Origin of the sequence: Streptomyces sp. NPDC025273 (genome assembly GCF_040638585.1) — a bacterium.
Taxonomy (GTDB): domain Bacteria; phylum Actinomycetota; class Actinomycetes; order Streptomycetales; family Streptomycetaceae; genus Streptomyces; species Streptomyces cinereorectus.
Genome location: NZ_JBEZYP010000012.1, coordinates 1 through 55,602 on the forward strand (window position 1 = coordinate 1; position 55,602 = coordinate 55,602).

General features: G+C 71.4%; 53 protein-coding genes, 4 pseudogenes and 1 riboswitch (1 of these 58 only partly in view). Of the genes and pseudogenes, 22 read left to right on the plus strand and 35 right to left on the minus strand.

The genetic code is table 11. The annotated features are described in order from the left end of the window. Positions 1 to 124: 124 nt before the first annotated feature. Entirely contained in the window at positions 125 to 748 is a 624-nt protein-coding gene (locus AB0F38_RS20200; RefSeq protein WP_361894914.1) for a DUF305 domain-containing protein, read from the minus strand. Between the two features lie 120 nt (positions 749 to 868). Continuing rightward, positions 869 to 1,273 (minus strand): DUF6153 family protein, encoded by a 405-nt coding sequence (locus AB0F38_RS20205; protein ID WP_361894917.1) that lies wholly within the window; start codon positions 1,271 to 1,273, stop codon positions 869 to 871. A gap of 148 nt (positions 1,274 to 1,421) precedes the next feature. Between AB0F38_RS20205 and AB0F38_RS20210 the strand changes: the two are divergent. Further along, a pseudogene (locus tag AB0F38_RS20210) lies at positions 1,422 to 1,678 on the plus strand (sulfite exporter TauE/SafE family protein); the annotation flags it as partial. Between the two features lie 81 nt (positions 1,679 to 1,759). Here AB0F38_RS20210 and AB0F38_RS20215 read toward each other — a convergent pair. Beyond that, a complete protein-coding gene (locus tag AB0F38_RS20215) occupies positions 1,760 to 2,347 on the minus strand; it encodes a TetR family transcriptional regulator (protein ID WP_361894919.1) in 588 nt (195 codons plus the stop codon). Positions 2,348 to 2,461: 114 nt separating this feature from the next. On the opposite strand from AB0F38_RS20215, the gene AB0F38_RS20220 reads away from it, so the two are divergent. Continuing rightward, on the plus strand, positions 2,462 to 3,316 hold the full coding sequence (locus AB0F38_RS20220) for a class I SAM-dependent methyltransferase (protein WP_361894922.1): 855 nt from the start codon (positions 2,462 to 2,464) through the stop codon (positions 3,314 to 3,316). 30 nt (positions 3,317 to 3,346) lie between these two features. Here AB0F38_RS20220 and AB0F38_RS20225 read toward each other — a convergent pair. The 3 genes and pseudogenes from AB0F38_RS20225 to AB0F38_RS20235 form a co-directional block, all read right to left on the minus strand. Then, a pseudogene (locus tag AB0F38_RS20225) lies at positions 3,347 to 3,493 on the minus strand (transcriptional regulator); the annotation flags it as partial. 15 nt (positions 3,494 to 3,508) lie between these two features. After that, positions 3,509 to 4,702, minus strand: coding sequence for an MBL fold metallo-hydrolase (locus AB0F38_RS20230; RefSeq protein WP_361894925.1), 1,194 nt, complete (start codon positions 4,700 to 4,702; stop codon positions 3,509 to 3,511). Between the two features lie 113 nt (positions 4,703 to 4,815). After that, positions 4,816 to 5,256 (minus strand): PPOX class F420-dependent oxidoreductase, encoded by a 441-nt coding sequence (locus tag AB0F38_RS20235; RefSeq protein WP_361894928.1) that lies wholly within the window; start codon positions 5,254 to 5,256, stop codon positions 4,816 to 4,818. A 255-nt stretch (positions 5,257 to 5,511) separates the two neighbouring features. Between AB0F38_RS20235 and AB0F38_RS20240 the strand changes: the two genes are divergently transcribed. Together AB0F38_RS20240 and AB0F38_RS20245 are read left to right on the plus strand one after the other, a co-directional pair. Next, complete coding sequence (locus AB0F38_RS20240) at positions 5,512 to 6,711, plus strand: Glu/Leu/Phe/Val dehydrogenase dimerization domain-containing protein (protein WP_361894931.1); 1,200 nt, start codon at positions 5,512 to 5,514, stop codon at positions 6,709 to 6,711. A 54-nt stretch (positions 6,712 to 6,765) separates the two neighbouring features. Beyond that, complete coding sequence (locus tag AB0F38_RS20245; protein WP_361894934.1) at positions 6,766 to 7,377, plus strand: TetR/AcrR family transcriptional regulator; 612 nt, start codon at positions 6,766 to 6,768, stop codon at positions 7,375 to 7,377. A gap of 57 nt (positions 7,378 to 7,434) precedes the next feature. Here the strand turns inward: AB0F38_RS20245 and AB0F38_RS20250 are convergent, their stop codons facing one another. After that, positions 7,435 to 8,436: a DUF6745 domain-containing protein gene (locus AB0F38_RS20250; protein ID WP_361894937.1), complete on the minus strand. Its 1,002-nt coding sequence runs from the start codon at positions 8,434 to 8,436 to the stop codon at positions 7,435 to 7,437. 111 nt (positions 8,437 to 8,547) lie between these two features. Further along, on the minus strand, positions 8,548 to 8,874 hold the full coding sequence (locus AB0F38_RS20255; protein WP_361894940.1) for a hypothetical protein: 327 nt from the start codon (positions 8,872 to 8,874) through the stop codon (positions 8,548 to 8,550). 164 nt (positions 8,875 to 9,038) lie between these two features. Here AB0F38_RS20255 and AB0F38_RS20260 point away from each other — a divergent pair, with 164 nt between their 5' ends. From AB0F38_RS20260 to AB0F38_RS20285, 6 genes are read left to right on the plus strand one after another with little or no spacing between them, the layout of a single operon-like run. Next, complete coding sequence (locus tag AB0F38_RS20260) at positions 9,039 to 9,998, plus strand: STM4015 family protein (RefSeq protein WP_361894943.1); 960 nt, start codon at positions 9,039 to 9,041, stop codon at positions 9,996 to 9,998. Between the two features lie 7 nt (positions 9,999 to 10,005). Next, positions 10,006 to 10,971, plus strand: a complete 966-nt coding sequence (locus AB0F38_RS20265) for an STM4015 family protein (RefSeq protein WP_361894946.1) — start codon at positions 10,006 to 10,008, stop codon at positions 10,969 to 10,971. Further along, positions 10,952 to 12,124 carry an STM4014 family protein gene (locus AB0F38_RS20270; RefSeq protein ID WP_361894949.1) on the plus strand — a complete coding sequence of 391 codons (1,173 nt, stop codon included), beginning with the start codon at positions 10,952 to 10,954 and terminating at the stop codon, positions 12,122 to 12,124. Before AB0F38_RS20265 ends, AB0F38_RS20270 begins: the two co-directional genes overlap by 20 nt. A 37-nt stretch (positions 12,125 to 12,161) precedes the next feature. Then, on the plus strand, positions 12,162 to 12,974 hold the full coding sequence (locus AB0F38_RS20275) for an STM4013/SEN3800 family hydrolase (RefSeq protein WP_361895463.1): 813 nt from the start codon (positions 12,162 to 12,164) through the stop codon (positions 12,972 to 12,974). Beyond that, complete coding sequence (locus tag AB0F38_RS20280; protein ID WP_361894952.1) at positions 12,971 to 14,329, plus strand: STM4012 family radical SAM protein; 1,359 nt, start codon at positions 12,971 to 12,973, stop codon at positions 14,327 to 14,329. Before AB0F38_RS20275 ends, AB0F38_RS20280 begins: the two co-directional genes overlap by 4 nt. A 58-nt stretch (positions 14,330 to 14,387) precedes the next feature. After that, positions 14,388 to 15,296: an STM4011 family radical SAM protein gene (locus tag AB0F38_RS20285; protein WP_361894955.1), complete on the plus strand. Its 909-nt coding sequence runs from the start codon at positions 14,388 to 14,390 to the stop codon at positions 15,294 to 15,296. On the opposite strand, the gene AB0F38_RS20290 is transcribed toward AB0F38_RS20285, so the two are convergent. The 3 genes from AB0F38_RS20290 to AB0F38_RS20300 form a co-directional block, all read right to left on the minus strand. Then, a complete protein-coding gene (locus tag AB0F38_RS20290; RefSeq protein ID WP_361895466.1) occupies positions 15,253 to 15,702 on the minus strand; it encodes a GNAT family N-acetyltransferase in 450 nt (149 codons plus the stop codon). The genes AB0F38_RS20285 and AB0F38_RS20290 overlap by 44 nt on opposite strands. 74 nt (positions 15,703 to 15,776) lie before the next feature. Next, the gene (locus AB0F38_RS20295; RefSeq protein WP_361894958.1) at positions 15,777 to 16,592 is read right to left on the minus strand and encodes an SGNH/GDSL hydrolase family protein; all 816 of its coding nucleotides are present in this window, start codon (positions 16,590 to 16,592) and stop codon (positions 15,777 to 15,779) included. Positions 16,593 to 16,780: 188 nt separating this feature from the next. Further along, positions 16,781 to 17,719, minus strand: a complete 939-nt coding sequence (locus tag AB0F38_RS20300; RefSeq protein WP_361894961.1) for a LysM peptidoglycan-binding domain-containing M23 family metallopeptidase — start codon at positions 17,717 to 17,719, stop codon at positions 16,781 to 16,783. Positions 17,720 to 17,723: 4 nt separating this feature from the next. Next, a riboswitch (cyclic di-AMP (ydaO/yuaA leader) is annotated at positions 17,724 to 17,895 on the minus strand. 407 nt (positions 17,896 to 18,302) lie between these two features. On the opposite strand from AB0F38_RS20300, the gene AB0F38_RS20305 reads away from it, so the two are divergent. Further along, the gene (locus AB0F38_RS20305; RefSeq protein WP_361894964.1) at positions 18,303 to 19,112 is read left to right on the plus strand and encodes a tyrosine-protein phosphatase; all 810 of its coding nucleotides are present in this window, start codon (positions 18,303 to 18,305) and stop codon (positions 19,110 to 19,112) included. 62 nt (positions 19,113 to 19,174) lie between these two features. Here the strand turns inward: AB0F38_RS20305 and AB0F38_RS20310 are convergent, their stop codons facing one another. The 18 genes and pseudogenes from AB0F38_RS20310 to AB0F38_RS20395 form a co-directional block, all read right to left on the minus strand. Then, positions 19,175 to 19,348, minus strand: coding sequence for a DUF6126 family protein (locus AB0F38_RS20310; protein WP_361894967.1), 174 nt, complete (start codon positions 19,346 to 19,348; stop codon positions 19,175 to 19,177). A gap of 71 nt (positions 19,349 to 19,419) precedes the next feature. Next, a complete protein-coding gene (locus tag AB0F38_RS20315) occupies positions 19,420 to 20,112 on the minus strand; it encodes an XRE family transcriptional regulator (protein ID WP_361894969.1) in 693 nt (230 codons plus the stop codon). Between the two features lie 67 nt (positions 20,113 to 20,179). Next, positions 20,180 to 21,577: an aspartate aminotransferase family protein gene (locus tag AB0F38_RS20320; protein ID WP_361894972.1), complete on the minus strand. Its 1,398-nt coding sequence runs from the start codon at positions 21,575 to 21,577 to the stop codon at positions 20,180 to 20,182. Next, positions 21,574 to 21,831, minus strand: a pseudogene (locus AB0F38_RS20325) (1-deoxy-D-xylulose-5-phosphate synthase); the annotation flags it as partial. The gene AB0F38_RS20320 and the pseudogene AB0F38_RS20325, both read right to left, overlap by 4 nt. A 78-nt stretch (positions 21,832 to 21,909) precedes the next feature. Continuing rightward, on the minus strand, positions 21,910 to 22,929 hold the full coding sequence (gene hpnH / locus AB0F38_RS20330; protein ID WP_361894975.1) for an adenosyl-hopene transferase HpnH: 1,020 nt from the start codon (positions 22,927 to 22,929) through the stop codon (positions 21,910 to 21,912). Between the two features lie 6 nt (positions 22,930 to 22,935). Further along, positions 22,936 to 23,589, minus strand: coding sequence for a 1-hydroxy-2-methyl-2-butenyl 4-diphosphate reductase (locus tag AB0F38_RS20335; RefSeq protein ID WP_361894978.1), 654 nt, complete (start codon positions 23,587 to 23,589; stop codon positions 22,936 to 22,938). A 4-nt stretch (positions 23,590 to 23,593) separates the two neighbouring features. After that, a complete protein-coding gene (shc, locus tag AB0F38_RS20340) occupies positions 23,594 to 25,588 on the minus strand; it encodes a squalene--hopene cyclase (RefSeq protein WP_361894981.1) in 1,995 nt (664 codons plus the stop codon). A gap of 104 nt (positions 25,589 to 25,692) precedes the next feature. Next, positions 25,693 to 26,796, minus strand: a complete 1,104-nt coding sequence (locus AB0F38_RS20345; protein ID WP_361894984.1) for a polyprenyl synthetase family protein — start codon at positions 26,794 to 26,796, stop codon at positions 25,693 to 25,695. Then, the gene (gene hpnE, locus AB0F38_RS20350) at positions 26,793 to 28,181 is read right to left on the minus strand and encodes a hydroxysqualene dehydroxylase HpnE (protein ID WP_361894987.1); all 1,389 of its coding nucleotides are present in this window, start codon (positions 28,179 to 28,181) and stop codon (positions 26,793 to 26,795) included. The genes AB0F38_RS20345 and hpnE overlap by 4 nt, the downstream gene beginning before the upstream one ends. A gap of 85 nt (positions 28,182 to 28,266) precedes the next feature. Further along, on the minus strand, positions 28,267 to 29,187 hold the full coding sequence (gene hpnD, locus AB0F38_RS20355; RefSeq protein ID WP_361894990.1) for a presqualene diphosphate synthase HpnD: 921 nt from the start codon (positions 29,185 to 29,187) through the stop codon (positions 28,267 to 28,269). 29 nt (positions 29,188 to 29,216) lie between these two features. Continuing rightward, positions 29,217 to 30,131 (minus strand): squalene synthase HpnC, encoded by a 915-nt coding sequence (gene hpnC / locus AB0F38_RS20360; protein ID WP_361894993.1) that lies wholly within the window; start codon positions 30,129 to 30,131, stop codon positions 29,217 to 29,219. A 394-nt stretch (positions 30,132 to 30,525) separates the two neighbouring features. Beyond that, positions 30,526 to 31,311, minus strand: coding sequence for an ABC transporter ATP-binding protein (locus AB0F38_RS20365; RefSeq protein WP_361894996.1), 786 nt, complete (start codon positions 31,309 to 31,311; stop codon positions 30,526 to 30,528). Beyond that, positions 31,304 to 32,233, minus strand: coding sequence for an ABC transporter permease (locus AB0F38_RS20370; RefSeq protein ID WP_361894999.1), 930 nt, complete (start codon positions 32,231 to 32,233; stop codon positions 31,304 to 31,306). The genes AB0F38_RS20365 and AB0F38_RS20370 overlap by 8 nt, the downstream gene beginning before the upstream one ends. Positions 32,234 to 32,340: 107 nt before the next feature. Next, positions 32,341 to 33,213 carry a glycosyltransferase gene (locus AB0F38_RS20375; protein ID WP_361895002.1) on the minus strand — a complete coding sequence of 291 codons (873 nt, stop codon included), beginning with the start codon at positions 33,211 to 33,213 and terminating at the stop codon, positions 32,341 to 32,343. 8 nt (positions 33,214 to 33,221) lie between these two features. Next, positions 33,222 to 34,001, minus strand: a complete 780-nt coding sequence (locus AB0F38_RS20380; RefSeq protein ID WP_361895005.1) for a CDP-alcohol phosphatidyltransferase family protein — start codon at positions 33,999 to 34,001, stop codon at positions 33,222 to 33,224. Then, positions 33,979 to 35,040: an iron-containing alcohol dehydrogenase family protein gene (locus AB0F38_RS20385; protein WP_361895008.1), complete on the minus strand. Its 1,062-nt coding sequence runs from the start codon at positions 35,038 to 35,040 to the stop codon at positions 33,979 to 33,981. Before AB0F38_RS20385 ends, AB0F38_RS20380 begins: the two co-directional genes overlap by 23 nt. After that, on the minus strand, positions 35,028 to 35,765 hold the full coding sequence (locus tag AB0F38_RS20390) for a phosphocholine cytidylyltransferase family protein (RefSeq protein WP_361895011.1): 738 nt from the start codon (positions 35,763 to 35,765) through the stop codon (positions 35,028 to 35,030). Before AB0F38_RS20390 ends, AB0F38_RS20385 begins: the two co-directional genes overlap by 13 nt. Continuing rightward, positions 35,762 to 37,537, minus strand: coding sequence for a DUF5941 domain-containing protein (locus AB0F38_RS20395; RefSeq protein WP_361895469.1), 1,776 nt, complete (start codon positions 37,535 to 37,537; stop codon positions 35,762 to 35,764). The genes AB0F38_RS20390 and AB0F38_RS20395 overlap by 4 nt, the downstream gene beginning before the upstream one ends. A 335-nt stretch (positions 37,538 to 37,872) precedes the next feature. Between AB0F38_RS20395 and galE the strand changes: the two genes are divergently transcribed. The 4 genes from galE to idi all read left to right on the plus strand — a co-directional run bounded on the left by galE (position 37,873) and on the right by idi (position 42,199). Further along, the gene (galE, locus tag AB0F38_RS20400) at positions 37,873 to 38,856 is read left to right on the plus strand and encodes a UDP-glucose 4-epimerase GalE (protein ID WP_361895014.1); all 984 of its coding nucleotides are present in this window, start codon (positions 37,873 to 37,875) and stop codon (positions 38,854 to 38,856) included. 163 nt (positions 38,857 to 39,019) lie between these two features. Further along, entirely contained in the window at positions 39,020 to 39,961 is a 942-nt protein-coding gene (locus AB0F38_RS20405; protein ID WP_361895017.1) for a cation diffusion facilitator family transporter, read from the plus strand. Between the two features lie 238 nt (positions 39,962 to 40,199). Continuing rightward, positions 40,200 to 41,456 (plus strand): bifunctional class I SAM-dependent methyltransferase/N-acetyltransferase, encoded by a 1,257-nt coding sequence (locus AB0F38_RS20410; RefSeq protein ID WP_361895020.1) that lies wholly within the window; start codon positions 40,200 to 40,202, stop codon positions 41,454 to 41,456. A gap of 149 nt (positions 41,457 to 41,605) precedes the next feature. Continuing rightward, positions 41,606 to 42,199, plus strand: a complete 594-nt coding sequence (gene idi / locus AB0F38_RS20415; RefSeq protein WP_361895023.1) for an isopentenyl-diphosphate Delta-isomerase — start codon at positions 41,606 to 41,608, stop codon at positions 42,197 to 42,199. A gap of 25 nt (positions 42,200 to 42,224) precedes the next feature. Here the strand turns inward: idi and AB0F38_RS20420 are convergent, their stop codons facing one another. Continuing rightward, complete coding sequence (locus AB0F38_RS20420; RefSeq protein ID WP_361895026.1) at positions 42,225 to 42,680, minus strand: ATP-binding protein; 456 nt, start codon at positions 42,678 to 42,680, stop codon at positions 42,225 to 42,227. A 148-nt stretch (positions 42,681 to 42,828) separates the two neighbouring features. After that, positions 42,829 to 43,416: a DUF308 domain-containing protein gene (locus AB0F38_RS20425; protein WP_361895029.1), complete on the minus strand. Its 588-nt coding sequence runs from the start codon at positions 43,414 to 43,416 to the stop codon at positions 42,829 to 42,831. An 80-nt stretch (positions 43,417 to 43,496) separates the two neighbouring features. Between AB0F38_RS20425 and AB0F38_RS20430 the strand changes: the two genes are divergently transcribed. The 5 genes from AB0F38_RS20430 to AB0F38_RS20450 all read left to right on the plus strand — a co-directional run bounded on the left by AB0F38_RS20430 (position 43,497) and on the right by AB0F38_RS20450 (position 49,807). Next, positions 43,497 to 44,282: an enoyl-CoA hydratase/isomerase family protein gene (locus AB0F38_RS20430; RefSeq protein WP_361895032.1), complete on the plus strand. Its 786-nt coding sequence runs from the start codon at positions 43,497 to 43,499 to the stop codon at positions 44,280 to 44,282. A gap of 58 nt (positions 44,283 to 44,340) precedes the next feature. Further along, positions 44,341 to 45,204, plus strand: coding sequence for a hypothetical protein (locus tag AB0F38_RS20435; protein ID WP_361895035.1), 864 nt, complete (start codon positions 44,341 to 44,343; stop codon positions 45,202 to 45,204). 72 nt (positions 45,205 to 45,276) lie between these two features. Then, a complete protein-coding gene (locus AB0F38_RS20440) occupies positions 45,277 to 45,405 on the plus strand; it encodes an LPFR motif small protein (protein WP_361895038.1) in 129 nt (42 codons plus the stop codon). A gap of 152 nt (positions 45,406 to 45,557) precedes the next feature. Beyond that, positions 45,558 to 48,005 carry a Tex family protein gene (locus AB0F38_RS20445; protein WP_361895041.1) on the plus strand — a complete coding sequence of 816 codons (2,448 nt, stop codon included), beginning with the start codon at positions 45,558 to 45,560 and terminating at the stop codon, positions 48,003 to 48,005. A gap of 509 nt (positions 48,006 to 48,514) precedes the next feature. Continuing rightward, entirely contained in the window at positions 48,515 to 49,807 is a 1,293-nt protein-coding gene (locus AB0F38_RS20450) for a pectate lyase (RefSeq protein WP_361895045.1), read from the plus strand. 57 nt (positions 49,808 to 49,864) lie between these two features. On the opposite strand, the gene AB0F38_RS20455 is transcribed toward AB0F38_RS20450, so the two are convergent. From AB0F38_RS20455 to AB0F38_RS20470, 4 genes and pseudogenes are all read right to left on the minus strand, one after another. Then, entirely contained in the window at positions 49,865 to 51,505 is a 1,641-nt protein-coding gene (locus tag AB0F38_RS20455) for an ABC-F family ATP-binding cassette domain-containing protein (protein WP_361895048.1), read from the minus strand. 112 nt (positions 51,506 to 51,617) lie between these two features. Further along, positions 51,618 to 53,357: a BCCT family transporter gene (locus AB0F38_RS20460; protein WP_361895051.1), complete on the minus strand. Its 1,740-nt coding sequence runs from the start codon at positions 53,355 to 53,357 to the stop codon at positions 51,618 to 51,620. Positions 53,358 to 53,431: 74 nt separating this feature from the next. Beyond that, a pseudogene (locus tag AB0F38_RS20465) lies at positions 53,432 to 53,602 on the minus strand (carboxypeptidase); the annotation flags it as partial. Then, positions 53,583 to 54,485 (minus strand): oxygenase MpaB family protein, encoded by a 903-nt coding sequence (locus tag AB0F38_RS20470; protein WP_361895054.1) that lies wholly within the window; start codon positions 54,483 to 54,485, stop codon positions 53,583 to 53,585. The pseudogene AB0F38_RS20465 and the gene AB0F38_RS20470, both read right to left, overlap by 20 nt. A 406-nt stretch (positions 54,486 to 54,891) precedes the next feature. On the opposite strand from AB0F38_RS20470, the gene AB0F38_RS20475 reads away from it, so the two are divergent. Further along, positions 54,892 to 55,143, plus strand: a complete 252-nt coding sequence (locus AB0F38_RS20475; RefSeq protein WP_361895057.1) for a hypothetical protein — start codon at positions 54,892 to 54,894, stop codon at positions 55,141 to 55,143. A gap of 31 nt (positions 55,144 to 55,174) precedes the next feature. Then, positions 55,175 to 55,602, plus strand: the beginning of a protein-coding gene (locus AB0F38_RS20480; protein WP_361895060.1) for an oxygenase MpaB family protein. 451 nt of this gene lie beyond the right edge of the window; only the first 428 of its 879 coding nucleotides appear in the window; it begins with the start codon at positions 55,175 to 55,177; the stop codon falls past the right edge of the window.

The following is a 55,602-nucleotide window of genomic DNA, read 5'->3' on the forward strand; positions in this document are numbered from 1 at the left end:
CGGCCGCGCGGGGGGCCGGCGGGCGGCCCGGCCCCGCTAACCCACGGGGGGGGGGGGGGGGGGCCCGGGGGGGGGGGGGGGGGGGGGCGGCCCCCCCCCCCCCCCCACCCCTGCGCCGGGTGGGTCAGCTCTTGCCGAGCAGGCTGTTCATCCTGGCGATCTCGGCGGTCTGCGAGGTGATGATGGCGTCCGCCATCTTCTGGGTATCCGGGAAGGCGCCGTCGGCCTTCTCCGTCTGGGCCATCGCCACGGCCCCTTCATGGTGCTGGATCATCATTTCCATGAAGGCGGTGTCGAACGCCTTGCCGGACGCCTGCTTCAGGCTGTCCATCTCTTCGGGGGTCATCATGCCGCCTGTGCCGTGCATGGAGTGGTCCATGGCGCCCTCGGCGGGAACCTGCTCGCCCCAGGAGGTCAGCCAGCCCGACAGGGTCTTGATCTCCGGGTCCTGGGCCATCTTGATCTGGTCGGCGAGCTTCTTGACCTCGGTGGCCTCGGCCCTGCCAGGCGCGAGGTCGGCCATCTCCACTGCCTGGCGGTGATGGGGGATCATCCCCTTGGCGAACGCGACGTCGGCGGCGTTGTGCCGGCCCTGGGAGGCCGGAGCGGACGAGGAGGCCGAGGACGACGAGCCGTGACCGTCGTGCCCGCCGGAGGTGTCACCGCTCGACCCGCACGCGGCGAGCACGAGGGACGCGGCGCCTGCGGTGACGACGAGGGCGGTACGGCGGATGAGGTTCTTCTTCATGATGGTGCGACTCCTTGGTGCGCCGCCCTGGCGGGCGGGCGCCGATGCGGAACGAGGATGTGCCGAAGCGCGGCATCACTCGCCGGTCGAGCCATGCGAGGAGGTGCCGTGCGGGTGGTCCTAGATCCGCAGGAGTTGCAGCTCAGAGAGGTCGGGTGGCGCTCGGCCGCCCTCAGGGGTCCCCGCCGCGCTGCCGGGCAGCGCCGCCGGTACGGGCGCGGCATCGAGAGTCGCGGCGAGCACGGGCGGCGCGTAGGGAACGCCGACACCGGTCGCCGCACACGTTGCGTCGGCGTGATGATTCGCTCCGCCATCGCCGTGCGAGCAGTCTCCGGCCATCTGATGGACGGCCGATTCATGCGCGGGCGCCATGGCGTGACCACTGGCAACCGTCGGCTGCTTCGCAGGAGCGGATCCCGGGCCGAGGCCGTGCATCGCGAGCACACCGGCCAGCACCGCCAGCACCAGCAGCAGAAAGCCGCGCCCCGCGGGGCGACGGCTCGAGGGCTGCATCGGGCTGGCCATGCGGTCATCCTACGGTCCGCCCCGGCGCCTCCGCCTCGCCCGATCCACCGACCGCGTGACGACTGCCAGTGCTTTTCGAGACGGCTCTCATGAGTCGATCCAGCTCCGCCCGACGGGCCCGCGCCCATCCGCCCACCCGTGAACCGCCGTGGCCACGGTCGCGACTGCCGCCCTGGCCTCCACCTTCGTGAGGTCCGTCGTCGGCGCGTCGCCTGCGCGCCGCACTCCCTGGCCGCCACGGGCGACGTAGCTCCCGACCGGCTGCTCGGATTGTCCTGTGGGGTGGGAGGCCTGGCCGGCGGCCGTCTTGGCGCACATCTCCAGCCACGCCTTCCCGAGACGGCACTTCGGCTTCTGCTGGCTGTCCCCGCTACCGACATCGGTGCGCCCTACGCGGTCCAGATCCGCGCTGACGTCTCACAGCCGAGCGCCCCACAGCTCTGGGCCGCTGTCGCAAGGCGCCCTGAGGTTCATGGCGCCTCGGAGTCAGCTGCGAAGCAGTACGGCCAACAGCCGCTCCACAGTCACCTTCGCGGCCTCTGCTCGTCCGGGAGCGCGGGTCATCAGCAAGTGGTGGATCGTGCCGACAAGCGCGAGCGCGATGGTGGCCGAGTCGGCGGCATCGGGCAACCGACCGCCTCGCTGCTCCGCCTGCAGGTAGACGGTGAAGGCCTGCTGGATCGCGTCGAACGCGGGCGCGCCGGACCGGAGACCCTCGCGGGCGTGGAGCACGGCTGCTGGGCATGTCATCGCCAGGCCCACCACTGCGGGAGGCAGAGCGTCCATCAGGGCGAGGGCGACTTCCCGCAGGTTGTGCGCGACCGTGGCCTGCCCGACCTTCGCCTCCAGCGCCTGGGCCTGGTGGGCACTGCGCGCGAACCGGTCCAGGACCAGTTCAGCGACGAATTCGTCCAGGCCGGCGAAGTGCGTGTGCAGGACACCCTTGCCGCAGTCCGCTTCCGCAGTGACGGCTCGGCTGGTCAGGGCCGCCGCGCCGTCACGGGCCACCACCCGTTCCGCAGCCTCGAACAGCCGCTCACGCACGTCAGGAATCGCCACACCACGAGGTGACACAACCGCCCCTTCCCTTTGACCCGTTGCAAGTATGGGCGCTCGCCCATACTGTTTGGGCACTTGCCCATACTAGAGCCGGGGCTCCTCACCGCGCCCGGCCGGAGGGAGTCACCCATGGGTCGATTCGCCAACACCGCACAGGCCGAGGCATGGAACGGCTACGAAGGCGAGCAATGGGCACGCAGCCAGGAACGCTGGGACGCCGTCAACGACGGCTTCAACCAGCCCCTCCTGGAGGCCGCGGCCGTCTCGGAGACCGATTCCGTCCTCGACATCGGCTGCGGAGCGGGCCGCACCACCCGCCTCGCGGCACAGCGCGCCCACCGCGGCCAGGCGCTCGGGCTGGATCTGTCGGGCCCGATGCTGGAGAAGGCCCGCGACAGCGCCCGACGGGAAGGCGTGGACAACGTCTCCTTCGTTCAAGGCGACGCCCAAGTCCACCGCTTCGAGGCCGCGAGGTTCGACAAGGTCATCAGCCGCTACGGCATGACCTTCTTCAGCGACCCCGTCGCCGCGTTCACCAACCTCCACCGCGCACTGCGGCCCGGCGGCCGGCTGGCCTTCATCTGCGCGGCCGAAGCCGAGACCAACGAGTGGCTTGAGGCACTGGCCTCGCTGAAGGGCATTCTGCCGCTCGGCGGCTTCGGAAGAGCGGGTGGGCCCGGCATGTTCTCGCTCACCGATCCCGACCGTATCCGCGCCCTGCTCGCGGCGGGCGGGTTCACCGGAGTCGACGCGCAGCGGGTGGAGGTACCGGGGAACTGGGGTGCCGACGCGGCGGATGCCGCGGCGTTCCTGCTCGACTCCGGCCCTGGACGCCACCTGCTCAACCAGGTCGGCCGGCCGGAGCAGACCGAGGCCCGCCAGGCACTGACAGCCGCCCTGCACCGCCACGAAGCGGACGGCGCGGTGTGGCTGCGCAGCGGTTCCTGGCTGGTCACCGCCGCCCGCGGGGCGGCACCGCACTGACAGACGCTTGAATCGGCCGGCTGCTGCCGCTCAGGAGCTGACCATGCGAGCGCCCGTCCGGGAGGTTTCCGCAATCTCGCCCTGGACCTGGTCGCCACCTTGCGCGACGGCATCGGCGACGCAGGACTGAAGGTGGTCGTCCATCATCGTCAGAGCGAAGGAGTGCAACGCCTTGGTGGCGGCGCCGACCCTTCACCACTCGCGCGCAAGATCGACTTCTTCGCGGGGTACCGGTGCATCCGTCACCTTCGGACGCCGCCACGGGTGTGCAATCGGCGCCGACACCGCCCTCCACCAAGCGTCGGAGGGAAGCTCCCCAGACGGTTCGAACGGCTCACCCGGCTGAGGAAACGCGGCTGCCTGCCCGGCCTCGTCCGCCGCGTCCTTCATCCACTCCCCCGGCTCGGCCCAGGCGTGCGGGGCCAGGTTGAAGGTGCCCCAGTGGATCGGCAGCACTACGCCGTGCGGCCGGTCCGCCTGCAGGTCGAGGTGCGCCCGGAGGCCCTCGGCTGGGGTCATGTGGATGTCCGGCCAGTACTCCGAGTAGGCGCCGACCTGGATCATGGTCGCGTCGAAGGGGCCGTGCTCGGCTCCGATGTCCTGGAAGCCGGAGAAATAGCCGGTGTCGCCGCTGTGGTAGATCCGGTGCTCGGGACCCGCGACGACCCACGACGCCCAGAGCGTGTGCTGCTGATTGCGCAGGCCGCGCCCGCAGAAGTGACGCGCCGGGGTGGCGGTGAGGCTGATCCCGGCGATCCGTACGGTCTCGTTCCAGTCGAGCTCATGGATCCGGTCGAGGGGCACGCCCCACCGCTCCAGATGGGCTCCGACCCCGAGAGGCACGGCGAAGACCGTTTCCGTCCCTGCCAGGGCCTTGATGGTGGGCAGGTCGAGGTGGTCGTAATGGTCGTGCGAGATCACCACCACGTCGACGGCGCCGAGCGCGGCCAGCGGCAGCGGCACGGGGTGCAGCCGCCTGGGCCCGGCAAAGGCGAAGGGCGAACAGCGCTCGCCCCAGACCGGGTCGAAGAGCACCCGCCTGCCGTCGATCTCGGCGAGCACGCTGGAGTGGCCCATCCAGGTCAGCCGCAGGCCCGTCGCGGGCGGGCGGGCGAGGTCGGCCAGGGTGCCGGCGTGGACGGGCACCGTACCGTCAGGCGACCTGCGGGCCCGTTGCTCCCGGTGGAAGTACACCTTGGCGAATTCGAGCATGGAACCGGACGGCCTGGTCCGTGCCCCCACCGGGTTCTGGAACACCCCGTCGGCGAAATTCGGCGATCGGCGTATGCGCTCCATGCGCGCTCCGGCCGGATCCGCTCCGAAGCCGCCGGGGCGCAGCGAGCGGAGTCTCGTACGGAGCGAAGGCTGGTTGTCTGCGCCGGTCACAACATCTCCTGATGGAGTCGGTGTCGTCTCATTACGGGCGGGAGGTGCGGCGGGGCGAGGGTTCGACGGTGGACGGAGGGGCACCGACCGCTCCCCGCACGGACGGCGCCGTGTCAGCCACGGGGCTGCCCGTACACGTGCTCGATCCGCAGTGTCAGGACGACCCTGCGGTCCTCGACCATCACCCGCCGGTAGTCGTCCCAGTCGGGGTGCTCGCCCTTGACATCGCGGTAGAGCGTGACCAACTGCTCCACGGCCGCGTCGTCACGCCGGGCGGCGGGCGGGGTCAGCTCGGCCGTGGCGTCGACGACGGTCCAGGCCCACCGGTCGTCACTGGTCACGTGGTAGCTCGCACGCGGGTCGCGACGGAGATTACGCGTCTTGGCCCGGCCCTCGGTGACGGAGATCCGGATCACCCCTTCCTCCGGGTAGTACGCGTGGTTCACGTTGGACAGCTGGGGTCTGCCGTCCCGCTTGAGGGTGACGAGCACCCCGCCGTCGTGCTCGCCGATGAGTCGGAGCAGTGCTGCGCGCCGGTGTTCGATGTCCGCCATGCCGACTCCAACGTCCGTGCACGCCGCAGGATTCCGCATCCGCCGCCCGTTGGTGTCACATCTTGCGGGGTCCCGCCCGTCGCCGCGGTGAGGGCCGCCCGCCGCGGCGGCACCCGGGAGCACGTCATGGCCTTCGGTAACCCAACGGTTGCGCCGTGCTCCGGTCCCCCACCTGATGGAAAGCTCTTTGACAGGTGTACGGCCCTGTCCTGATACTGACCGACGGTTCAGTAACGCCGATCAAGGAGCCGCTTGATGACGCCCCCGTCCGCCGCCCCGCATATCTCCCTGACCTGGACGGATCACGTCACCGGCACCCGGGGGTACCTCGTCGTGGACCGGCTCGTGCGCGGTGTCGCCAGCGGCGGGTTGCGGATGCGGCAGGGGTGCACGCTCGACGAGGTGGCAGGCCTGGCCCGTGGCATGACCATGAAAGAGGCGCTCCACTTCGACGCGGAGGACACCGGGGCGCGCTACATCCCGCTGGGCGGCGCCAAGGGCGGCATCGACTTCGATCCGCGCGCCCCCGGGGCCTACGGGGTGCTGCTCCGCTATCTGCGGGCCATGCGCCCGTACGTCGAGAGCGTCTGGACGACCGGCGAGGATCTCGGGCTGACCCAGGACCTCGTCGACCGGGCCGCGGCCGAGGCGGGGCTGGTCTCCACGGTCCAGGCGGTCTATCCGCTCCTGGACGACGAGGCGGCGGCCCGGCGGCGGCTCGCGGACGCGTTCGGCGTCACGGTGGACGGGATCGGGCTGGACGAGCTGGTCGGGGGGTGCGGGGTCGCCGAATCCGCGCTCGCCGCGCTGGACCGTGCGGGAGTCGCGTACGGCGATGCCCGGGTGTCCGTGCAGGGGCTGGGCACCATGGGAGGCGCGACGGCTCGCTTCCTCTCCCGGGCCGGCCTCACGGTCGTGGCGGTCGCCGATGTCAGGGGGACGATCGCCAACCCGGCGGGGCTGGACGTCGAGGCGCTGCTGGCCGCGCGGGACGCGTTCGGGACGGTGGACCGCGGCGCCCTGCGGGACGGGGACCGTGAGCTGCCTGCCGGCGCCTGGCTGGCGGCGGACGCGGAGGTGCTGGTCCCGGCTGCCGTCCCGTACGCCGTCGATGCCTCGAACCATGCCTCGGTGAGGGTACGTTGGGTGATCGAGGCGGCGAACATGCCGGTGCTGCCGGAGGCGGAGGCGCTGCTCCGGGAGCGCGGAATCATGGTGCTGCCGGACGTGGTCGTCAACTCCGGTACCAACGCCTGGTGGTGGTGGACCCTGTTCGGGGACGTCGGGGCGGACGCGGAGGAGGCGTTCGCGCACACCCGCCGCGCGATACGCGCCCTGACCGACCGGATGCTGGACCGGGCGGAGGCCGACGGCTGCACGCCGCGGGCGGCCGCGCACGCGATCGTCGCGGAGCGGCTGCCGGTGATGGCTGAACGGTTCGGCTGGTACCGGTAGGGCCACGGTCGCGGGCGACCGCTGCCGTTCGGGCACATTGGTTAGGGTGAGCGCGTGGCGAGGGTACGGCTGAGCGTGGCGGAGCGGCGTGAGGAGCTCCTGCGCGCTGCGGTCGAACAGATCGAGGTGCGGGGTGTGTCCGCGGTGCGGATCGCCGATGTCGCCTCAGTCCTGGGCGTGAGCAACGCACTGGTGCTCTACCACTTCTCCACCAAGGAGAAGCTGGTGGCGGCCGCGTTCGCGTACGCGGCGGAGGCGGATCTTGCCCATCTGCGCAGGCTGTTGACCCGTCGCACCAGTGCGGTACGCCGTCTCCGGGCGGCCGTCCGCTGGTACGCGCCGACGGGCCGGGCCAAGGGCTGGCGGCTGTGGATCGAGGGCTGGGCGGCCTCGCTGCGCGACCCCACGCTGCGCGAGGTGGCCGGCGACCTCGACCAGCGGTGGAAGGCGGAGCTGGCCGAGGTGATCGAGGAGGGCGCCGCCGCCGGTGAATTCCACTGCGCCGACCCGGTGTCCGTGGCCTGGCGGCTGACCGCTCTTCTGGACGGCCTGGCCGTCCAGATGACGTCGTACGCGGGTCCGCTCTCCCGGGCGACGATGCTGCGGTGGTCCGAGGAGGCACTCGCCCGCGAACTCGGCATCGAGCACACGGTACTGACGGCCTGACCGGTCTCGCGCGGTCAGCGGCAGGCCGCGGTAACCGGCCGCGGGCAGCAGCCCTGGTCAGGTCTGGCGCACCGGGGCGTAGGCCGCCCCTTCGAGCCCGAAGGTCCAGGCGACCCCCTCCTTCGCCGTCCTGGTCCGGGGCGGTACGCGCAGCCAGTACGTGCGGCTGGTCCCGTCCGGCTCCGGGGTCGAGTTGACGACTTCGACCATCACGACGTCCTCGTCGCCGTCCAGCGCGATCCGCCAGAGGATGCCGGTCTCGTCGCGGTGGACCGGCTCGGCGCCCGACTCGGTGAGATAGCGGTCGTATCCGTAGTACTCCAGCATCACGCGGCGCAGCTCCGCGTTCTCCTCGGCCCGTATCCGGTCGGGGGTCAGGGATGCCAGCCCGTCGAGGAATTCGGCCGGTACGGGCATGCCGCGCCAGGCGTGGAGCGCGAAGCCGTCACGGTAGGCGAGCGCCGGGCCGTCTCCCCGGTCGAGCCGTCCCGCCTCGTCGCGGTGGAGCGCCACGGGCCGTTCGCTGATCACGACGGCACGCTCGTAGGGCCACCACCAGCCGGCGTTCCTGGCGACCTCGGCCAGTCCCGTCAGCCGGTCGCCCCGGCCGTCGAAGGCGGCGAGCCACGCCGCGTCGTGCTGGCCGAGGACCGCGTCGAGCAGGAGCAGACGCACGGCGGACTCGTCCTCGGGCCGCGGGGCGAGCTCCGCGACGACCCCCGCACGTATGCGCTCGGCCAGCGCGGCCGTGGTCTCCCACAGCTGGGCCCCGGTTGCGGACCACAGGGCGGACCAGCCCGCCGGGCCCAGCTCGTCGTACATCCGACGGCGCTCCTCCGCCCAGGGGCGGGTGCGGACGTCCTCGCGCACCGAGCGCCCCGCGTCGGCGAGCTTCTCCACCGCCTCGACGGCCGCCCTGGGCGAGTCGGCCCAGATGATGCGCTCCGGCTCGGCGAGCCCGGCGCCGCGGTAGGCGAGCCGCACCCCGTCCTCGGCCGCGCCCCGGTCCGCCTCGCCCGTCGCCGCTGCCACGGCCCGCCATGCGTTCACGTACTGCATCGGTGTTCCCGTCCCCTGTCTGTTCCGGTCTGCTGGCCGCACATCACCGCGTCCATCACGTAGATCTCGTTCACCGCGTCCGCCCTGCCGTCGCACGCACCGCCGCGACGGTCAGTCGGCGACCATACGGACGGCGCCCGGGGCGTACTCCCGCTGACGCACCACGCGGAACCAGCCCTTCGGCAGCGCTATCGCCGCGTGCTCCTCGTGCACCACCCGTCCGCCGTCGGGGAGATGGAGCATCATCGGGCCGACCGGTCCGGCCTCCCGCATCAGCCGCCCCGGTCCCTGCACCGCGTGGGCGTGCCCGGTGACCTCTCCCAGCGCGAGCACCAGCCGTCCCCGCCCGTCGCGCGGTTCGCCCGGTGCGTCGAGGAAGTGCGCGGGCACCTCCGACTCGTCCAGCGCCACGATCAGTACATCGCCCTGCCGGTACACAGACGTCTCCCCTCAGTGACGGCACCCGCTGTGCCGGCCACGGATGGAACGCTACGGCGGGGGTCTGACAATCGGCCGCGGAACAGGCCCGGTCCGACCGTTGTCAGTGGGACTTGATACACCTTGCGGACAACAACCGCCCTCGCTATCAGGAGCTCAGTGCCATGTCCGGTGTGGATCACCTGCACGAGTTGCTCGGCCTTCCGGCCGTCGACTTCCAGCACGAGACCGGTGGGACCGCCCGGCCGGCGGCCGATGCCGTCGCCTGGCGCATCAGCGTCGATCCGTTCGACCCGGACACGGAGGACCGGACGTGGGAGCAGGAGTTCACGTCGTTCCTCGAAGCCGTCGACCCGGCCGGGGTCGAGGCTCTGATCATCGGGCAGTGGGGTGAGACGTACGAGGAGACGTCGTCGTACCCCATCGGTCTCGTCGTCGCCGCGGCCGACCGGCTGACGTCGCTGCGCGCGGTCTTCGTCGGGGACCTGGTGATGGAGGAGGCCGAGATCTCCTGGATCCAGCAGTCCGACGTCACGCCGCTCCTCACCGCGTTCCCCGGCCTGGAGGCGCTCGGCGTGCGCGGCGGCAGCGACCTGGTGTTCCCCCCGGTCAAGCACGAGTCCCTGCGGGCACTCGTCATGGAGTCGGGCGGCCTGCCCGTGGAGGTGGTGCGCGGCGTGCTGGACAGCGAGCTGCCCGCGCTGGAGGTCCTCGATCTCTGGCTGGGAGTCTCGGCCTACGGCGGCGACACGGACCTCCCGGCCCTGGCGCCGCTGCTCTCCGGCAACCGTTTCCCGCAGCTGCACCATCTGGGCCTGCGCAACAGCGAGATCGAGAACGAGATCGCGGCCGCGATAGCCTCGGCCCCCGTCGTCGCCCGGCTCCGCACGCTGGACCTGTCCTGCGGCACGCTCGGGGACGAGGGAGCGGCCGCCCTGCTCGAGGGCCAGCCGCTCACCCATCTCACCACGCTCGACCTGCATCATCACTTCCTGACCGAGCCGTTGGAACGCAGGATCACCGAGGCCCTGGAGCCGCACGGTGTGCGGGTCGACCTGTCCGAGCGTTGCGAGCCGTGGGACAACCGTGGCGCGGCAGGGCGCTACACCACGGTTGCGGAGTGAGGGCACGGTGACGATCGAACACCCCGACGCCTTTCACGGTCTGAAGGTCCTCACACTGCCCGTCCCCGACGATCTTGTACCGGGGACCCTGCCCGAGGCGGACTCCGTGGCCTGGCGGCTGGAGTGCGCCTGGAAGGGGCTGACGTTCCCGGAGCTCTGGCAGCACTTCCTCGGCACGGTCGACCCGACGCGGGTCCGGGCGCTGCTGATCGGCCCGTGGTGGCAGGACGACTACACCTCGTTCGCCCCCGTGGTGGAGCGGATCGCCGCAGACGCCCATCGGTTCACGGCCCTTCGCGCCCTGTTCCTCGCCGATGTGGTGGGCGAGGAGTGCGAGGTGTCCTGGCTGGAGATGTGCGACATCACCCCGCTGATCGACGCCTTCCCACTCCTGGAGGAGCTGACGGTGCGCGGCGGTGGGGACTCCGTCCCGGAGGAGGAGAAGCTGCGACTGCGGCCGGTGCGGCATCAGAAGCTGAGATCGCTGCGGTTCGAGTCCGGCGGCCTGCCCGGCCACGTCGTGCGCGCGGTCGGCGCGTCCGAGCTGCCCGCCCTGGAGCGGCTGGAGTTCTGGTTCGGTGCCGACTGGTACGGCGGTGACGCCACGGTCGAGGACATGCGTCCGGTGCTGTCGGGCGCCACGTTTCCCCGGCTGCGCCACCTGGGCCTGCAGAACAGCGAGATCCAGGACGAGATCGCGAGGGTGGTCGCCTCCGCCCCGGTCGTCGCCCAGCTGGATTCGCTCTCCCTCGCGATGGGCACCCTCGGCGACGACGGGGCGCAGGCGCTCCTCGACGGTCAGCCGCTCACCCATCTGACCTCGTTGGATCTGCACCACCACTACCTCACCGATCCGCTGGTCTCGCGTATCAGGGATCTGTGCGCCCGCGCCGGCGTCCAGGTCGACCTGGAGGAGGCGGACGACTGGGATCCGGCGGACGACGAGCCCCGCTATGTCGCGGTCAGCGAATAGCGTGCCGCCGCGCTTCGCGGTCGTCGGCAATCCCGGCAACCGCAGGGTGGCCCTCTTCCAGGACGCCGTGCGCGCCGCCGGGCTGCCGGACGCGCGCACCGTGTCCTGGCTGGAGGTGCTGAGGGGCGAGGCGTCCTTCCTGCCGGGTGAGCGCGTGCGCATCGACTCGCCGGGCGAGGACGCCGAGGTCGAGCGGCTGCTGCGCGGGGTCGACGACCCGACCAGAGTGGAGGGTTCGGCTCGCTGGTACGCCCGCTTCACCTCGGCGGTACGGGACGTGGCGCGGGCGGCGACGACGGCCGGAGCCGTTCTGCTGAACGATCCGGACGACATCACCGTCCTGTTCGACAAGAGGCTCTGCCACGGTGTGCTGGAAGCTGCCGGGGTGCCCGTGCCGGCCTCGCCCACATCGGGGCCCTCGGCGGCCCCGGTGCGGGGGTGGGCGGACGTGCGTGAGCTGATGGCCGCCCACCGCATGCCACGGGTGTTCGTGAAACCCGCGCACGGTTCGTCCGCCTCCGGAGTGCTGGCCGTGGAGACGGCCGGCGCCCACCGGGTGCGGGCGACCACGTCCGTCGAGCGGGACGACGAGGGAAGGCTCTTCAACTCCCTGCGGGTGCGCCGCTGCACGACCGAGCACGAGGTGTCGGCGGTCGTCGACGCGCTCGCCCCGGACGGTCTGCACATCGAGCGCTGGCTGCCCAAGGCGTCGCAGCGGGGGCGGGTGGCCGACCTCCGGGTCGTCGTGGTCGCGGGCCGGGCGACGCACGCCGTCGTGCGGACCAGCCGGTCCCCCATGACCAATCTGCATCTGGGCGGGGTCCGCGGCGATCTCGACGAGGTGCGGGCCGCCGTCGAGGCGGCGGGCGGCAGCTGGCGTGCGGCCCTGGCCGTGTGCGAGCAGGCCGCGGCCTGCTTCCCGGACACGCTGTGCGTGGGCGTCGATCTGCTGCCCGCCACCGGCTGGCGGCGCTTCGCCGTCGGGGAGGTCAATGCCTTCGGGGACCTCCTGCCACGGCTGACCGGCCTGCCGGGGAGCGGTGCGGAAGGCCTGGACACGTACGCGGCCCAGGTGGCCGCCGTGCTGAGGAACAACGAGGAACGGCCGAGGAACGAATGTGCGAGGAATGACCGTGCCATCACTGCCCCCTGACGCGCCGTCCGTCGTGGCGGACACCCGGAATCCCGATATGAACACGGTCGTGGGCAGTGACGATCTGCTGCTCGTCACCCTGGACACGCTGCGCCACGACGTCGCCGCGGAGCTGGCCGCCGCCGGCCGTCTGCCCAACCTGGCCCGGCATCTGCCGGGCGGTGTCTGGGAGAAGAGGCATGCGCCGGGCAGCTTCACCTACGCCTCCCACCAGGCGATCTTCGCCGGCTTCCTGCCGACGCCCGCATCGCCCGGCCGGCACCCGCGGCTGTTCGCGGCACGCTTCGCGGGCAGTGAGACCACCGCGGACGGCACCTTCGTCCATGACACCCCTGATCTGCTCTCCGGCCTGGTCGGAGCCGGATACCGCACGGTGTGCGTCGGCGGTGTCGGCTTCTTCGACCGTCGCCCGCCGCTCGGCTCGGTGCTGCCCGGAATGTTCCAGGAGAGCCACTGGGAGCCGGAGTTCGGGGTCGCCTCGCCGACGTCCTTCGAGGAACAGGTGGCCCGTGCCGAGCAGGTCGTCGCGGAACTGCCGCAGGAGCAGAAGCTGTTCCTCTTCGTCAACGTCTCGGCCCTGCACCAGCCCAACTGGTTCCACCTGCCCGGAGCCACCGCCGACGCGGGTGACTCCCGGGAGACCCACGCCGCCGCCCTGGAGTACGTGGACAAGCACATCGGGCGTCTCTTCGCCGCGGCGAGCAGCCGGCGCAGGTGTTTCGCCATCGTCTGCTCCGACCACGGCACGGCCTACGGCGACGACGGGTACACGGGCCACCGGCTCGGTCACGAAGCGGTCTGGACCGTGCCGTACGCCCACTTCTTCCTCGCCCCGGGGGCATCTCGATGACCGGCATCACCAGGCCCTACCAGAGCTATGTCTACGCCTACCCGCACAAGACGGCGTACCGGCCGCTCAACGGACAGGCCGCCGGCCGGCCCCTGCTGAGCGACCTGTGGGCGGCGGAGCGCAAGGACGCGCTCTCCCTCTATCTCCACATACCGTTCTGCGAGGTGCGCTGCGGCTTCTGCAACCTGTTCACCCGGATCGGCGCGCCCGGCGAGCTGACCGCGCGCTATCTCGACGCGCTGGACCGCCAGGCCTGCGCCGTGCGGGACGCGCTGGGCGAGGACGAGCCGGTCCGTTTCGCGGCTGCCGCGTTCGGCGGCGGCACCCCCACCTTCCTGACCGCCGGTGAGCTGGAGCGGCTCTGCGACATCGCGGAGAAGCGGATGGGCGCCGATCTGCGGTCCGTGCCCCTGTCGGTGGAGACCTCGCCTTCGACCGCGACGGCGGACCGGCTGGCCGTGCTCGCCGACCGCGGTACCACCCGGATCAGCATCGGTGTGCAGAGCTTCGTCGACGCCGAGGCCCGCGCGGCGGTCCGTCCGCAGCGCCGGTCCGAGGTGGAGGCGGCACTCGGCCGGATCCGTGACGCCCGTATCCCGGTCCTCAACATCGACCTGATCTACGGCATCGACGGTCAGACGGAGGAGACCTGGCGCACCTCGCTGGACGCCGCCCTGTCCTGGCGTCCGGAGGAGCTGTACCTCTACCCGCTGTACGTGCGCCCGCTGACCGGTCTCGGCCGCCAGGGCACCGCGGCCGGTCCACCGGACGGGTCGGACGCCGCCTGGGACGAGCAGCGGCTGCGCCTCTACCGTGCGGGCCGGGACCATCTGCTGGCCCAGGGGTACGAGCAGGTGTCGATGCGGATGTTCCGCCGCGCCGACGCCCCGCGCTCGGGTCCCGACGACTACGCCTGCCAGACCGACGGCATGATCGGGCTCGGCTGCGGTGCCCGCTCGTACACCTCCTCGCTGCACTACTCCTTCGACTACGCGGTGGAGATGCGGGAGATCAGGGGCATCATCGACGGGTTCACGGCGACCGGGGACTTCTCGCGCGCCGAGGTCGGCCGGTACGTCGACGGCGACGAGGCGCGCAGGCGCCATCTGCTGCAGTCGCTGCTCCAGGCACGGGGCCTGCGGTCCGAGGAGTACCGCGAGCGGTTCGGGTCGGATCCCCGGGCCGACTTCGCCGCGGAGCTGGACCTCATCGCCGGGCGCGGCTGGCTGGCCCCGTCCGCGGCCCCCGGTCTGCTGCGGCTCTCGCCCGAGGGCCTGGCCCACTCCGACGCGCTGGGCCCGGAGCTCTTCTCCCCCGCCGTACGGGCCGCGATGGCCGCGTACGAGCTGAAGTGAGCCGCCCGATGCGCTCGGCCGTCCGGACCGCGCACGCGACGAACAGGGGCCGATGAGCATGGACCTGACGATCCTGTACCGGGGCCCGCTGTCCTCGTGCGACTACGACTGCCCCTACTGCCCCTTCGCCAAGCGGCGGGACAGCGGCGAGCAGCTGCGCGAGGACCGGGCCGCCCTGGAGCGGTTCACGGCCTGGGCCGGCGCGCAGAGCGGCGACCGGCTGTCGGTGCTGTTCACCCCGTGGGGCGAGGGGCTGGTCCGCTCCTGGTACCGGCGGGCGGTCGTGGAGCTGTCGCGGCTGCCGCACGTCGGCCGGGTCGCCGTCCAGACCAACCTCAGCGCCCGTACCGGCTGGCTGACCGGCGCCGAGCGCGACAAGGTCGCCCTGTGGTGCACGTACCACCCGGGGCAGACACCGTACGAGCGGTTCCTCGGCAGGTGCCGGGAGCTGACGGACCTCGGGGTGCGGTTCAGCGTCGGGGTGGTGGGGCTGGACGAACACCTGCCGGAGGCCCGGCAGTTGCGTGCCGCGCTGCCCGACGAGGTGTACCTCTGGGTCAACGCCGCCGAGGGGCACGCCTATACGGACGAGGAGGCGGACCGGTGGACGGAGCTGGACCCGCTGTTCCCGTACAGCAGGCACCCCCACAGTTCGGCGGGGCTGCCCTGCCGGACGGGCGAGTCGGTCATCTCGGTGGACGGTGAGGGGACGGTGCGGCGCTGCCACTTCGTCCGGGCCGAGCTGGGCAACCTCTATGACGGCAGCTACCGGCGCTCCCTCGGCCCCCGCGGCTGCCCGGTCGAGGTGTGCGACTGTCACATCGGTTACGTGCACCTGGAGACGCTGCCGCTGTACGACGTGTTCGCGGGCGGTGTGCTGGAGCGGATACCCGCCCGTCGGCAGACCGTCGCGCTGTCGCCGGTCAGGCTCGCGGAGCGGCGCCCGGGCCCGGCGGACGCACCATGAAGACGTCGACCGGGTCCTGGGCCTCCTGGACGAATCCGTGTCGCTCGTAGAGCCTGCGGGCGGCGCTGCCGCGCAGGACGTTCAGCCGTACGGCCACACCCTCCCGGTCGGCGTCCTCCAGCACCGCGCGCAGCACGGCGGATCCGAGACCCCGGCCCTGGTGGTGCGGTGTCAGGTAGAAGTGCTCCAGCAGCTTCCCGTCGGCGGCGGGCCGGACCGTGACACATCCCGCGAACTCACCGCCGGCCATGACGAGGGAGGTGTAGCGCGTGGTGAACGCATCCCGCAGCCGCTGCCGCACCCGGTGCTCGTCGTAGCGCCCGAGCCGCTCCAGGTCCGCGCGCATGACGAGGGCCCGCAGCTCCGCGACCGCCTCGACGTCCTCGGCCCGCGCGGCGCGCAGCACCCACTGCGCGCCGGGCGCCGGACCGGACGGCGCGCAGGCCACCGGGTCCGGTACCGCACTGTCCGTCAGGGGACTCACAGCGGCAGCAGGTCGGGGCGCTTGGCCTCGACATGGTCGCCGGAGGACTCGCCGCGCAGCCGCCGTCCGATCCACGGCACGAGGTACTCACGCGCCCAGTGGATGTCGTCGCGCCGCACCTCGAACGTCCCTCGCTGCGCCTGCGGCGGCCACACCTGGTCGGGGTCGGCCGGTACGTCGAGTCCCAGGACCTGGGCGGCGCGCAGCGCGACCCGGGTGTGCCCCTCGGGCGAGAGATGCAGCCGGTCGTCGTCCCAGGCGCGCCTGTCCTGCACGGACCGCAGCGACCACAGGTCCAGGACCGGGCAGTCGTAGCGGTCGGCGATGGACCGGACATGGGCGGTGTACGTGGCGATCTTGCCGCGCAGGTGCCGGAGCACCGGAACGTGACGGGTGTCGAAGCCGGTGGTGACCATGACGGTGCCGACCACCCGCGTCAGTTCGGCGACCGCGCGCTCGAAGCGCTCCGCGACGTCGTCCGGGTCGGAGCCGGGCCGGATGATGTCGTTGCCGCCCGCGCAGAAGCTCACCAGATCCGGTGCCAGCTCCTTGGCGCGGGGGACCTGTTCCTCGACTATCTGGTCGAGGAGGCGTCCGCGTACGGCGAGATTGGCGTACCGGAAGTTCCCGTGCGGGCCGGCCGCCGCCGCGGGGACCGTGAGCTGGTCCGCGAGGATGACCGCGAACCGGTCGGCCCAGCCGAGGGGTCTCCCGTCGGGGCCGGGGTCCCCGACACCTTCGGTGAAGCTGTCGCCAATCGCTGCGTACGACCCGATGATGCCTCGTCGTGTGTTTCTCGAATCGTCTGCCACAAGCGCATATCCTGCACCTTCGAATGTGACCTACGCGACCGTAATACAGGGTTGACGGGTGGTGAGAAAGACCACCCGGTCAGGTTTTGGTAAAGCCGGAACAGAAGAGGGGCGGCGCGCCGCCGCGCACCGCCCCTTTTCTCCGCGTCACATGAGGACACTCATGCCGGACGCCTGCCCGGAGACGCTCAGATGGAGACCCCGTGCGAGCGCAGGTAGGCGATCGGGTCGACGTCGGAGCCGTAGCTCGGGCCGGTGCGGACCTCGAAGTGGAGGTGCGGGCCGGTGGAGTTGCCGGTGGAGCCGGAGAGGCCGATCTGCTGGCCGCCGGTGACGGTCTGGCCGGCGGAGACGCCGAGCGACGACAGGTGGGCGTACTGGGAGTACATGCCGTCGCTGTGCTGGATGACGACCTCGTTTCCGTACGAACCGCTCCAGCCGGCCGAGACCACGGTGCCCGGGCCGATGGACCGGATGCTGGTGCCGGAGGCGGCCTGGAAGTCGGATCCCGTGTGGTAGCCGCTGGACCAGCTGGCACCGGAGGCGCGGTACGGGGTGGTGACGTTGGCACCGGCGACCGGGGAGGCCCAGCCGGAGCTGTTGCCCTCGGAAGCAGCGGTGGAGTCGGCGGCGTTGGCGACCGTCGTCGTCTTCCTCTCGGCCGGGGCGGTCGGCTCGGGAGCCGGCTCGGCCTTCGAGGGCGCGGCCTTGGAGGGGGCGGCCTTCGGCGCGGACTGCGTGGCCGGACCGGACGCCTTGGCGCCGAGGGTCAGCTTCATGCCCGGGAAGATCAGGCTCGGGTTGTCGCCGACGACCTCGCGGTTGTCCTTGTACAGCTTCTCCCAGCCGCCCTTGAGCTTCTGGTCTGCCGCGATCTTCGACAGGTAGTCGCCCGGGACCACGGAGTACGTCTTCGGGGCGCTCTGCTTCTTCGCCACCGAGGCGGCGGGCGTGCTGTGCGCCGCAGCGGCGGCGGACTTGGCGGCAGGCGCGGCCTGGTCCGCCGCGTGCGCGCCGGTGGCGCCGATCAGCGGAAGAGCGAGAACGGCGCCGCCGGTCCCGACGGCGAGGACACCGCGGGAGATCGGGCCGGTCCTGGTACGACGGTGCTTACCCTTTGCGGGCATGGGGAATTCCTCTCCGGCGCCTACGAGGTGAGCTGTCGGATTCGGGCTGGAGATGCCCGGTCGCGCTGGACGCGACTTGACCCCGAGCCGTTCCGGATCACTCCGGTCGGCGGCTTACCTGGTTCCCCCGCTCCTGCCACACGTTGGTCGGTGCGGATTCCGGGCGGCGGCAGGATTAGGCGTTCCGTCCGGATTGACCGTGACCGTAAGCGAGCCAGGACGCCGGGAACAAGCCGTCGGTTGCGAACCGGAATCCGCTCCGCATTTCCCGACCGGAATTCCGGTCACACTCCGTGGATTACGGATCTTGGCTTTCCGCGCAGAGTCCGGAATACCCGCATCCGATTCCGCCACACACCGTCACGGATATGATCCCGCTCACCTGCCGCCCACCATCTCCCGCACAAGCAGGGCATGTTCCGCTAAATACGCCAATCCGGACATCACGCCGCTTCCCTCCCTTTTGAGCCGAGCCGAAAACGGGACGAAGGCCGAGACGGTTGCCCGATGAATGCATGTCGTATCGTCGCGAGCGTGCCCTCGTCGGCGAGCGGCGCCGACGCCAGACACTCCAGGAGTCCTTGTGACGCAACTGCCAGAGGTTCCGTCGACCGACACCGAGCTGACCGGTGTCCGCAATTTCCGCGATGTGGGCGGGCTCCCGACCGTGGACGGCCGGAAGGTGCGGCACGGGCGCCTCTACCGCAGTGGACACCTGGCGCACGCCACCGAGGCCGACGCCGCCTTCCTCGCCGGCCTCGGCCTGCACACGGTCTTCGACTTCCGCAACGCGGCGGACCACAAGCTCGACGGCCACGACGTGGAACTGCCCGGCGTCCGGAATGTGAGCATTCCGCTCTCCGACCCGGCCGACGGCGCCGAGTTCTGGCGGCTCGTGCGCGACGGGAACATCCAGCAGTTGCGTTCGATCCTCGCCGACGGCAAGGGGACGGACCGCATGATCGCCTCGTACCGGTCGATCATCAGGGACCGTACGGCCGAGCACAGCCGGGTGCTGCACGCGCTGGCCGAGGACAGCGTGCCCGCGCTGATGCACTGCGCCGCGGGCAAGGACAGGGCCGGCCTCTCGATCGCGGTCTCACTGCTGGCCGTCGGCGTCGAGAGGGAAGCCATCGAGGCCGACTACCTGAAGTCCGACCACGCGCACCGCCGCTACAGGGTGCGGCGCAGCGACACCTCGTCGGCGGGGATGTCGGACGAGGTGATGGAGCTGCTCAATCCGCTGTTCGCCGCGCACTCCGACTACCTCGACGCCGCTTTCACGACGATCGAGGAGACCTGGGGCAGCACGGACCGCTACCTCTCCGAGGGTCTGAGGCTCACCCCCGTGACCCGCGAGAGGCTGCGCGAGCGTCTCGTCGAGGACGCCTAGGACCGGCGCGGCGGGTCAGCCCTTCGCCGTGCGCGGCCGGCCGTCGCCGGGGGCCGAGCGGGTCAGCCCTTGCCCGCCACGGTGAACAGGATGAAGAGGAAGGCCGCGATGACGTGCCCCGCCACCAGGTACGCGAAGAGCCGGATGACCACACCGCGGGGCATCTTCCGCTCCTGCGAGTCCGCGCCCTTCTCCCTGCGCGGGGTGAGCGGGTCGTAGTCTGTTGAATCGGACATGACAGTCCTCTCTTTCGACCGCTCGGGCCGAGGTGGACGAAGGGGGTGCGGGACGATGGGGCGGGCGGGGTTCACACGCGGTGGACCTCGTCGCCCAGACAGAGTTCGGCGGCGGGACTCTGCAACAGCGTGTGGACGAACAGCAGCCGCACGCCTCCGCGGTCGAGCGCGGCGATCCGGTGCGGAGTGAGTGAGTCGTAGTGCGCGCTGTCACCGGCCTCGAGGTCGTGCACGGTCTCCCCCAGGACCACCCGCAACCGCCCGTCGAGGACGTACAGCCATTCCTCTCCGGGATGAACACGCACGAGATCGCTCTGGGCTCCGTACGGGACGCTCACCCGCAGCGCCTGCATGGCGCGGCCCGGTGCGCCGGCCTGGTGGTACAGCCAGCCGTCGGCCTCCGTGCCCGTGGAGGCGGCAGTGCCGGTGGAGGCGGCAGTGCCGGAACCCCCTGGGGAGGGGGGCCTCCCGAACGTCCTCCCCGAGGAGCCACCCACGGCACCGCCGCGGACGATCGCGTCACGTTCGGGCGGCATCTCGCCGAGGAGCTCGGAGACCGTCGTACCGTAGATGCGGGCGAGTCCGAGCAGCATGGGCAGCGAGGGCTGCCTGCGGCCCGTCTCGAGCCGGGAGAGGTGCGCCGGGGAGAGCCCGGCCCGCCCGGCGGCGGTCTCCAGGGTGAGACCTCGGTCGCGACGCAGGTCGCGCAGGCGTGGCGCGACCCCCGGCAGCTCGTCGGCCACCCCTCCTTCGGGAGGATTCATACCTCCATTGAGCCAGGATCTTTCCTCTCAGGCAAATTTCTTACCCCAGAGGCAAAACATCCGGTGCTCAGCGGTGGGCGACCGCCTGCTTCACCAACGTCCTGCCGAAGTCCCACATCAGCCCGCCCCCGCTGTGCGCGTCGTCCATGACGGCCGTGAAGGCGGTCACGAAGCGGTCCACCTCCCGCTCGCCGATGACCAGCGGCGGGATCAGCTTGATCACCTCCAGATGATCGCCGGAGACCTGCGTGAGGATCCGGTGCTTCTGCAGCAGCGGAACCACCACCATCTGCGCGAAGAGCCCTTTCCGGGCCGCCTGCAGCATCGTCCAACGGCTACGGAGTTTCAGCGAGGAGGGCCGGCCGAACTCGATGCCGATCATCAGCCCCCGCCCGCGGACCTCGTGGAGCAGCTCGTAGTGGCCGACGAGTGCCGCGAGCCGTTCCCGCAGGAGGTCTCCGGTGCGGCGGGCGTTCGCGACGGTCTCCTCGTCCTCCATCACGGCGAGCACCGCGAGTCCGGCCGCCATGGCCTGGGCGTTCGACCCGAAGCTCGCGGAGTGGACGAGGACGCGGTCCATGGAGGAGTAGACCCGCTTGAAGATCCAGTCCTTTCCGAGCGTCGCCCCGACCGGCACGTAGCCGCCGGAGAGCGCCTTGGCCACACAGACCAGATCGGGCTCGACGCCCTCCTCGTGCTGGTAGGCGTAGAAGTCCCCGGTCCTGCCGAGCCCGGTCTGCACCTCGTCGGCGATGAGCACCGCCTTGTGCCGGTGCAGCAGCTCCTGCGCGGCCCGCAGGAAGCCGGGAGGCGAGGCCTGGACCCCCTTGCCCTGGATCGGCTCGACGACCAGAGCGGCCACGTCGCCGCGCTTCAGCTCGCGTCGCAGGGCGTCGAGGTCGCCGAGCGGGATCTCCGTATCGGGGAGCAGGGGCGCGAAGCCGTCCCGGAAGCCGGACTCGCCGTTGACCGAGAGCGAGCCGGTGGTCAGCCCGTGGAAGGCGTGCGCGCAGTACAGGACGCGCGGCTTCCCGGTGGCGTACCGGGCGAATTTGAGCGCGGTCTCGACCGCCTCGGTCCCGCTGTTCCCGAAGAACACCCGGTCCAGATGCGGGCTGTGCGCCAGCAGCCGCTCGGCCAGCAGTCCGGGCAGCGGCTGGCAGTCGAAGCGGGTGAGGTCGGCGAGCGAGGCGTCGAGTACGTCGTGCAGCGCCTTGCGCACGACGGGGTGGTGCCTGCCGAGCCCCATCACCCCGAAGCCGGCGAGCATGTCGAGGTAGTCGTTGCCGTCCGCGTCCCAGAAGTACGCGCCCTCGGCCCGCTCGTAGACCTTGTCGAAGCCGAGGGTGCGGAGCATGCGCGGCAGCTGGTGGTTGAGGTGCCGGGTGTGCAGCTCGTAGCGCTCGGCGCCGCGTTCCGAGAGGAGCCGCGCCAGATCGAATCCCTCGGTCCCGTCGTCCTTCATTCCCCACTCTCCTTCGCCGCGATCCGGTCCTCAGCCGCCCTGATGCGGGCCGGCGCCGCGCCGATCCCTCCGGCGATCTCCCGGGAAGTGAGCCCGATGTCCGCCGGCACCTCGCCGCGCCCGAGGAACCGCTCGGGGAGGCCGTACGTCCGCAGCGGTACGTCGACGCCGGCGTCCCGCAGTGCCTGTCCGGCGGCCGGACCGACTCCGCCCGCCCGGCTGTTGTCCTCGACGACCGCCACCATCCCGTGCTGTCCGGGGCGGCGCACCGCGATCGGCCGGGCCGGCAGCCCGGGGTACCCGGTGCGACGGGATCTCCGGTGGTCATGACCTCACCGGGTCCCGCCGACGGTCTCCCGTGCCGCGCGCAGGGATTCCTTCAGCGATCCCATGGTGGCGAGTACGGCGGTCGGCTCGTAGCCGCAGTGGGCCATGCAGTTGGCGCACCGCGGGTCCTTGCCGCGGCCGTACTTCTCCCAGTCGGTGTCCTCGATGAGCTCCCGGTACGTGGGGACGTATCCGTCGCTCATCAGGTAGCAGGGTCGCTGCCAGCCGAAGAGTGAGTAGTTGGGGATCGCCCAGGCCGTGCACGGGAAGTCCGCCTTGCCCTCCAGGAAGTCCAGGAAGAGTGGCGAGTGGTTCAGCCGCCAGCGGGCCCGGTTGCCGCCGGCGAAGGACTTCTTGAAGAGCTCACGGGTCTGCTCCACGCCCAGGAAGTGCTCCTGGTCGGGTGCCTTCTCGTAGGCGTAGGCGGGCGAGATCATCATCTCGTCGACCTTCAGCTCGTCGTTGAGGTAGTTGAGGACCTCGATGACCGTCTGCGGGGTGTCGGTGTTGAAGAAGGTGGAGTTGGTGGTGACCCGGAAGCCGCGCCGCTTGGCCTCCTTCATCGCCTCCACCGCCTCGTCGAAGACGCCTTCCTTGGCGACGGACTCGTCGTGCCGCTCACGCAGCCCGTCGATGTGCACGGCGAAGGCGAAGTACGGCGACGGCGTGAACTTCTCCAGCTTCTTGCGCATCAGCAGGGCGTTGGTGCAGAGGAAGACGTATTTCCTCTTCGCCACCAACTGACGCACGATCTCGTCGATCTGCGGGTGCATCAGCGGCTCGCCACCGGCGATGGACACCATCGGTGCACCCGATTCGAGCACCGCCCCGACGGCCTGGGCCACGGGCATGCGCTGCTTGAGGACTCCGGCCGGATGCTGGATCTTCCCACAGCCCTCGCACGCCAGATTGCAGGCGAACAAGGGCTCCAGCTCGACGATCAGCGGGAACTTGTCCCGTTTGCGGAGCTTCTGTTCGATGAGATACGTCGCAACCTTGATGGACTGACGGAGCGGCATGGCCATCTGGGCTCACCTCCTGGGGAGCAGCAAAGATCGGTGCCATTCATGGAAAGCCGGAAGGACAGCACGAAGAACGCGGAATGCCGATATTCCACCGCGGACCGTGCCGATGCGGACGAGCTCATGCTCCGGAGCGTCCACGACCACCCGTACGGCCGCAACAGGGCCCGCCCCGGTCCGTACGGCGGTGCGGAGGGTGGCGGCGGACTCCATGTCCACCGCGATGGCGCCGGTGGCCCTGAGCCCGGCGCGTTCGGGTCCCCGGACGACATGGCCGGAGCCGGTCAGTGGCCCGGTGTGGACGGCGCGGCCGGGTGACGCCCTGGCCAGGGCGTCGACGAGCAGGCCCGTCCCGACGCAGGGCGTCGTGCCTCTCTCGTCCCGGGTCTCCTCGGCCACCACGAGGTCGCCGGGGTGCATGCCGGGGGCCAGTCCGGCGCAGAAGCCGGAGGCGATGACAGCGGCCCCGTGGGCGCCGTCCCGCCCCAGTGCGCGCCGGACGGCGTTCTCGGCGGCCTTGGGGCCCATCCCGGTCCTGATGACGGTCACCGGACCGGGAGCGCCCTTCCCCCGGCCCGAGCGCAGGGCGATGTGCTCGATGCCGAGCGCACAGGCGATGAGCAGCGGCGTGGCGGGGGCGGGTGGTCTCCGGTCGTCCCCCATCCGCTCAGGCCCCCTTACCGGTTCCGGTGGCAAAGGGATCGCCGTAGACGTACCGGCCGAGCGCGGTGAGCGGGAACACCTGCCGGTAGAGGTGGTAGTTGATGGAGAAGTCCCAGGGGAAGCCGGTCCCGGTGAAGTACGGCTCGTCCCAGGAGCCGTCGGCCTGCTGGGTTCCCGCCAGCCAGCCGATGCCCCGCTCGACGGCCCTGCTGTCACGCTCCCCGGCGGACAGGAGCGCGAGGAGTGCCCAGGCGGTCTGGGAGGCGGTCGACGCGCCGTGTCCGATCCACTTCTCCTCCTGGTAGGAGCGCAGGTCCTCGCCCCAGCCGCCGTCGTCGTTCTGGACGGACTCCAGCCAGCGGACGGCCCGCCGGACCGAGGGATGCGCCGCAGGCAGTCCGGCCGCGATCAGCGCGGGCACCACGGAACCGGTGCCGTAGATGTAGTTGACGCCCCATCGGCCGAACCACGCGCCGCTCGCCTCCTGTTCGGCGAGCAGCCACTCGATGCCCCGGCGGGTACGGGGGTGGCTCGCCCGGCCCTCGACGGCGAGCATCTCCACCACGTGCCCGGTGACATCGGCCGACGGCGGGTCGATGACCTCGCCGAAGTCGCAGAACGGCAGCCGGTTGGGGAAAGGGCTGGTGTTGTCCGCGTCGAAGGCGCCCCAGGCCCCGTTGCGGGACTGCATGCCGAGGTTCCAGCGCACCCCGCGCTCGATGGCGGCCTCGACCCGGCCGGGGTCCGGGTGGCGGACGCGGCGCAGCGCGAGGACGACCTCGGCGGTGTCGTCGATGTCGGGGTAGTTGTCGTTGTGGAACTCGAACGCCCATCCCCCGGGGGCCAGTTGGGGCTTGCGTACCGACCAGTCGCCCGGGCGTACGATCTCCTCGCCGAGCATCCAGTCGGCGGCCTTCACGAGGGCCGGGTGGTCGGGTCGCAGTCCTGCGTCGGCGAGGGCGATGGTGGCGAGGCAGGTGTCCCAGACCGGCGACTGGCAGGCCTCGACCATGCGGGCGCCGTCCTCGCGCCGGACGGTGAACCGGTCGAGCGAGGCGAGTCCGGCCCGCATCACCGGGTGGTCGAGGTCGTAACCCAGCAGGTGCAGGGCGATGACGGAGTAGACGGCGGGCGGCTGGATGCCGCCCCAGCAGCCGTCGTTCTCCTGGCGCTCGATGATCCAGCGGGCCGCGGCGTTCATGGCGATGCGCCGTAGTCCGCGCGGGGCGACCCTGTGGTAGGCGTGCAGCGCCTTGTCGAGCCGCTGGAAGACACCGTCCCAGCTCACCGCCGGAGCCGCGCGCCCCGGCGGGTTCGGGCACATCGGGTCGGTGTGCAGCTCGTCGAGGGTGAAAGGGGCGGGGCGGACGGGCCGCTTCGCGGAGACGACGGTGAGCGGGACGATGGTCTGGCGCGCCCAGCAGCCGAAGTCGTAGATGTTGAGCGGGACCCACTTCGGGAGGAACATCAGCTCGGGCGGGAGCTCCGGCAGGTCGTCCCACTTCCACCAGCCGAAGAGCGCGAGCCAGATACGGGTGAAGACCCGGGCTGCCGCGACGCCTCCCCGGTCCCTGACGAAGCGGGCCGCGCGGATCATGTGCGGGTCGTCCGGGCGGTCTCCGGCCAGCCGGAGCGCCACGTACCCCTCGATGGTGGCGGAGAGGTCGCCGGGCCCGCCGTGGAAGGTGGCCCAGGTACCGTCGCCGAGCTGCTCGCCACGGATGAAGCGGGCTGCCGCCTGCACCGTGGACGGGTCCTGGATTCCCAGGAACTGACGGAGCAACAGGTCCTCGGCGTCCATCGTGACGTTGGTGGCGAGGTCCCCCTTCCACCAGCCCTGCTCGTCCTGCCTGCCGAGGAGGTGCTCCACCGAGCGCTCCGCGGCCCGCCGCGCGACGGCGAGCACGTCGTCCGCGGCGATGGTCGTGTCGGTCGGATCACTTACCGGGCCTGCGCGGAGGTCCGCGGCCCCGGTGCTTCCGTCGGTCGTCGCTGTCATGGCTTCCCCTTCGTGCAGTTGGTCCGCTGCTGTGCTGGGGTCTCCGTCGGCGGGCGCCCACTACGGGCGCCCGCCGGCGACTGCGAGTCATATGAGAATGGTGATCATCTCTTTCGTACGACAACGAAGTCGGCGAGCGCGGTGAGCTGCGCCCGTACCCGTTCCGGCATGTCGACGCCGTGCAGCGCCTCGATGGCTACCGCGTGCTGTCGGCGGGCCTCCTGGGCGGTCCACTCGCGGCCGCCCGCCTCCTCGATGAGTGCCGCGCGTGCGGCGAACTCCTCTTCGGAGAAGCTGGCGAAGTCGCTGCTCTTGGCGTCCGCGGCCAGCAGCTCGCCCAGCTGGGCGGAGGCCGGTCCGCCCGCGGCGAGTGCGGCGACGACGGGCAGGGACTTCTTGCGCTGGCGCAGGTCGCTCCAGGTCTGCTTGCCCGTGGACTCCGGGTCGCCCCAGATCCCGAGCAGGTCGTCGACGGCCTGGAAGGCGAGGCCGAGGTGGTAGCCGTACGCCTCCAGGGTGTCGGCGGTGCGGTCGTCGGCGCCGCCGAGCACGGCTCCGATGGACACGGCACAGGCGAGCAGCGCGCCGGTCTTGTTGCCCTCCATCTCCAGGCACTCGTCGACGGTGACCCGCTCGCGGTGCTCGTAGGAGATGTCCTGGGCCTGCCCGTCGATGAGCTTGCGGGTGGCGGTGGTCAGCCGACGGGCCGCCCGGCCCGCCTCGACGGTGCCGAGCTCCAGCAGGATCTCGTTGGCCAGCGCGAAGAGCGCGTCGCCGACGAGGATGGCCTGGGCCGGTCCGTGCACCTTCCATACGGTGTCGCGGTGGCGGCGCTGCTCGTCGCCGTCCATCAGGTCGTCGTGCAGCAGCGAGAAGTTGTGCACGAGTTCGACGGCGACCGCGCCGGGGATACCGGCCTCGGCCGGAGCGCCCGCCGCTTCCGCGGACAGCAGGGCGAGCGCGGGGCGCACGGCCTTGCCGCCGTCGCCGTCGGCGGGCCGGCCGTGGGCGTCGATCCAGCCGAAGTGGTAGGCCGCGACGGTGTCCATGGGCGGCGCCAGCCGGTCCACGGCAGCTCGCAGCACCGGCGCTGACAGGGCCCTTCCACGCTCCAGAAGCGCGGTGACGTCCGTGGTGTCCGCCACGGTGTCGGAAGCCGGATTCGCCGGGGTCACAGACTCTCCTCTTGTTCCGGTGGTACTGCTCATGCCGCCTCCTGCAGCGGATGTTCATGGGGCCGGCCGAGGGCGTGGAGCGCGGCGTCCGCGGCGCTGAAACCGCTGCGGACAGCACCCTCCATCGTGGCGGGCCAGCCGGTGGCAGTCCACGCGCCTGCCAGGTGGAGTCCGGGGGCGCGGGTGTGCGCACCCGGCCTCAGCCGTCCCACTCCCGGGGCGGGCGCGAAGGTCGCGGCGCGTTCCCGGGTGACGAAGAAGTCGCGGATGCCCGCGCCGCGCGCGGCGGGGAGCAGCTTCTCCAGCTCGGGGAGGTAGCGCCTGCGCAGCTCGGCGACGGGCAGGTCGATCTCGCCCTGGGCCGCGGACTGGGACAGGGCGAGGTACTGTCCGCCGCCCTGGAGCCCGGAGGTCGCGGTGCGGTCGAAGACCCACTGCACGGGCGAGCCGAGCGCGGCGAAGAACGGCCGGCGCAGCACCTTGCGGTCGTAGACGACGTGCACGTTGAGGATCGGTGAGTCGGTGAGGTCGAGGAGCCGGCCGGGGTTGTCGAGCGCCCCCTCCGGCAGGAGGCCGTGGGCCTCGCCCTGGGGGACGGCCAGGACGACGGTGTCGGCCTCGATCCGCTCGCCGTCGGTCCCGACGGCCCATCGGCCGCCCTCGGTGCGGGTGAGGGAGCCGACCCGGGTGCGTACGTGGATCCGTACGCCCGCCGATGCGAGCGCCCTGCGGGCGAGGGTGTCGTGGAGCTCGCCGAGCGGCACGGCTGCCCAGCCGATGTCGGCGGCGCCGGGCTCGGAGAGCAGGCCCGTCCTGAAGACCATGGCGGCCAGTGCCATGGAGGCATGCGGCGCCGTCGCGTTGAGCGTGGCCACGCCGACGAGGTCCCAGAGGGCTTCGACGGTGCGCTGCGACTGCCCGTGGCGGCGCAGCCAGGTCGCGAAGTCGATGCCGTCGAGCGCGGGGTCGGCAGGGTCGAGGCGGCCCAGCGCGAGTGCCGCGCGGGCGACGCCCGCCTTCTCGGCGACAGAGAGGTGCGGGTAGGCGGCGAGTCCGCCGGCGAGGTGCAGCGGCACGGGCAGCCCGGTGCGGCGCAGCCGTCCGAGCCGCGGCCCCCCGGCCCGTCCCACGTCGAGTACGGGCACGTCGAGGCGTTCCTGCAGCGGGGCGAGGCGGGTGCCTCCGATGCGGTCCAGGAACCAGCGGTAGCCGGTGCAGCAGCGGAGGAACACGTGCTGGCCGTTGTCTACGGACAGCTCGCCACGGCGGAAGGAGAAGGCGAGGCCGCCGAGCCGGGGGCGGCCTTCGAGCAGGGTCACGTCGAGCCCGGCGTCGGCGAGACGGAGGGCGGTCGTCACTCCGGCGAGCCCGCCGCCGACGACCACCGCGCGCGAGGAGCGCGGGTCCTGGCCGGTCATGCGTGCTCCTTCCGTGGTGCCGTCGCAGTCAGGGACGCGTGGGGCCGGTGCGGGGTTCCCCGCTCGGTGCCGTCCGTCGGGCGCATCAGGCCCGCCCCCGGGCGGTCCGGCGCGAGATGTACCGCGCGTCGAGGCCCGACAGGCCGCGTACCGCGACGTACGCCTTCTCGTGGCCGGGCAGCGATACCCTGCCGCGCAGGACGGCCTCGGGGTCGCGCTCGATCCGGTCGAGGAGCCGGCGGTAGATGCCCGCCATGGCCGCCACGCAGGCGCCGCTGCGCCGGTCCAGCATCGGCAGCAGCCGGTAACCCTCGGCGAACAGCGCGCGGGCGCGCCGGACCTCGAAGTGCACCAGACCGGCGAAGTCGGAGCCGGGCGGCGGCGTGGCGCGGTGGAACCCCGCGGAGCAGCCGAACTTGGCGAGGTCGTCGGCGGGCAGGTAGGTGCGCCCGTTGCCCGCGTCCTCGCGGACGTCGCGCAGGATGTTGGTGAGCTGGAGTGCCAGGCCGAGGGTGTCGGCGTACTCGGCGGCCCGGTCGGCGCCGCGTGCGCCCGGTGCCGTGCCGAAGACGCCGAGGCTGAGCCGTCCGATGGCTCCGGCGACGCACCGGCAGTAGGTCCTGAGGTCGTCCCAGGTCTCGTAGCTCTCGCCGCGCACGTCCATGAGTACGCCGTCGATGAGCTCGTCGAGGCCGCCGAGCGGCAGCGGGAAGCGGCGCGTGGCGTCGGCGAGCGCGACGGCGACCGGGTCGGTGTCGTCCTCCTCGACCGCGTCGTCCCGGATCCGGTCGAGCAGATGCCGGGTGTCCTCCAGCCGGGTCCGCTTGGTCTCCGGGGCCAGGTCGCCGTCGCCGATGTCGTCGACGCGGCGGGAGAAGGCGTACAGCGCCGACATGGCCTGCCGCTTCTCGTACGGCAGCAGTCTGATGCCGTAGGCGAAGTTACGGGCCTGCTGTCCGGTGACGGCCTCGCAGTAGCTGTACGCGGCCTGTACCGGTGCCGACATGTACGTCGTCTGTCCCTCCACGGTCCGGCTCACCCCTCTCTGTGCGCTTTTCGCAGGACGGCTCCCACTTCGCGCAGCAGACTCGGCGCGGTGGGCTTGGGCGGTCCGGGCAGTACGTCGAAACCCGCGGCGGAGACCGCGGCGAGGGCGGCTCGCCCTCCGCCGACGAATCCGGCGAGCAGGAGCTTGAGCCTGCCGCGGACGCTGCCCACCAAGGGGATGCCCTCGTCCAGCAGGTCATGGGCGCGTTGCGCCTCGAACGCGATCAGGGCGCGCAGGGACGCGCCCGCGGACGGTACGGCCAGGTCGGATTCAGCGACATGAAAGCGGGCCATGTCGTCCGCGGGCAGGTAGATCCGGTCCCGGGCGAGGTCCTCGGCGACGTCCTGGAGGTGCTCGGCGATCTGCAGCGCGGTGCAGACGGCGTCGGAGCGGCGGATCCGTTCGGGGCTCGCGGTGCCGGTGATCTGCAGGACGAGGCGGCCGACGGGGTTGGCCGAGAGCTCGCAGTAGGCGCGAAGCTCCTCGTACGTCCCGTAGCGGCGGACCTTCTGGTCCTGCCGGTTGGCCTCGATGAGCCCGAGGAAGGGCTCGGGGGCGAGCGCGCAGCGCCGCACGGTGGGGCGCAGTGCACGCATCAGGGGGTGACGCGGGCCGTCGGCGCTGTCCACGAAGACTCGGTGGAGATCGTCCTCGAGGGCGTCGAGCATCGCCGGCCGGTCGTCGGCGCTCCCTGGGCCGACGCCGAGGTGGCGGGCGTCGGCGCCGCCCGGCGCGAGGTCGCCGTCACCGATGTCGTCGACGAGGCGGGCGAAGCCGTAGACCGCCATCAGGTCGTCGCGCCAGGCGCGGGGCAGGAAGAAGGGGGCCACGGGAAAGTTCTCGTCCGTGGCCTTGTCGAGCGTGGAGATGGCGTCGGTACGCGCCTGCCGCGCACGGGTCACTGCGTACCACCCGACGCGGGGACGGCGAAACCACGTCGGAGCTGGAGATTTTCCATCATTGCCGTCATATCTCCCGTTCTACACTGCTGACCCAAAACATCTCTTTTCGGACACGCCGCTCACTGCCTCGAGTGCGACAGGCTCACAACGGGTGATGTGCCGGGGGGCGTATCACCCCACAGTGACGCGAATCAGCTCCCGTACAGCTTACGTCGCACAGCTCACAGGGCCGCGCCGGGGTGCGGCACGCCCCGGTACAGCACTTCAATCTCTGTCAACCTTCCCCGGATTCCTGGCCATTGACGTCATCCGACGGGAGGAGATGCCGCCGGAGCCGCGCACCGCAGTGGCCCCGGCCGCCGTACTGCGGCAGGGGCCACGGGAGCGGACGGACCTACTTGCCGGTCTCCCGCTCGTACGCCTTGAGCACCTCTTCGGTGGGGCCGTCCATCAGGAGCTCCCCCCGCTCCAGCCACAGCACCCGGTCGCAGGTGTCCCGGATCGTCTTGTTGTTGTGGCTGACGAGGAAGACGGTGCCCGCCTCCTTGCGCAGCTCGCGGATCCGCTGCTCGGAGCGGACCCGGAACTTGCGGTCGCCGGTGGCCAGCGCCTCGTCGATCATGAGGACGTCGTGGTTCTTGGCCGCCGCGATCGAGAAGCGCAGCCTCGCGGCCATGCCGGAGGAGTAGGTCCGCATGGGCAGCGTGATGAAGTCGCCCTTCTCGTTGATCCCCGAGAAGTCCACGATGTCCTGGTACCGCGAGCGGATCTCCTCGCGGCTCATTCCCATCGCGAGACCGCCGAGCACGACGTTGCGCTCCCCGGTCAGGTCGCTCATCAGCGCGGCGTTGACCCCCAGCAGCGACGGCTGGCCGTCCGTGTACACCTTGCCGCGCTCGGTCGGCAGCAGTCCGGCGATGGCCCGGAGCAGGGTGGACTTGCCCGAGCCGTTGGTGCCGATGAGGCCGATCGCCTGGCCCCGGTAGGCGGTGAAGGAGACCCCCCGCACCGCGTGCACCGTGCGGACGCCGCGCGGCTCGCCCTTGCCGCGGCGCATGATCCGGCTGAGCGCCGCGGTGGCGCTGCCCTTGCCGCCCCCCGTGCCGTTGACCCGGTACACGATGTGTACGTCGTCGGCGATCACGGTGGGGATGTGTCCCTGGGACGATTCCTCAGCCACGGCCGTACCGTTCCTCTGCCTTCCAGAAGTACACGAAGCCCAGGACGCCCACCAGGAGCGCCCAGGCGAGCCCGACGGCCCAGACGTGCTGCGGCAGGTTCTCGGAGCCGTAGCCGTCGATGAGCGCGAAGCGGACCAGGTCCATGTAGATGGCCGCCGGGTTGTACTGCAGCACATCCGCGATCCACTGCGGCTTGTCGGCCAGCATCACCGGGATGGAGAACATGACGCCCGAGGCGTACATCCAGGTACGCATGACGAACGGCATCAGCTGCGCGAGGTCCGGGGTCTTGCTGCCCAGCCGGGCCATGACCAGCGCCAGGCCGGTGTTGAACACGAACTGCAGGGCCAGTGCCGGGACGATCAGCAGCCAGGAGAGCCTGGGATAGCTGCCGAAGCCGATCGCCACGGCGAACAGCACGATCATCGAGTACAGCAGCTGCTGGAGCTGCTGGAGCGAGAACGAGACGGGCAGCGAGGCCCGGGGGAAGTGCAGGGCACGGACCAGGCCGAGGTTGCCGGCGATGGACCGCACCCCCGCCATGACCGAGCTCTGCGTGAAGGTGAAGACGAAGACGCCCGTGACCAGGAACGGGACGAAGACCTCCTGGCTCATCCCCCTGCTGGTGCCCAGGATGAGCCCGAAGATCAGGAAGTAGACCAGGGCGTTCAGCAGCGGGGTGGCGACCTGCCACAGCTGGCCGAGCTTGGCCTGGCTGTACTGCGCGGTCAGCTTGGCCCTGGAGAACGCCAGGATGAAGTGCCGGCGGCCCCAGAGCTGCCGGATGTACGCCAGCAGCCCGGGCCTGGCGCCGCTCACCGTCAAGCCGTACTTGGCGGCCAGCCGGGAGGCACTCAGCCCCTCGTCGGCGGACGGCGGGCTGCTCAGCGCAATGCCGCCGTCGTGGGTCGTATCACTCACAGGTAAGAACTCTCGTCTTCACGATGCGCAGCCGGACGCGGGTGCGGCCGAGGCGGACAGGTCCCCGTACACAACGAACAGGGCTCATGGTCTCAGAGGAGAGCCTCTCAGATCACAGGCGGTCGGCCCAGTCTGGTCAGCCGCCATACCGTACGCCACCTCATGGGGCGCCGGGGTCCGCAGGGTTTCGACCAGCCTTCCCGGAAACCTCCGAACCACGCCCTCAGCGCGGGCAGGGAGGGCTTGCGGACGAGCGTCAGCAGCAGCCAGACCCCGACGTACACGGGTACCAGCGGTGCGGGCAGGTTCCGGCGGGCCAGCCAGACCCGGTTGCGGGCCACCATGCGGTGGTAGACCGCGTGCCGCGAGGGGGCGGTGGTGGGGTGGTTGAGCACCATGTCCGCGCGGTAGTCGATCATCCAGCCGGCGTCCAGGGCACGCCAGGCGAGGTCGGTCTCCTCGTGCGCGTAGAAGAAGTCGTCGGGGAGCGGGCCGACCTCGGCGATCACCTGGGTCCGCACGGCGTTCGCCCCGCCGAGGAACGTCGTCACACGGGACGAGCGCATCGGGTCGGCCGCACGCAACCGCGGCACGTGCCGGCGCTGGGTGACCCCGGTGTCCGGATCGGCGATGCGGAAGGTGATGATGCCGAGCTCGGGGTCCGCGGAGAACGCCTGCCGGCACAGCTCGGCGGTGTCCTTGTTCGGCAGCAGCCCGTCGTCGTCGAGGAACAGCAGCGCGTCCACGTCGGTGCCGGAGGCGCCGAACGCCTCGATGCCGACGTTGCGTCCGCCGGGGATGCCCAGATTCTCGGGCAGTTCCACGGTCCGCACGCCCGCGGGCACGTCGGGGACCGGGGCGCCGTTGCCGACGACGACCACCTCGATCCGGTCGCCGTCCTGCCCGGCGACCGAATCGAGCAGGGCACGCAGTTCGTCGGGCCGGTTGCCCATGGTGATGATGACTGCGCCGATTTTCATGGGAGAGCTCACTTCAGCCTGCTGGACGCCAGGATCGACACCAGGTGCAGGACGGTCTGGAGAAGGGCGATGCCGGCCAGGACGGCGACCGCGAGACGGCTGAAGAAGAGGTCGTCCCTGACCGTGTCGAGGACGGCGACCACCAGGATGACCAGCGACGCCTCGATGCCGAGGATCAGCCGGTGGAACTTGAGCGCGCCGGCCATCCGTCGGGCGAACGCCATACCGGAGGAACGCGGCTCGGACGCGGCCTCCTTGACGGGCGGCAGCCCGCCCTGGTGACGGGCGACCCCGACGAGGTCGGTCTCGGCCTTGATCAGGATGGCGCCGAGCGCGGCCAGCGTGCCCAGGAAGGCCCACAGCCAGTCGACGCGTCCCGGGCCCCACAGGTCGGCGGCACGCAGGCCGAAGCCGACCAGCACCGCGGCGTCGCACAGATAGGCGGCCACCCGGTCCAGATAGACCCCGCCCAGCGAGAACTGCTTCTTCCAGCGGGCCACTTCGCCGTCGACGCAGTCGAACAGCAGATAGAGCTGGACCGCGAGCACGCCGAGCAGGGCCCCGGGGATGCCCGGGACCAGCAGGGCGGGCGCCGCGAGCACGCCGGCGACGGTCATCACATAGGTCAGCTGGTTGGGTGTGATCTTCGTGGTCACCAGGCGCCGGGTGATGCGCAGCGAGATCTCGCGCATGTAGAGACGGCCCGCCCAGTGCTCGCCACTGCGCCGGTCCTTCACGCCCGGAGGGTGCACGACCGGGCGGAGTTCAGCTATGGATGGCTTTTGCATAGTCGGCGTACGCGTCCCTGATCTGGTCGGTGGACAGGTTGAGGTGTTCCAGGATCGTGAAGCGTCCCGGGCGCGTCTGCGGGGCGTATTCGACGGCCCGTACGAACTCGTCGGTGGTGAAGCCGATCTCGCCGGGCAGCACCGGCAGCCCGTGGCGCCGCAGTACGGACGCCATGTGCAGCGCCTCCTCGCGGGCGCCCCGCAGGTGCATGGCGAAGCAGGCGCCGAGGCCGACCTGCTCGCCGTGGCTGGCCGCGCGCTTCGGGTACAGCAGGTCGAAGGCGTGGTTGATCTCGTGGCAGCCGCCCGAGGCGGGCCGGGAGTCGCCGGCGACCGACATCGAGATGCCGGTCAGGACGAGGCCCTCGGCCAGCACCTTGAGGAAGGCGTCGTCGCCGACCCCGCCGGGGTGGCGCAGCACCGCTTCGCCCGCCTGCCGGGCCATGGCCGCGGCGAGACCGTCGATCTCCTCGCCCTGGATCTCGTGGGCGAGCTCCCAGTCGGCGACGCAGGAGATGTTGGAGACCGCGTCCCCGATGCCCGAGCGCACGTAGCGCGCGGGGGCCTCGCGGATCACGTCGAGGTCGATCACGACGGCGATCGGGGTGGGGACCCCGTAGGAGCCGCGCCCGTTGTCGTTGTCCAGGGTCGCGACCGGGGAGCAGAGCCCGTCGTGGGACAGGTTCGTCGCGACGGCGACCATGGGCATGCCGACCCGCGCCGCGGCGTACTTCGCCACGTCGATGATCTTCCCGCCGCCGAGGCCGACGACGGCGTCGTAGCGGTTGCCCTTGATGCCGTCGGCGAGCCGTACCGCGGAGTCGATCGTGCCGTCGGCGACCGGGTACCAGTCCGCCCCGGGCAGCACCGGGGCGAGCCTCTCGCGCAGGGCGAGCCCGGATCCTTCGCTGATCGCGATGGCGAGCTTGCCCGAGGCGGAGATCCGCTGGTCGGCGAGGAGACCGGCCAGGTCGTCCATCGCGCCGCGCCGGATGTCGACGACGACCGGGGACGGGATGAGGCGGGTCAGTACCGGCACGCGATCTCCCTGCCGCGGGCGAGGTCGTCGTGGTTGTCGATCTCGACCCAGGTCACCTCACCGATGGGGGCCACGTCCACGGTGAAGCCGCGGTTCACGAGCTCCTGGTAGCCGTCCTCGTAGTACAGGTCGGGGTCGCGCTCGAAGGTGGTCCTCAACGCGTCGGCGAGCTCCTCGGCGGCCTCGGGCTCGATCAGCGTGACGCCGATGTACTCGCCGGTCGCGGTGGCCGGGTCCATCAGCTTGGTGATGCGCCGCACGCCCTTGGCGCCGTCCGTGATGACCTTCATCTCCTCGTCGGCGAGGTTCTTCACCGTGTCGAGGGCGAGGATGATCTTCTGGCCCTCACCGCGGGCCTCCAGCAGGGTCTTCTCGACGGAGACCGGGTGCACGGTGTCGCCGTTGGCGAGGATGACGCCCTGCTTCAGGACTTCACGGGCGCACCAGAGGGAGTAGGCGTTGTTCCACTCCTCGGCCTTGTCGTTGTCGATGAGCGTCAGCTTCACGCCGTACGTGGCCTCGAACTCGGCCTTGCGGGCGTAGACCGCTTCCTTGCGGTAGCCGACGACGACCGCGACCTCGGTGAGTCCGACCTCGGCGAAGTTGGCCAGCGTCAGGTCGAGGACCGTCTTCTCGCCGTCCACGGGCACCAGGGCCTTGGGCAGGGTGTCCGTGTAGGGACGCAGACGGCGTCCGGCACCGGCAGCCAGTACGAGGCCGATCATGCGAGTTCTCCTTCGTCGTGTACGGCGGGGGCCGAGGAGGACACCCAGAAGCGGATGGACTCCACGAGCACCACCAGAGCCACGGCGGCCGCGAGCGCGGTCAGAGCCGTGGTGAGAGCTGAGGCTCCGGTCAGTACGGCGGCGAGTACGGCCACGACCAGGGTCCGGCCCTCGTGCCCGCCGATGGTGCGCACCAGCCACCGGGGCGGGGCGCCGGTACCGCCTCGGATGCGGTAGACCGTGTCGTAGTGATGGTAGGCGACGGCCGAAACGAGGCCGAATGCCGCGGGAACGGCGTGCGGCACGTCGCTGCGGGCCGCCAGGACGAGGACCGTGCAGTACTCCGCGGCCCGGAAGACCGGGGGCACCAGCCAGTCGAGCGCGCCCTTGAGCGGCCGCGAGACGGCGAGGCCGGAGACGACCGCGTACACCGCTGCCGCGCCGACGGTCAGCCAGCTGCCGTAGGGCGTGAACAGGGCGGCGGCGATCAGCACCAGGGCTCCGGCGAAGGCCAGCAGCGGGGCGGTGAAGCCGCCGCCCGGGCGGCGGACCACGGCGGCGACGGCCTGCGCGAGCGGTCCCGAGTCGGCGAGGTCGGCCAGCGCTCCCGCCGCCCGGTCGGTGCGCTGCGCCTTGCGGGTCAGCGAGCGGAGCAGCCGGCCGGCCGTGGTGTAGCAGGCGGCCAGGGCGCAGCCGACGAGGAGGGCGTAGAAGACGATCCGGGGCGTGGTCAGCGCGGTCAGCACGGCGATCATGGCCCAGCGTTCACCGATGGGCAGCACTATCATCCGGCGCAGCCAGACCGTCCAGCCGACGCTGTCGAGCCTGTCGGAGAGCGCGGCGGTGGGGCTTGTGTTGGAGACCGCGTCGTGGTTGGCCTCGTTGAACGAGAAGTCGACGACATGGCGGCAGGCCTGGAGCACCATCGCGCCGAGTGCGAGGACCCATACGTCGTCGCCACCGCGGGCGGCGCCCAGGGCGAGGCCCGCGTAGTACGCGTACTCCTTGGCCCGGTCGAAGGTGGCGTCCAGCCAGGCGCCCATCGTCGAGTACTGCAGCGAGTAGCGGGCGAGCTGCCCGTCGGTGCAGTCCAGGACGAAGGAGAGGAGCAGGAGTACGCCGGCCGCGACGTAACCGCCTCGGGTGCCCGTCGCCGCGCTGCCGGCCGCGATCAGGGCGGTGATCAGCGAGGCGGTGGTGACCTGGTTCGGGGTGAGGCCCCGGCGGGCGCACCAGCGGGCGATGTAGCGGGAGTACGGGCTGATGAAGTACGTGGTGAAGAACCCGTCGTGGGCCTTCACGGCGCTGCGCAGCCGTACCGCCTCGTCGTCCACCGCGGCGACGGCGGCCTGTGCGGCTCCCCGCTCCTCGGGGCCGGTGGGTACCGCGGCGGTGAGCGAGCCGAGCTCGGGGCGCTGCACGGCGGTGCCTTCGGCGTCCAGGGCCACGGCGAGGCGGCCGGGCACCGTGCGGTCCTCGGCGAGGGGTTCGGGGACCGGGGACGCGACGGGGCTCTCCGCGCCGACCGCGCCCACGGCCCCGCGCAGGGCGCGGAGCAGCGCGGCCCGCGCCCCGGGCTGCGCGGTGAGCGCTCCGGGGACGGTGGCGGCGGCGAAGCGGGGGTCGGTCAGTCCCAGCCTGAGGGCATGGACGTGGCCGACGAAGCGGGGATCGACGAGCGCGACGCGCTGGCTCGCGGGGACCGCCGCGAGCAGTTCGGCGGCCTCGGCCGCGTCGGTGGCGGCCCTTACGTCGAAGCCGAGTGACCGCAGATCGTCCTCGAGCGACGATCCGGGTACCGGCGCACCGGTGAGGATGGCGGTCGACAGACGAACTCACTCCTTGGTGCTGACGGGAACGGCGCGCGACAGTGCGGCCCGGAGTCGGGCCCGCGGCACATCGGCTGAGGCTATCGGATGAACGGAAGGCCGAGTTCACCGACCGTTTGTGCTCCGTTCGGGTGAAGCGGCCATGATGCGGCGCCGTTCGCGATCATCATCGTCGATCAATGCCTCGCCCCACAAACCGCGCCCGGCCCGCGGTCCGGCCCGCCGGGCGGGGGGAGGGACGCGGCGGGCCGGACCGCGGGCCGCCTAAGCTGACGCGTATGACGTGGTTGATCACAGGCGGGGCCGGTTACATCGGGGCACACGTGGCGAGGGCCATGACGGGGGCCGGGGAGAAGGTCGTCGTGCTCGACGACATCTCGACGGGCATCGCCGGGCGACTGCCCGCGGACATCGAACTGGTGCGCGGATCGGCCCACGACCGCGGGCTGCTCGACCGGGTGCTGGCCGAGCACGCGATCACGGGTGTGGTCCATCTCGCGGCGAAGAAGCAGGTCGGCGAGTCCGTCGAGAGGCCGCTGCTCTACTACCGGGAGAACGTGACCGGCCTGTCCGTGCTCCTGGAGGCCGTGGTCGCGGCCGGTGTGCGGCAGTTCCTCCTGTCCTCGTCGGCGGCGGTGTACGGCGTCCCGGACGCCGGCCTCATCACCGAGGAGACCCCGTGCGCGCCCATCAACCCCTACGGCGAGACCAAGCTCGTCGGTGAGTGGCTGGTGCGGGCGACAGGGCGGGCGCACGGGATCTCCACGGCCTGCCTGCGGTATTTCAACGTGGCGGGTGCCGACCGCCCCGAACTGTCCGACACGGGCGTCTTCAACGTCGTACCGATGTTCTTCGACCGGCTGACGCGTGGTGAGGCGCCGCGGATCTTCGGCGACGACTATCCGACGCCGGACGGCACCTGCGTCCGCGACTACATCCATGTCGCCGACCTCGCCGACGCGCACCTCGCCGTGGCCCGGCGGCTGGCCGGCCAGGGCGCCGGCGAGGATCTGACCGTGAACATCGGCCGCGGCGAGGGTGTCTCCGTACGGCAGCTCGCCGACCTGGTGGGCGAGGTCACCGGCCGCCCCGTGGAGCCCGTGGTGGAGCCGCGCAGGCCGGGGGACGCGGCCCGTGCCGTCGCGTCGGCCGCCAGGATGACCGAGGAGCTGGGCTGGACGGCACGGCGCGGGATGCGCGAGATGGTCGAGTCGGCCTGGGAGGGCTGGTGCCTGCGCCACCCGCAGGCCCGCGCCGACTGACCCGCGGCAGCCTGCCGCCGCTCTGACCTGCGAGCGTTTCCGCAGGTCAGAGCATATGACAACGGTGTTCAATGCCGTGTTGCCCGATACCCCCCGCCCGTAGTTCACTGGCCACATCGGGCGGTCGGCGCCCGAGTGGTGCGACGCGTTCCGGAGGCGTTCCATGGGGGCTGGCCACGATCACGGGCATACGCACGGAGGGCCGCCCCCGACGGGCACGGCCGCCGCCGCGTACACGGGCCGGCTCAGGGTCGCGCTGGGCATCACACTCGGCGTCATGGTGACGGAGGTCGTCGGCGGACTGCTCGCCGACTCGCTCGCCCTGATCGCGGACGCGGCCCATATGGCGACCGACGCGCTCGGCCTCGGCATGGCCCTGCTGGCGATCCACTTCGCCAACCGGCCGGCCGGACCCAACCGCACCTTCGGCTTCGCCCGCGCCGAGATCCTCGCGGCGCTGGCCAACTGCCTGCTGCTCCTGGGGGTCGGCGGCTATCTGGTCTTCGAGGCCGTCGACCGCTTCATCACACCGGCGCAGACGCGGGGCGGACTGGCCATCGCGTTCGCCGCCGTCGGTCTGGTCGCCAACGTCGTCTCCCTGTCCCTCCTGACGCGCGGGCAGCAGGAAAGCCTCAATGTGCGGGGCGCCTATCTGGAGGTCGTCGCGGACACCCTCGGATCGGTCACGGTGCTGGTCTCGGCGGGCATCATCATGGCCACCGGGTGGCAGGCCGCCGACCCGATCGCCTCACTGCTGATCGGCCTCATGATCGTCCCGCGGACGGTGAAGCTCCTGCGCGAGACGCTCGACGTGCTGCTGGAGTCGGCGCCCAAGGGCGTCGACATGGCAGAGGTGCGCGCCCACATCACGGCCCTGCCCGGGGTGCTGGACGTCCACGACCTGCACGCCTGGACCATCACCTCGGGCATGCCCGTCCTGTCCGCGCACGTGGTCGTGCACCAGGAGATGCTGGACTCGATCGGACACGAGAAGCTCCTGCACGACCTGCAGGGCTGTCTGGGCCATCACTTCGATGTCGAGCACTGCACCTTCCAGCTGGAGCCGAGCGGGCACGCGCAGCACGAGGCGAGGCTCTGCCACTGAGCCGGCGCAGGCTCCGGTGCTAGGATTTCCGGCGTACGTCCGGGCACGCGTTTTCCCGTGCCCGTAGGCCTGTGTGTACCGGATCCCGAAGTGAGAAGGAGCTGAGGTTGATGACTGTCGCGACGACTGCTGCCCGGCGCAGCGACCGGTCCTTCCTCATCTTCCGGGTTCTCGGCTGACTCTCGGCTGTTTCCACGTCGCCGTCGGCCGGAGCCCTCTCATCCAAGGGTTTCCCACGTTGACCGATCACACGTACGACGCGTTCTTCGCACTGCACCACCGGCTGCCCAGGCAGAGCCCGGGCTCCGACGACACCACCCGGCGGCTGCTCGCGCTCGCGGGCCCGCAGCCCGTCCGTCCCCGCGTACTCGACCTGGGCTGCGGTCCGGGCAGGGCCGCCCTGCTGCTCGCCGCCGAGGCGGGTGCCGAGGTGACGGCGGTCGATCTGCACCAGCCGTTTCTCGACGAGTTGCGCGAGGCCGCCGAGGCCCGTGGGCTCGGCGACCGGATCCGTACCGTCAGAGGCGACATGGGCGCCCTCACCGGCCCCGATTTCGCGGACGGTTCCTTCGACCTCGTCTGGGCCGAGGGTTCGGCGTACTGCATCGGCTTCGACACCGCGCTGCGTGACTGGCAGCGACTGCTCGTCCCCGGTGGTTCGATGGTGATCACCGAGTGCGTCTGGACCACCGGCTCCCCGTCCGCCGGGGCCCGTGCCTTCTGGGAGGAGCAGCACGTCTCGCTGCGCACGGTGGGGGCCACGACGACGGCGGCCGTGGCGGCCGGCTGCCATGTGCTCGGGTTGTTCGTGCAGCCCGAGAGCGACTGGGACGAGTACTACGTCCCGCTGGCCGGAAGGGTGGCGGCGTCCGATCCGTCGGCTCCCGGCATGGAGGCCGCGCTCGCGGCCACCCGTGCGGAGCTGGCGGCACGGCGCGCGTACGGCCACGAGTACGGATACGCCGGCTATGTGCTGCGCCCCTTCGATCCTCGCTGGCGTACGCGCCCGGAGGAACCCGCCGACCGCGAGGCGGTGCACGGGGTCGTCTCGTCGGCGTTCCCCACCCGGGCCGAGGCGGCCCTGGTGGACGCGCTGCGCACCGACCTCGACGCCTGGCTGCCCGGCCTGTCGTACGTGGCCGAGGCCCCCGACGGCTCCGTGGCGGCGCACGCCCTGCTGACCCGCTGCCGGGTCGGGGACGCACCGGCGCTCGCGCTGGCCCCGGTGGCGACCGCTCCCGGTCACCAGCGCCGGGGAGCGGGCCGGGCGGTCGTCCGGGCCGCGATGGACGCGGCGCGGCTGCGGGGCGAGTCGCTCGTCCTGGTGCTGGGCCATCCCGGGTACTACCCGGCGTTCGGTTTCGTACCGGCGTCCCGGTTCGGGATCCGGGCTGGCTTCGACGTTCCCGACGAGGCGATGATGGCGCTGGTCCTGGACGCGTCCGTGCCGGTGCCGGCGGGCACGATCCGCTATCCGGCCGCCTTCGGGGTCTGACGCGGCCTTTCCGTCCCGCCGTGCCCTCCGGGGTGCGGCGGGACGGACATGCCAGCACCCGAAGTGAGGACGAGCGGCCTTTGTACGGCAGACTTGTCCGGACCAGAGGGCCCGGCGCACCAGGCCGGGTGCCAAAGCGAAGGATGGGTATGCCGACCACAACAGCCACCGCGGCGCACAGCTCGTCGAACGGCACAGCAGACGCGATCATGCTCGAACTGGTCGACGAGAGCGGCACCACCATCGGCACGGCGGAGAAGCTCGCCGCCCACCAGGCTCCCGGTCAGCTGCACCGGGCGTTCTCCGTCTTCCTCTTCGACGAACAGGGGCGGCTGCTGCTGCAGCGCCGCGCGCTCGGCAAGTACCACTCCCCCGGCGTGTGGTCGAACACCTGCTGCGGTCATCCGTACCCGGGTGAGGCGCCCTTCGCGGCGGCCGCCCGGCGTACGTACGAGGAGCTGGGGATCTCGCCCTCGCTGCTCGCCGCCGCGGGCACGGTCCGCTACAACCACCCCGACCCGGTGTCGGGGCTGGTGGAGCAGGAGTTCAACCACCTGTTCGTCGGGATGGCGCAGGAGCAGCTGCGGCCGGACGCCGAGGAGGTCGGCGAGACGGCGTACGTGACCGCGGCCGAGCTCGCGGAGCGGCATGCGGCCGCCCCGTTCTCGGCCTGGTTCATGACGGTGCTGGATGCCGCGCGCCCCGCCATCCGGGAGCTGACGGGTCCGTCCGCGGGCTGGTGAGGCCGCGCGGCGCACGTGGGGGCGGTCAGAGCTGCGTCTTCAGGGGCAGCGCCGCCCAGATGATCTTGCCTCCTCCCGCCGTGTGCTCCACGTCGCAGGTGCCGCCCGCCTCGGCGGTGACCTCGCGGACCAGCAGGAGCCCCCGCCCGCCCGTCCGCCCGTGGTCGGTGACCAGCGCGGTGGGGCGGTAGGGGTGGTCGTCCTCGACGGCGACCCTGATCCATCCGGCTCCTACGGCCACCTCGACGGCGAGCTCGGGTGAGAGCAGCGCCGCGTGCTTGACCGCGTTGGTGACCAGTTCCGAGACGATCAGCAGCAGCCCGTGCAGGACGTCGTCGTCGACGGGTACGCCCTGGCGGGCCAGCAGGTCCCTGACGGCGTGCCGGGCCTGCGGCACCGAGGCGTCGACGGTGGGGGCGGTGAAGCGCCACACCCCTTCGTACGGCGCGGGACGGGCCGGAACACTCCCGCGGCTCTCCATGGACCGGCACCCGCTCTCGACTCGTACGTCACCGACTATCGAGTAATGAGTCTCGGGACGACTCCGGTCCGTACCGAGCCTCCGACCACAAGTGGTCACTTAGGGGAGCAAGGTGACCGCGCGGGTGGGACAGCGTCAGCCGGAAGGACTACTTCTCGTCCGGTTCGGGCGTCATCTGGTCGGTGACCAGGCTGACGATGCGTCGGCCGCCGACCCCGATCGCGATGAGTCCGAGACCGTCGAAGAGCAGGGCCAGCGAGAAGAAGCAGCCGAGCACGTAGAGGCTGCTGTGCGGCCAGTCGAAGAGCACCAGCAGCCCCAGCAGCAGCCCGAACGCCCCTTGCAGCAGCGTCCAGCCGAACTGCGGGCCGCGCACGACGACGCTGCCGGCCAGCCGGAACACTCCCCCGGTGAGGAAGAGCAGGGCGGCGAACATGGTCAGCGCCTCGGCCGTGCCTTCCGGGTGGCGCAGGACGACGACCCCGGCCGCGATGTTCAGTGCGGCGACGACCACGCCCAGCCAGAAGTACGGGGTACCGCGGGCCTGGATCGCGTGCAGGAGGCCGACCAGGCCGCCGATGAGCAGCAGCCAGCCGAAGAGGATCATCGAGGTGAGCGTGGCGACGCCCGTGTAGACGAGGCCGACGAGCCCCGCGATCACCAGCAGGACGCCGAGCAGGGCGAGCCCGCCGAAACTGCGGTTGAGCTTCTTGCCCTCGGTCGTGGGTCCGGCCATCGACAGCTCCTCAAGGTGCGTGCCCGCTTCGCGACCCCTTCTTGATCATAGGTACGGAGCCTACGGATAGCATCCGGCGCATGGATCCCAGGGAACAGGCGCGGCTGGAGCACACCGTCTCGGACGGCGTCGCCCGCGTCGTCATCAGCAACCCCGCCAAGCGGAACGCGATGACCGCGGACATGTGGCGGTCGCTGCCCGGTCTGCTGGAGCGGCTGGCCGCCGGCCCGGCGGTCCGGGTGCTGGTGCTCACCGGCGCCGGGGAGACCTTCTGCGCCGGCGCGGACATCGGCTCGCTCCGGGATCCCGGCAGCCGTGCGCAGGAGCTCGCCGTGCGGGCGGAGGAGGCCCTGGCGGCGTTCCCCCGCCCGACACTGGCCGCGGTGCGCGGGTACTGCGTGGGCGGCGGCAGTCAGCTCGCGGCGGCATGTGATCTGCGGTTCGCCGAGGACGGTGCGTCGTTCGGTGTCACCCCGGCCAAGCTGGGGATCGTCTACCCCTCCTCGTCGACCCGGCGGCTGGTCTCGCTGGTGGGCCCGGCCACCGCGAAGTTCCTGCTCTTCTCGGGCGAACTGATCGGTACGGAGCGTGCGCTGCGCACGGGGCTGGTGGACGAGGTACTGCCTCGGGGCGGACTGGAGGCGCGGGTGCGGTCGTTCGCGCAGGTCCTGGCCTCGCGTTCGCAGCTGACCCAGGCGGCGGCGAAGGAGTTCGCCGACGGCCGTGAGGACCGGGACGCGTACTGGTCGGAGCAGGCGCGTGGCAGCGGCGACACCGCGGAGGGGGTCGCCGCCTTCCTGGAGCGCCGCACCCCCCGATTCACCTGGACCACGGAGCCTGCGGGGACCGCTGCCACCGCAGGCTGAAGCGGCTCCCGGCCGACCTGGTCCACACGGCGTACTGACCAGTCGGTAACGTGCTGGTATGAGCACTCTTCCTCCGCGCGCCGGGCGCCGCTGCCACAACTCCGTCAACCCCCTGCATTCCTGCGTCTACTTCTCCCCCGACCTGGGCGCGGAGTTCGGCGAGCTCGGCATCGACGATGCGAGCGCCGCGTACTTCGCCGCCCGCGGGGCGGCGCTGGGCGCCGTCAGGGCCGGAGCGGTCACCGCCACCTTCTACAACTTCAACCACGAGCTGGTGGCCCGCCATCTGCCTGCCGTGTGGTCCGTGGCCTCGCCCCAGGCCGCGCTCGACGCACGGCTGCGCGCCGCCGACACGACGCTGCGCCGGGTGCTCGGCGAGGACGTGATCGCCTCCCCCGGGATGGCGGAGGCCGCCGGTCTGGCCCTGCGCGCCGCGGAGGCCTGCACCCGCCACGCCCGGCCGCTGTACGCCGCCCACGCCGATCTGCCGGTGCCGGACGAGCCGCACCTCGCGTTCTGGCACGGTGCGACGCTGCTGCGCGAGCACCGGGGCGACGCCCACCTCGCCGCCCTGCTCGCGGCCGGCCTCGACCCCGTCGAGGCCCTGGTCAGCCACACCGCGACCGGCAAGGGCATGGCGCCCCGCTGGATCCTCGCCACCCGCGGCTGGCGGCGTACCGACTGGGACGCGGCGGTGGAGCGGTTGCGCGGGCGCGGTCTGCTGGACGGCGCGGGCGAGCTGACGGACGCGGGCACGGCCCTCAGGGCCGGCCTCGAGGAGGCGACGGACCGGATGGACGCCGCACCGTACGAGCACCTGGGCGCGGCGGGCGTGGAGCGGCTGACCGAGCTGGCCCGCGGGTACCTGTTCACCGCCGCGGCCGCCGGAGCGTTCCCGGACGACCTCGTCGGAAAGGGCTGAGCCGGAACGTTTACGGGCCTCGGTCGTGGTCAGGCGCACAGGCACACAGACACCTCGACGAAGGAGAACATCATGCGCACGATCGCAGACCTCGTCCGTACCATCGGCTCCGCCGTGGGCACCGTGGTGACGCTCCCCTTCCGGCTGGTGGCCAAGCTCTTCGGCGGCGCGTCGCGTGGCGGCCGGGCCCGGCGCGCCTGAGCGGGCGGTCCGCGGCAGCGCGTCCGACGAGGTCACGCGACACGGCACCCGGCCACCCGGCACAATGCAGGCGAAGGGGACCACCCCGGCCGTGGGCCACTGCGTGGCACACGGCCGGCACAGCCAGCACGAGAAGGCGAGTCGGGAAAACCGTGACGACGTCCATCGAAGGCAGGATCGCCGAGGAGCTCGGCGTACGTGAGCGTCAGGTGAGGGCCGCCGTCGAGCTGCTCGACGGCGGTTCGACCGTGCCGTTCATCGCGCGCTACCGCAAGGAAGCGACCGAGATGCTCGACGATGCGCAGCTGCGCACGCTCGAGGAACGGCTGCGGTACCTGCGGGAGCTGGAGGACCGCCGTACGGCGGTCCTCGATTCCGTACGCGAGCAGGGCAAGCTCGACACCGCGCTGGAGGCGCGGATCCGGGCGGCCGACACCAAGGCGCGGCTGGAGGACATCTACCTGCCCTTCAAGCCGAAGCGCCGTACGAAGGCGCAGATCGCGCGCGAGGCGGGGCTGGAGCCGCTGGCGGACGGGCTGCTCGGTGATCCGTCGAGGGACCCGCTGGCCGCGGCGGCCGCGTTCGTCGACGCGGACAAGGGCGTGGCGGACCCGGCGGCGGCCCTGGAGGGTGCCCGCTCCATCCTGACCGAGCGCTTCTCCGAGGACGCCGACCTGACCGGCGAACTGCGGGAACGCATGTGGTCGCGCGGGCGGCTCGTGGCGAGGGTGCGCGAGGGCAAGGAGGAGGCGGGCGCGAAGTTCGCCGACTACTTCGACTTCGCGGAGGCGTTCACCGCGCTGCCCTCCCACCGGGTCCTGGCGATGCTCCGGGGTGAGAAGGAGGACGTGCTCGACCTGGTCCTGGAGCCCGAGGAAGCCGCGGACCCCGGCCGGCCCGGCCCGTCGACGTACGAGAACATGATCGCCCGCCGCTTCGGCGTCGCCGACCGCGGCAGGCCGGGTGACAAGTGGCTGGGCGACACGGTGCGCTGGGCCTGGCGGACGCGGATCCTGGTGCACCTCGGGATCGACATGCGGCTGCGGCTGCGCACGGCGGCGGAGGACGAGGCGGTACGCGTCTTCGCGTCGAACCTGCGTGATCTGCTGCTCGCCGCACCGGCCGGCACCCGCGCGACGCTGGGGCTCGACCCCGGCTTCCGCACCGGCGTGAAGGTGGCCGTGGTGGACGCCACCGGCAAGGTCGTCGCGACGGACGTCATCCACCCGCACGTGCCGGCGAACAAGTGGGACCAGTCGCTGGCCACGCTGGAGCGGCTGGCGAAGGAGCACCGGGTCGATCTGATCGCGATCGGCAACGGTACGGCCTCGCGCGAGACCGACAAGCTCGCCGGTGAACTGTGCGACAGGCACCCGGAGCTGAAGCTCACCAAGGTGATGGTGTCGGAGGCGGGCGCGTCCGTGTACTCGGCGTCGGCCTTCGCCTCTCAGGAACTCCCCGACATGGACGTGTCGCTGCGCGGCGCCGTATCGATCGCCCGGCGGCTGCAGGACCCGCTGGCCGAGCTGGTGAAGATCGACCCGAAGTCGATCGGCGTCGGCCAGTACCAGCACGACCTGTCCGAGGTGAAGCTGTCGCGTTCGCTGGACGCGGTGGTGGAGGACTGTGTGAACGGTGTCGGCGTCGACGTCAACACCGCCTCGGCACCGCTGCTCTCCCGGGTGTCCGGCATCGGTTCCGGTCTCGCCGAGAACATCGTGACGCACCGGGACACCAACGGTCCGTTCCGGTCCCGCCGGGCGCTCAAGGACGTGGCCCGGCTGGGCCCGAAAGCCTACGAGCAGTGCGCGGGCTTCCTCCGGATCCGGGACGGCGACGACCCGCTGGACGCGTCGAGCGTGCACCCGGAGGCGTACCCCGTGGTGCGGACGATGGTGAAGCGGACGGGCGGCGACGTCGCCTCGCTGGTCGGCAACGCGGACGTCCTGCGGTCGCTGCGGCCCGAGGAGTTCGTGGACGAGAAGTTCGGTCTGCCGACGGTGACGGACATCCTCAAGGAGCTGGAGAAGCCGGGCCGTGACCCGCGCCCCGCCTTCAGGACGGCCACGTTCAAGGAGGGCGTCGAGAAGATCGGCGATCTGGCCTCCGGCATGGTGCTCGAGGGTGTGGTCACGAACGTCGCGGCGTTCGGCGCGTTCGTGGACATCGGCGTCCACCAGGACGGTCTGGTGCATGTGTCGGCGATGTCGCGGACGTTCGTCAAGGATCCGCGGGATGTGGTGAAGCCGGGCGACATCGTGAAGGTGAAGGTCATGGACGTCGACATCCCGCGCAAGCGGATCTCGCTGACGCTGCGGCTGGACGACGAGGCCGCAACCGCACAGAGCGGCGGGCAGGGGCCGCGGCGCGAGAGGAACGGTCAGGGCGACGGTGAGCGTCCGCCGCGCCAGCGGCAGGGCGGGCAGGGACAGCGGCAGGCGCAGGCCGGCGGCCGTCAGTCCAGCGGTCAGGGCCGGGCGCGCGACGGCGTCCAGGGTGCCGCTCCCCGTCCCGCCGCCGCACCGGCCAACAGTGCGATGGCCGACGCGTTGCGACGCGCAGGACTGACGGGTTCGGACCGGGGCGGCCGTAAGCGCTGAGGCGACGGAGCGGGCGGACGGGAGCTCCTCCTGTCCGCCCGCTCCCTGCGTTCCCGGCCCCGGAGCGCCGGGCTCAGGGGCACAAGGCCGTTACGCGGAACGGGCGTTGCCCGAAGCATTGACATGTCCAGGACCCGCCGCCACCCTGATGCCAGTCACCGATGAAAGCGCTTGCACGACGAGTCGGCACCTCGCACCGGCCGCGCACCGCACATTGACATGGGCGACACCGTCACCGACCGAGCCATCCCCGGACGGCCATCCCCGGACGGCCATCGCCACCATGGCCGTCCGGGCTCCACGGCCACCCCGGCACAACCTGCCGGCTGATCGCCCGTACCAACTTCTTGACCGTTCGGATGTGGTGACGTACCGTCACTGCTGTTCACATACACGAACCTGATTCATTGATCAGAATCCTTTCGGGAATCAGGAACGCCCTTCACCACCGCCCCCATCCACCGACAGGTGCCTGCGGAGGACACCGCAGGCGGTGAAAGGAACACCCAGTGCGCACCAAGAATCAGCACGTCAGAAGGCGTGGTGGCCGTGCGGCCGCCTCACTTGTCGCCACTGTCTCCGTGATCGCCGCGGGCCTCACCGCACTGTTCGCGACCAGCTCGGCGACAGCGGCCCCGGCCACGGGCTCGTACAGCCTGAAGAACGCGGCCAGCGGGCTGTGTCTGGGCGTCCCGGGGGCGAGCACCTCCGACGGCACCCAGCTGGACCAGAGCGCCTGCAACGGTGCGGCCAACCGGACGTGGAAGCTCACCGCCTCCGGCAGCGGCTACACACTGGCCGCCGCGCACAGCTCCCGGTGCGCCGGAGTGAAGGACGCCTCCACCAGCGCGGGCAAGGCCGTCGAGCAGCAGAGCTGCAGCGGTGCGGCGACCCAGGTGTGGACACTCGCTTCGGTCAGCGGCAACACCTACCGGGTGGTCAACAGCAACGGCGGCAAGTGCCTGAACGTCAAGGACAGTTCGACGGCTTCCGGCGCCCTGGTCCAGCAGAACTCCTGCGACTCGGTGACCAGCAAGAGCTGGACGTTCACCGCGTCGGGCACGACCCCCACGGACCCGCCGACCGACCCGCCGGCCGACCCTGACTCCCCGCCGTCCTGGCCGACGGCCAACGGCAGCCAGGCGGTCTCCGCGACCATCGAGGTCTCGGGCACGTACGACGGTGGTCTGAAGCGCCTGTACGGCACCGGTGACCTGGGCAGCGGTGGCCAGGACGAGGACCAGCCCCCGATGATCAAGCTGGCGGACGGCGCCACCCTGCAAAACGTCATCCTCGGCGCTCCGGCGGCGGACGGTGTGCACTGCGCGGGCACCTGCACCCTCAAGAACGTCTGGTGGGAGGACGTGGGCGAGGACGCGGCCACCTTCCGCGGGGGCTCCTCCTCGACGGTCCGCACGATCGACGGCGGCGGCGCGAAGCTGGCGCAGGACAAGGTCTTCCAGCACAACGGCGTCGGCACCCTGGTCGTGAAGAACTTCCAGGTGGACGACTTCGGCAAGCTGGTCCGTTCCTGCGGCAACTGCTCCACGCAGAACGCCCGGCACATCCAGCTGCAGAACATCTGGGCGACGGCCCCCGGCACGAGCCTGGTCGGCATCAACACCAACTACGGCGACACGGCACGGATCTCGGGCGTCACGATCTACGAGGACGGCGACCGTGACATGAAGATCTGCACCAAGTACCGGGGCACGACCAGCGGCGAGCCGAGCGAGATCGGCTCGGGAGCCGACGGCACGAACTGCATCTACTCCTCGTCCGACATCACCTACGTCGACTGAGGCCGCCCGCGCACCTGACCCGCCCTTCCCGCACTCCGGGAGGGGCGGGTTCCCGCGTCAGACCCTCTCGGCGATCTTGCCGTCGGCGACCTCGACCCGGCGGGTCGTGTGGACGGCCTCCAGCATCCGCCGGTCGTGCGTGACCAGGAGCAGCGTGCCGGTGTACGCGTCGAGCGCCCCTTCCAGCTGCTCGATCGCCGGCAGGTCCAGGTGGTTCGTCGGCTCGTCCAGGACCAGCAGGTTGACGCCCCTGCCCTGGAGGAGTGCGAGACCGGCGCGGGTGCGTTCGCCCGGGGAGAGCGTCGTGGCCGGACGCAGCACATGGCCGGCCCGCAGGCCGAACTTGGCGAGCAGCGTGCGCACCTCGGCCGGTTCGGTGTCGGGCACGGCGGCGCAGAACGCGTCCAGCAGGCTCTCCGTGCCGTGGAAGAGCTTGCGTGCCTGGTCGACCTCGCCGACGACGACGCCCGAGCCGAGCGAGGCGTGCCCCGAGTCGAGCGGCAGGCGGCCCAGCAGGGCGGCGAGCAGCGTGGACTTGCCCGCCCCGTTGGCGCCGGTGATGGCGACGCGGTCCGCCCAGTCGATCTGCAGGGTGGCAGGGCCGAAGGAGAAGTCGCCGCGGGCCACCGCGGCGTCGCGGAGGGTGGCGACGACGGATCCGGAGCGCGGGGCGGAGGCGATCTCCATCCGCAGCTCCCACTCCTTGCGGGGCTCCTCGACGACGTCGAGGCGCTCGATCATGCGTTGCGTCTGCTTGGCCTTCGCGGCCTGCTTCTCACTGGCCTCGCTGCGGAACTTGCGGCCGATCTTGTCGTTGTCGGTGGCCTTGCGGCGGGCGTTCTTGACGCCCTTGTCCATCCAGCCCCGCTGCATCTGCGCGCGGCCCTCCAGTGCGGAGCGCCTGTCCGCGTACTCCTCGAACTCCTCGCGGGCGTGCGAGCGGGCGCGCTCGCGTTCCTCCAGGTAGGAGGCGTAGCCGCCGCCGTAGAGGTTGATCTGCTGCTGGGCGAGATCCAGCTCCAGGACCTTGGTGACCGTACGCATGAGGAACTCACGGTCGTGGCTGACGACCACGGTGCCGGCCCGCAGCCCGGACACGAAGCGTTCGAGGCGCTCCAGGCCGTCGAGGTCCAGGTCGTTGGTGGGCTCGTCGAGCAGGAACACGTCGTAGCGCGACAGCAGCAGCGAGGCCAGCCCGGCACGGGCTGCCTGGCCGCCGGAGAGCGCCGCCATGGGGAGGTCCAGGCCGACGGTCAGGCCGAGCTCGGCGGCCACCTCCTCGGCGCGTTCGTCCAGGTCGGCGCCGCCGAGGGCGAGCCAGCGCTCCAGGGTCTCGGAGTACGCGTCGTCCGCGCCGGGCGCTCCGTCGACGAGCGCCTGGGTCGCGGTGTCCATCGCGGTCTGTGCGTCGGCGACGCCGGTGCGACGGGCGAGGAATTCCCGTACGGACTCGCCCGGGCGGCGCTCGGGCTCCTGCGGGAGGTGTCCGACGGTGGCGCTGGGCGGGGAGAGCCGCAGCTCGCCCTCCTCCGGCCGGTCGAGCCCGGCGAGCAGTCGCAGCAGCGACGATTTACCCGCACCGTTGGCTCCGACGAGACCGATCACGTCGCCGGGTGCGACGACGAGGTCGAGCCCGGCGAAGAGCGTGCGGTCGCCGTGCCCGGCGGCGAGTTCCTTGGCGACGAGAGTGGCAGTCATCAGGGTGCCGATCCTAACGAACCCGCGCGGGCGCGCTCCCCGTGGTGCCCGCCGGGGTGCCGCTGAGGGCCGGCGTGCGGCCCGGCCGGCGGGCCGGGCCGCAGCCCCCTGGTCAGGCGGAGGGGCCGTCCTTGTGCCGCTGGTCGGTGGTGACCTCCGCGGTACCCGGACCGATCCGGATCTCGAAGTCCCCGTCGTACCTGGCGTGGCCCTCGATGACCGCGGATTCGACGGCCTCCACACCGAACTCCCTGCGGACGATCATCGGGTCCTCCCGCAGGTCCCGCACCAGTGAGACGCACATCCCGATCATCACGAGGGTGAACGGCGCGGCGACCAGGATGGTGAGATTCTGCAGCCCTGCCAGCGCATCGCCCTTGCCGTCCCCGATGAGCAGCATGACCGCCGCAACGGCGCCGGTGACGACACCCCAGAAGACGACAACCCACTTGGCGGGTTCGAGCACGCCCTTCTGGGAGAGCGTGCCCATCACGATCGAGGCGGCGTCCGCGCCGGAGACGAAGAAGATGCCCACCAGGATCATGACCAGGATGCTCATCACCGTCGCGATCGGGAACTCCTGGAGGACGCCGAAGAGCTGGGCTTCCGGGGTGTCACCGACGCCGGTGAGGCGGCCGGCCTCCTCCAGCTTGATCGCCGAACCGCCCATCACGGCGAACCAGACCAGGCTGACGGTGCTGGGCACCAGGATCACGCCGCCCACGAACTGCCGGATCGTCCGGCCCCGGCTGATCCTGGCGATGAACATCCCGACGAAGGGCGTCCAGGAGATCCACCAGGCCCAGTAGAAGACCGTCCAGCTGCCCAGCCAGTCGGCCACTTCGCCCTCGCCGGTCGCCTCGGTGCGCCCGGCGAGCTGGGCGAGGTCACCGAAGTAGGCGGCGACCGAGGTGGGCAGCAGGTCAAGAACGATGATGGTGGGGCCGGCGACGAAGACGAAGACCACCAGGATCAGCGCCAGCACCATGTTGATGTTCGAGAGCCACTGGATGCCCTTCTCCACGCCGGACACCGCGGAGGCGACGAAGGCGACGGTCAGGACCGCGATGATCGCCACGAGGAGGCCGGTGCCGGTCTTCTCCATCCAGTTGAGCTCCTGGAATCCGCTGCCGATCTGGAGGGTTCCGAGACCCAGGGAGGCGGCGGAGCCGAAGAGGGTGGCGAAGATGGCGAGGATGTCGATGATCCGGCCGCCGGCCCCGTGGGCGTGCCGGGTTCCGATGAGCGGTTCGAAGACCGCGCTGATCGTCTGCCGCCTGCGCCGCCGGTAGGTGCTGTACGCGATGGCGAGCCCGACGACCGCGTAGATCGCCCAGGGATGCAGCGTCCAGTGGAAGAGCGTGGTCGCCATCGCCGTCTGCATCGCCTCGGCGGCGTCGGCGGGGCGGGTGCCGGGGGGTGGATCGACGAAGTGGGCCAGCGGCTCGCTCACCCCGTAGAACATCAGGCCGATTCCCATGCCCGCGCTGAACATCATCGCGACCCAGGAGATCGTCCGGAATTCGGGCTTCTCACCCTCCTGTCCGAGCGAGATCGTCCCGTAGCGGCTGATCGCGAGCCAGAGCGCGAAGACGACGAACCCGGAGGCTGCCAGCATGAAGGCCCAACCACCGTTGTGGATGAGCCCGTTGAGCAACCGGGTGGAGACGCTCTCCAGCGAGTCGGTGGCCGTGGAGCCCCAGACCACGAAGGCGACGGTGAGCCCCGCCGTGACGCCGAAGACCACCCGGTCGGTGATGGGGCGCCGTCCGCGGTGCGGGTCGGCGGGTAGATCGGCCGTGACCGGCAGGTACTCACCCCGCCCGCCCGTTCTCTGCTCGTCGTGTGACACAAATGGCACCTTTCACGCAGTGCGAAATTTCGCTCCCCGTAGGCATTACCACACGCGTCGCACATCTCCCGGGATCAACAAGCTGCCACGTCCTGACCGTTTGTGAGGCGACCGTCCGCTCTTCCGTCCAGCAGGAGCGGGACCAGCCCACGGGCCGGCTGCCGCAGCGGCACGTACGCTCCGTGACCGTCATGGCGGGAAGCGGCACCGTGCAGGGCCAGTTCGTCAGCGACGTCCGCGTGCTGCGGCCGTCTGCTTGCCGGGCCCCCGGCCCTTCCGCTCCGCGTGCCAGGCGGCCCGCGCGGACCGGGCGAGCGGCAGATAGCGCAGTCTCTCGGGAAGCACAGGCACCACCAGCCGGACGACGGCACACAGCCGCTTGAGCCTGCGCTCCTGGGCCGGGGTCCACGCGAGCCCGATCGCCACACGGGCGTCCGGCGGCATCAGGCCCACGGTGATGAAGCTGCGGAACCGGGCGAGCGGCGGGAGCAGGAGCGGCCACACCGCCCTGACCAGCGGGCGCACGGCCGGCGGGCCCAGGTCGGGCGGGGGTACGGGGCGGTCGGCGGCGACCAGCTCCCGGACGACCGCGGTCGCCTCCAGTTCTTCGGCCAGCATCTTGCGGTAGTAGGGCCAGAACTCCTCGATGCTCTGCGGCATGTCCCGGTCGTGGATGCCGAGGATCCGCCCCACCTGGAGCCATTCCCGGTACAGCGCGCGCTCCTGCGCGTCGTTCAGGGGACGTACCAGATAGCGCGCGGCGTGCTGGTACACCGGGAAGCCGGTGGCATGCACCCAGGCGTAGTTCGCTGGGGCGAGCGCGTGGTAGCGGCGGCCGCGGGTGTCGGTGCCCTGGATGGTGCGGTGCAGCTTCCGGAGCCTGCGCCCCTCCTCGGCCGCGGCCTCTCCCCCGTACACCCAGAGCTGGAGTGAGCGCAGCGAGCGTTCGCCGCGTCCCCACGGGTCACTGCGGAAGACCGAGTGCTCGTCGACACCCGCGCCGACCGCGGGGTGGGCGACCTGGAGGGCGAGGGCCGCGGGCAGCATCAGCAGGCCGCGGACGTCGCCGGCGAGACTCCACAGCACGCCGCCCGGCGGGGGCGGTACGGGGTCGCCTGCGCTGGTCATGCGGGGCTCCCAGGGGTCGGCGGGTGCTCGGACCGGTGCCCGGGCCGTGTGTGTTCCAGTATGCGATCGCGAGCGCGCCGGCGAGCCGCGGGGATGGACGGGATCAGGGTCACCACACCCGGACCAGCCGGGCGAACCGTTTCCACGGGGTGTCCGATGCGCACGGTACGCGAAGTAGCGCGGTACGGCGCTGGGCGGTGCCCTGGGGCCGAGGACGGCTCGGCGGCCTGGCGCATGTCTCCGCGGGGCCCCTTCCTCGAATCCGTGTCTGCGGTGTTGACGCACCTCATGAAACAAGTCAATAGTATTTGTAACTTTGACTCTCGGCGAGAGGGACCGTCAGATGACGTACTCAGCAGGCGTGTTGAGCACTGGAGGTCGCACGCACGGGGAGAGTTCGGCGGTCATGTTCGTACGGACCACCGCTGCGGGCCCCGACGGCACCCCGTCCACCCTCGACGTGCGGCTCGACATCCCCGAGGTCGACGTCTGCGCGACGGTGCTGACGGCGTCGGTCCGGATCCCCGTGATCGATGTCGGAACCCCGCGCATCCGCGTCGGAGCGGACGTCGTCCCGGCGCATCCTCCCCTCGCGGGCCGGGTCCTCGTCGACGCCTGCGACGTCCGCTTCACGGGTCTCACCGCGCCCCGCACCTGAACCGGCTCCATCACCGAGGAGGTCGCCCACCATGGGCCGCTACAGCCGACTGCGCGAGATCCGCCGGATGGATCCCGCCCACGACTGCGCCGAGATACTCCGGCTGATGTCACAGTACGAATTCCCCTGGGACTACCGGCAGGGCATCAGCGTCGCCTTCCTGCGCGACTACGGCGTCCCCAGGATCTCCGTACTGCTCGACCGCACGCAGGAGTTCGAGCGCAACGGTCAGAAGCGCTACGACGACACCGTCCTGTTCGGATACGAGATGGCGGCCGACGGCTTCGACTCCGAGCGGGCCCGCGCGGCCGCCCGGCATCTCAACCGCATCCACGGCAAGTACCGCATCCCGAACGAGGACTACCTCTACGTGCTGGCGACGACCGTCGTCGGCCCGAAACGCTGGATCGACCGCTTCGGGTGGCGGCCGCTGTGCGCGCAGGAGACCGCGGCCCTGGC

What these genes read in the sequence shown, in the direction of transcription:
- AB0F38_RS20380 (WP_361895005.1), bottom strand. Translation starts at nt 34,001, where the DNA reads ATGCAAAAGCCATCCATAGCTGAACTCCGCCCGGTCGTGCACCCTCCG.
- AB0F38_RS20440 (WP_361895038.1), top strand. Translation starts at nt 45,277, where the DNA reads ATGCGCACGATCGCAGACCTCGTCCGTACCATCGGCTCCGCCGTGGGC.
- shc (WP_361894981.1), bottom strand. Translation starts at nt 25,588, where the DNA reads ATGACAGCGACGACCGACGGAAGCACCGGGGCCGCGGACCTCCGCGCA.
- AB0F38_RS20435 (WP_361895035.1), top strand. Translation starts at nt 44,341, where the DNA reads ATGAGCACTCTTCCTCCGCGCGCCGGGCGCCGCTGCCACAACTCCGTC.
- AB0F38_RS20430 (WP_361895032.1), top strand. Translation starts at nt 43,497, where the DNA reads ATGGATCCCAGGGAACAGGCGCGGCTGGAGCACACCGTCTCGGACGGC.
- AB0F38_RS20315 (WP_361894969.1), bottom strand. Translation starts at nt 20,112, where the DNA reads ATGAATCCTCCCGAAGGAGGGGTGGCCGACGAGCTGCCGGGGGTCGCG.
- AB0F38_RS20280 (WP_361894952.1), top strand. Translation starts at nt 12,971, where the DNA reads ATGACCGGCATCACCAGGCCCTACCAGAGCTATGTCTACGCCTACCCG.
- AB0F38_RS20335 (WP_361894978.1), bottom strand. Translation starts at nt 23,589, where the DNA reads ATGGGGGACGACCGGAGACCACCCGCCCCCGCCACGCCGCTGCTCATC.
- hpnD (WP_361894990.1), bottom strand. Translation starts at nt 29,187, where the DNA reads ATGTCGGCACCGGTACAGGCCGCGTACAGCTACTGCGAGGCCGTCACC.
- AB0F38_RS20345 (WP_361894984.1), bottom strand. Translation starts at nt 26,796, where the DNA reads ATGAGCAGTACCACCGGAACAAGAGGAGAGTCTGTGACCCCGGCGAAT.
- AB0F38_RS20200 (WP_361894914.1), bottom strand. Translation starts at nt 748, where the DNA reads ATGAAGAAGAACCTCATCCGCCGTACCGCCCTCGTCGTCACCGCAGGC.
- AB0F38_RS20235 (WP_361894928.1), bottom strand. Translation starts at nt 5,256, where the DNA reads ATGGCGGACATCGAACACCGGCGCGCAGCACTGCTCCGACTCATCGGC.
- AB0F38_RS20310 (WP_361894967.1), bottom strand. Translation starts at nt 19,348, where the DNA reads ATGTCCGATTCAACAGACTACGACCCGCTCACCCCGCGCAGGGAGAAG.
- AB0F38_RS20275 (WP_361895463.1), top strand. Translation starts at nt 12,162, where the DNA reads ATGAACACGGTCGTGGGCAGTGACGATCTGCTGCTCGTCACCCTGGAC.
- AB0F38_RS20425 (WP_361895029.1), bottom strand. Translation starts at nt 43,416, where the DNA reads ATGGCCGGACCCACGACCGAGGGCAAGAAGCTCAACCGCAGTTTCGGC.
- AB0F38_RS20470 (WP_361895054.1), bottom strand. Translation starts at nt 54,485, where the DNA reads ATGACCAGCGCAGGCGACCCCGTACCGCCCCCGCCGGGCGGCGTGCTG.
- AB0F38_RS20300 (WP_361894961.1), bottom strand. Translation starts at nt 17,719, where the DNA reads ATGCCCGCAAAGGGTAAGCACCGTCGTACCAGGACCGGCCCGATCTCC.
- AB0F38_RS20375 (WP_361895002.1), bottom strand. Translation starts at nt 33,213, where the DNA reads ATGAAAATCGGCGCAGTCATCATCACCATGGGCAACCGGCCCGACGAA.
- AB0F38_RS20220 (WP_361894922.1), top strand. Translation starts at nt 2,462, where the DNA reads ATGGGTCGATTCGCCAACACCGCACAGGCCGAGGCATGGAACGGCTAC.
- AB0F38_RS20475 (WP_361895057.1), top strand. Translation starts at nt 54,892, where the DNA reads ATGTTCGTACGGACCACCGCTGCGGGCCCCGACGGCACCCCGTCCACC.
- idi (WP_361895023.1), top strand. Translation starts at nt 41,606, where the DNA reads ATGCCGACCACAACAGCCACCGCGGCGCACAGCTCGTCGAACGGCACA.
- AB0F38_RS20250 (WP_361894937.1), bottom strand. Translation starts at nt 8,436, where the DNA reads ATGCAGTACGTGAACGCATGGCGGGCCGTGGCAGCGGCGACGGGCGAG.
- hpnH (WP_361894975.1), bottom strand. Translation starts at nt 22,929, where the DNA reads ATGGCCATGCCGCTCCGTCAGTCCATCAAGGTTGCGACGTATCTCATC.
- AB0F38_RS20390 (WP_361895011.1), bottom strand. Translation starts at nt 35,765, where the DNA reads ATGATCGGCCTCGTACTGGCTGCCGGTGCCGGACGCCGTCTGCGTCCC.
- AB0F38_RS20420 (WP_361895026.1), bottom strand. Translation starts at nt 42,680, where the DNA reads ATGGAGAGCCGCGGGAGTGTTCCGGCCCGTCCCGCGCCGTACGAAGGG.
- AB0F38_RS20455 (WP_361895048.1), bottom strand. Translation starts at nt 51,505, where the DNA reads ATGACTGCCACTCTCGTCGCCAAGGAACTCGCCGCCGGGCACGGCGAC.
- AB0F38_RS20240 (WP_361894931.1), top strand. Translation starts at nt 5,512, where the DNA reads ATGACGCCCCCGTCCGCCGCCCCGCATATCTCCCTGACCTGGACGGAT.
- AB0F38_RS20405 (WP_361895017.1), top strand. Translation starts at nt 39,020, where the DNA reads ATGGGGGCTGGCCACGATCACGGGCATACGCACGGAGGGCCGCCCCCG.
- AB0F38_RS20260 (WP_361894943.1), top strand. Translation starts at nt 9,039, where the DNA reads ATGTCCGGTGTGGATCACCTGCACGAGTTGCTCGGCCTTCCGGCCGTC.
- galE (WP_361895014.1), top strand. Translation starts at nt 37,873, where the DNA reads ATGACGTGGTTGATCACAGGCGGGGCCGGTTACATCGGGGCACACGTG.
- AB0F38_RS20285 (WP_361894955.1), top strand. Translation starts at nt 14,388, where the DNA reads ATGGACCTGACGATCCTGTACCGGGGCCCGCTGTCCTCGTGCGACTAC.
- AB0F38_RS20270 (WP_361894949.1), top strand. Translation starts at nt 10,952, where the DNA reads ATGTCGCGGTCAGCGAATAGCGTGCCGCCGCGCTTCGCGGTCGTCGGC.
- AB0F38_RS20320 (WP_361894972.1), bottom strand. Translation starts at nt 21,577, where the DNA reads ATGAAGGACGACGGGACCGAGGGATTCGATCTGGCGCGGCTCCTCTCG.
- AB0F38_RS20205 (WP_361894917.1), bottom strand. Translation starts at nt 1,273, where the DNA reads ATGGCCAGCCCGATGCAGCCCTCGAGCCGTCGCCCCGCGGGGCGCGGC.
- hpnE (WP_361894987.1), bottom strand. Translation starts at nt 28,181, where the DNA reads ATGACCGGCCAGGACCCGCGCTCCTCGCGCGCGGTGGTCGTCGGCGGC.